The 55,290-nt window shown below is 70.6% G+C and carries 56 protein-coding genes and 1 pseudogene (2 of these 57 only partly in view); 26 read left to right on the forward strand and 31 right to left on the reverse strand.

Annotated elements, in window-relative coordinates; genetic code table 11:
* A protein-coding gene (locus OWR29_RS24595) for an ABC transporter substrate-binding protein (protein ID WP_267565558.1) crosses the window boundary here: on the reverse strand, positions 1–596 show its 5' portion. It extends 382 nt beyond the left edge of the window; only the first 596 of its 978 coding nucleotides appear in the window; it begins with the start codon at positions 594–596; its stop codon lies beyond the left edge, outside the window.
* Between the two features lie 93 nt (positions 597–689).
* Between OWR29_RS24595 and OWR29_RS24600 the strand changes: the two genes are divergently transcribed.
* From OWR29_RS24600 to OWR29_RS24615, 4 genes are read left to right on the forward strand one after another with little or no spacing between them, the layout of a single operon-like run.
* Positions 690–1,652 carry a FecCD family ABC transporter permease gene (locus tag OWR29_RS24600; RefSeq protein WP_438872651.1) on the forward strand — a complete coding sequence of 321 codons (963 nt, stop codon included), beginning with the start codon at positions 690–692 and terminating at the stop codon, positions 1,650–1,652.
* A complete protein-coding gene (locus OWR29_RS24605) occupies positions 1,649–2,683 on the forward strand; it encodes a FecCD family ABC transporter permease (protein ID WP_267565560.1) in 1,035 nt (344 codons plus the stop codon). The genes OWR29_RS24600 and OWR29_RS24605 overlap by 4 nt, the downstream gene beginning before the upstream one ends.
* On the forward strand, positions 2,680–3,522 hold the full coding sequence (locus tag OWR29_RS24610; protein WP_267565561.1) for an ABC transporter ATP-binding protein: 843 nt from the start codon (positions 2,680–2,682) through the stop codon (positions 3,520–3,522). The genes OWR29_RS24605 and OWR29_RS24610 overlap by 4 nt, the downstream gene beginning before the upstream one ends.
* Positions 3,515–3,874: a VOC family protein gene (locus OWR29_RS24615; protein ID WP_267565562.1), complete on the forward strand. Its 360-nt coding sequence runs from the start codon at positions 3,515–3,517 to the stop codon at positions 3,872–3,874. The genes OWR29_RS24610 and OWR29_RS24615 overlap by 8 nt, the downstream gene beginning before the upstream one ends.
* A gap of 91 nt (positions 3,875–3,965) precedes the next feature.
* Here OWR29_RS24615 and OWR29_RS24620 read toward each other — a convergent pair whose 3' ends face one another.
* A complete protein-coding gene (locus tag OWR29_RS24620; RefSeq protein WP_267565563.1) occupies positions 3,966–4,886 on the reverse strand; it encodes a S66 peptidase family protein in 921 nt (306 codons plus the stop codon).
* A gap of 180 nt (positions 4,887–5,066) precedes the next feature.
* On the opposite strand from OWR29_RS24620, the gene OWR29_RS24625 reads away from it, so the two are divergent.
* Positions 5,067–6,149: a cellulose binding domain-containing protein gene (locus OWR29_RS24625; RefSeq protein ID WP_267565564.1), complete on the forward strand. Its 1,083-nt coding sequence runs from the start codon at positions 5,067–5,069 to the stop codon at positions 6,147–6,149.
* A gap of 39 nt (positions 6,150–6,188) precedes the next feature.
* Here OWR29_RS24625 and OWR29_RS24630 read toward each other — a convergent pair whose 3' ends face one another.
* Complete coding sequence (locus OWR29_RS24630; RefSeq protein ID WP_267565565.1) at positions 6,189–6,785, reverse strand: cadmium resistance transporter; 597 nt, start codon at positions 6,783–6,785, stop codon at positions 6,189–6,191.
* The gene (locus tag OWR29_RS24635; protein WP_267565566.1) at positions 6,782–7,279 is read right to left on the reverse strand and encodes a MarR family winged helix-turn-helix transcriptional regulator; all 498 of its coding nucleotides are present in this window, start codon (positions 7,277–7,279) and stop codon (positions 6,782–6,784) included. The genes OWR29_RS24630 and OWR29_RS24635 overlap by 4 nt, the downstream gene beginning before the upstream one ends.
* A gap of 62 nt (positions 7,280–7,341) precedes the next feature.
* On the opposite strand from OWR29_RS24635, the gene OWR29_RS24640 reads away from it, so the two are divergent.
* Positions 7,342–8,121 (forward strand): hypothetical protein, encoded by a 780-nt coding sequence (locus tag OWR29_RS24640; RefSeq protein ID WP_267565567.1) that lies wholly within the window; start codon positions 7,342–7,344, stop codon positions 8,119–8,121.
* Between the two features lie 9 nt (positions 8,122–8,130).
* Here the strand turns inward: OWR29_RS24640 and OWR29_RS24645 are convergent.
* Both OWR29_RS24645 and OWR29_RS48055 read right to left on the reverse strand, forming a co-directional pair.
* Positions 8,131–8,505: pseudogene (locus tag OWR29_RS24645) on the reverse strand (SgcJ/EcaC family oxidoreductase); the annotation flags it as partial.
* Positions 8,506–8,550: 45 nt separating this feature from the next.
* Positions 8,551–10,074, reverse strand: a complete 1,524-nt coding sequence (locus OWR29_RS48055) for a diguanylate cyclase domain-containing protein (protein ID WP_324291267.1) — start codon at positions 10,072–10,074, stop codon at positions 8,551–8,553.
* A 285-nt stretch (positions 10,075–10,359) separates the two neighbouring features.
* On the opposite strand from OWR29_RS48055, the gene OWR29_RS24655 reads away from it, so the two are divergent.
* Entirely contained in the window at positions 10,360–11,208 is an 849-nt protein-coding gene (locus OWR29_RS24655) for an aminoglycoside phosphotransferase family protein (protein ID WP_267565568.1), read from the forward strand.
* Positions 11,209–11,255: 47 nt separating this feature from the next.
* On the opposite strand, the gene OWR29_RS24660 is transcribed toward OWR29_RS24655, so the two are convergent.
* The 4 genes from OWR29_RS24660 to OWR29_RS24675 form a co-directional block, all read right to left on the reverse strand.
* A complete protein-coding gene (locus OWR29_RS24660) occupies positions 11,256–11,927 on the reverse strand; it encodes a TetR/AcrR family transcriptional regulator (protein ID WP_267565569.1) in 672 nt (223 codons plus the stop codon).
* Positions 11,928–11,937: 10 nt separating this feature from the next.
* Positions 11,938–12,954: a medium chain dehydrogenase/reductase family protein gene (locus OWR29_RS24665; protein WP_267565571.1), complete on the reverse strand. Its 1,017-nt coding sequence runs from the start codon at positions 12,952–12,954 to the stop codon at positions 11,938–11,940.
* Between the two features lie 66 nt (positions 12,955–13,020).
* Complete coding sequence (locus OWR29_RS24670; RefSeq protein ID WP_267565572.1) at positions 13,021–14,436, reverse strand: amino acid permease; 1,416 nt, start codon at positions 14,434–14,436, stop codon at positions 13,021–13,023.
* Positions 14,437–14,514: 78 nt separating this feature from the next.
* The gene (locus OWR29_RS24675) at positions 14,515–14,646 is read right to left on the reverse strand and encodes a hypothetical protein (protein WP_267565574.1); all 132 of its coding nucleotides are present in this window, start codon (positions 14,644–14,646) and stop codon (positions 14,515–14,517) included.
* Between the two features lie 90 nt (positions 14,647–14,736).
* Between OWR29_RS24675 and OWR29_RS24680 the strand changes: the two genes are divergently transcribed.
* Entirely contained in the window at positions 14,737–15,672 is a 936-nt protein-coding gene (locus OWR29_RS24680) for a DUF4231 domain-containing protein (protein ID WP_267565575.1), read from the forward strand.
* Here OWR29_RS24680 and OWR29_RS24685 read toward each other — a convergent pair.
* On the reverse strand, positions 15,655–16,257 hold the full coding sequence (locus OWR29_RS24685; RefSeq protein ID WP_267565576.1) for a hypothetical protein: 603 nt from the start codon (positions 16,255–16,257) through the stop codon (positions 15,655–15,657). The two genes, OWR29_RS24680 and OWR29_RS24685, sit on opposite strands and share 18 nt — an antisense overlap.
* A 93-nt stretch (positions 16,258–16,350) precedes the next feature.
* Entirely contained in the window at positions 16,351–17,841 is a 1,491-nt protein-coding gene (locus OWR29_RS24690) for a DHA2 family efflux MFS transporter permease subunit (RefSeq protein WP_267565577.1), read from the reverse strand.
* A 103-nt stretch (positions 17,842–17,944) separates the two neighbouring features.
* Here OWR29_RS24690 and OWR29_RS24695 point away from each other — a divergent pair, with 103 nt between their 5' ends.
* Entirely contained in the window at positions 17,945–18,922 is a 978-nt protein-coding gene (locus tag OWR29_RS24695) for a phospholipase D-like domain-containing protein (protein WP_267565578.1), read from the forward strand.
* 70 nt (positions 18,923–18,992) lie between these two features.
* Here the strand turns inward: OWR29_RS24695 and OWR29_RS24700 are convergent, their stop codons facing one another.
* Genes OWR29_RS24700 through OWR29_RS24710 form a run of 3 tightly spaced genes read right to left on the reverse strand, consistent with a single transcriptional unit; the run spans position 18,993 to position 21,367 of the window.
* Positions 18,993–19,646: a GOLPH3/VPS74 family protein gene (locus OWR29_RS24700; RefSeq protein WP_267565579.1), complete on the reverse strand. Its 654-nt coding sequence runs from the start codon at positions 19,644–19,646 to the stop codon at positions 18,993–18,995.
* Positions 19,647–19,670: 24 nt separating this feature from the next.
* Positions 19,671–20,273 (reverse strand): response regulator transcription factor, encoded by a 603-nt coding sequence (locus OWR29_RS24705; protein WP_267565581.1) that lies wholly within the window; start codon positions 20,271–20,273, stop codon positions 19,671–19,673.
* Positions 20,270–21,367 carry a sensor histidine kinase gene (locus OWR29_RS24710; RefSeq protein ID WP_267565582.1) on the reverse strand — a complete coding sequence of 366 codons (1,098 nt, stop codon included), beginning with the start codon at positions 21,365–21,367 and terminating at the stop codon, positions 20,270–20,272. Before OWR29_RS24710 ends, OWR29_RS24705 begins: the two co-directional genes overlap by 4 nt.
* Positions 21,368–21,475: 108 nt before the next feature.
* Here OWR29_RS24710 and OWR29_RS24715 point away from each other — a divergent pair, with 108 nt between their 5' ends.
* The 7 genes from OWR29_RS24715 to OWR29_RS24745 all read left to right on the forward strand — a co-directional run bounded on the left by OWR29_RS24715 (position 21,476) and on the right by OWR29_RS24745 (position 27,380).
* A complete protein-coding gene (locus OWR29_RS24715) occupies positions 21,476–22,345 on the forward strand; it encodes an ABC transporter ATP-binding protein (RefSeq protein WP_267565583.1) in 870 nt (289 codons plus the stop codon).
* A 10-nt stretch (positions 22,346–22,355) separates the two neighbouring features.
* Positions 22,356–23,063, forward strand: a complete 708-nt coding sequence (locus OWR29_RS24720) for an ABC transporter permease (RefSeq protein ID WP_267565584.1) — start codon at positions 22,356–22,358, stop codon at positions 23,061–23,063.
* Between the two features lie 17 nt (positions 23,064–23,080).
* Positions 23,081–24,142, forward strand: coding sequence for a spore photoproduct lyase family protein (locus tag OWR29_RS24725; protein WP_267565585.1), 1,062 nt, complete (start codon positions 23,081–23,083; stop codon positions 24,140–24,142).
* Between the two features lie 3 nt (positions 24,143–24,145).
* A complete protein-coding gene (locus OWR29_RS24730) occupies positions 24,146–24,607 on the forward strand; it encodes a 2'-5' RNA ligase family protein (RefSeq protein ID WP_267565586.1) in 462 nt (153 codons plus the stop codon).
* Positions 24,608–24,660: 53 nt separating this feature from the next.
* Complete coding sequence (locus OWR29_RS24735) at positions 24,661–25,530, forward strand: DedA family protein (RefSeq protein WP_267565587.1); 870 nt, start codon at positions 24,661–24,663, stop codon at positions 25,528–25,530.
* Positions 25,531–25,693: 163 nt separating this feature from the next.
* Positions 25,694–26,572, forward strand: a complete 879-nt coding sequence (locus OWR29_RS24740; protein ID WP_267565589.1) for an ion transporter — start codon at positions 25,694–25,696, stop codon at positions 26,570–26,572.
* Positions 26,573–26,660: 88 nt separating this feature from the next.
* Positions 26,661–27,380, forward strand: a complete 720-nt coding sequence (locus tag OWR29_RS24745; protein WP_267565590.1) for an SCO2207 family protein — start codon at positions 26,661–26,663, stop codon at positions 27,378–27,380.
* A 52-nt stretch (positions 27,381–27,432) separates the two neighbouring features.
* Here the strand turns inward: OWR29_RS24745 and OWR29_RS24750 are convergent, their stop codons facing one another.
* Positions 27,433–27,888 carry a MaoC family dehydratase gene (locus tag OWR29_RS24750; RefSeq protein ID WP_267565592.1) on the reverse strand — a complete coding sequence of 152 codons (456 nt, stop codon included), beginning with the start codon at positions 27,886–27,888 and terminating at the stop codon, positions 27,433–27,435.
* 95 nt (positions 27,889–27,983) lie between these two features.
* On the opposite strand from OWR29_RS24750, the gene OWR29_RS24755 reads away from it, so the two are divergent.
* Positions 27,984–29,441 (forward strand): GGDEF domain-containing protein, encoded by a 1,458-nt coding sequence (locus OWR29_RS24755; RefSeq protein ID WP_267565593.1) that lies wholly within the window; start codon positions 27,984–27,986, stop codon positions 29,439–29,441.
* Here the strand turns inward: OWR29_RS24755 and OWR29_RS24760 are convergent.
* The 8 genes from OWR29_RS24760 to OWR29_RS24795 form a co-directional block, all read right to left on the reverse strand.
* On the reverse strand, positions 29,342–30,541 hold the full coding sequence (locus tag OWR29_RS24760) for a sensor histidine kinase (RefSeq protein ID WP_267565595.1): 1,200 nt from the start codon (positions 30,539–30,541) through the stop codon (positions 29,342–29,344). The genes OWR29_RS24755 and OWR29_RS24760 overlap by 100 nt on opposite strands.
* 64 nt (positions 30,542–30,605) lie before the next feature.
* A complete protein-coding gene (locus OWR29_RS24765) occupies positions 30,606–31,289 on the reverse strand; it encodes a response regulator transcription factor (RefSeq protein ID WP_267565596.1) in 684 nt (227 codons plus the stop codon).
* A gap of 7 nt (positions 31,290–31,296) precedes the next feature.
* The gene (locus OWR29_RS24770; RefSeq protein WP_267565597.1) at positions 31,297–32,163 is read right to left on the reverse strand and encodes a S1C family serine protease; all 867 of its coding nucleotides are present in this window, start codon (positions 32,161–32,163) and stop codon (positions 31,297–31,299) included.
* Between the two features lie 20 nt (positions 32,164–32,183).
* A complete protein-coding gene (locus OWR29_RS24775; RefSeq protein ID WP_267565598.1) occupies positions 32,184–33,134 on the reverse strand; it encodes a VWA domain-containing protein in 951 nt (316 codons plus the stop codon).
* A complete protein-coding gene (locus OWR29_RS24780) occupies positions 33,131–34,093 on the reverse strand; it encodes a DUF58 domain-containing protein (RefSeq protein WP_267565599.1) in 963 nt (320 codons plus the stop codon). The genes OWR29_RS24775 and OWR29_RS24780 overlap by 4 nt, the downstream gene beginning before the upstream one ends.
* Complete coding sequence (locus tag OWR29_RS24785) at positions 34,090–35,100, reverse strand: AAA family ATPase (protein WP_324291268.1); 1,011 nt, start codon at positions 35,098–35,100, stop codon at positions 34,090–34,092. The genes OWR29_RS24780 and OWR29_RS24785 overlap by 4 nt, the downstream gene beginning before the upstream one ends.
* A 1,389-nt stretch (positions 35,101–36,489) precedes the next feature.
* A complete protein-coding gene (locus OWR29_RS24790) occupies positions 36,490–37,203 on the reverse strand; it encodes a hypothetical protein (RefSeq protein ID WP_267565600.1) in 714 nt (237 codons plus the stop codon).
* Entirely contained in the window at positions 37,200–37,694 is a 495-nt protein-coding gene (locus OWR29_RS24795; protein ID WP_267565601.1) for a SigE family RNA polymerase sigma factor, read from the reverse strand. Before OWR29_RS24795 ends, OWR29_RS24790 begins: the two co-directional genes overlap by 4 nt.
* 227 nt (positions 37,695–37,921) lie before the next feature.
* Between OWR29_RS24795 and OWR29_RS24800 the strand changes: the two genes are divergently transcribed.
* Entirely contained in the window at positions 37,922–38,899 is a 978-nt protein-coding gene (locus OWR29_RS24800) for a zinc metalloprotease (RefSeq protein ID WP_267565602.1), read from the forward strand.
* A 52-nt stretch (positions 38,900–38,951) separates the two neighbouring features.
* Here the strand turns inward: OWR29_RS24800 and OWR29_RS24805 are convergent, their stop codons facing one another.
* The gene (locus OWR29_RS24805; protein WP_267565603.1) at positions 38,952–40,133 is read right to left on the reverse strand and encodes an MFS transporter; all 1,182 of its coding nucleotides are present in this window, start codon (positions 40,131–40,133) and stop codon (positions 38,952–38,954) included.
* 61 nt (positions 40,134–40,194) lie between these two features.
* Between OWR29_RS24805 and OWR29_RS24810 the strand changes: the two genes are divergently transcribed.
* The 6 genes from OWR29_RS24810 to OWR29_RS24835 all read left to right on the forward strand — a co-directional run bounded on the left by OWR29_RS24810 (position 40,195) and on the right by OWR29_RS24835 (position 46,387).
* On the forward strand, positions 40,195–40,686 hold the full coding sequence (locus tag OWR29_RS24810; RefSeq protein WP_267565604.1) for a cupin domain-containing protein: 492 nt from the start codon (positions 40,195–40,197) through the stop codon (positions 40,684–40,686).
* Positions 40,687–40,793: 107 nt separating this feature from the next.
* Positions 40,794–42,473: a type IV pilus modification PilV family protein gene (locus tag OWR29_RS24815; RefSeq protein ID WP_267565605.1), complete on the forward strand. Its 1,680-nt coding sequence runs from the start codon at positions 40,794–40,796 to the stop codon at positions 42,471–42,473.
* Positions 42,470–43,114 (forward strand): PulJ/GspJ family protein, encoded by a 645-nt coding sequence (locus OWR29_RS24820; RefSeq protein WP_267565606.1) that lies wholly within the window; start codon positions 42,470–42,472, stop codon positions 43,112–43,114. Before OWR29_RS24815 ends, OWR29_RS24820 begins: the two co-directional genes overlap by 4 nt.
* 32 nt (positions 43,115–43,146) lie before the next feature.
* Entirely contained in the window at positions 43,147–44,616 is a 1,470-nt protein-coding gene (locus tag OWR29_RS24825) for a ricin-type beta-trefoil lectin domain protein (protein WP_267565607.1), read from the forward strand.
* A gap of 175 nt (positions 44,617–44,791) precedes the next feature.
* Entirely contained in the window at positions 44,792–45,631 is an 840-nt protein-coding gene (locus OWR29_RS24830) for a helix-turn-helix transcriptional regulator (protein ID WP_267565608.1), read from the forward strand.
* A 15-nt stretch (positions 45,632–45,646) separates the two neighbouring features.
* Entirely contained in the window at positions 45,647–46,387 is a 741-nt protein-coding gene (locus OWR29_RS24835) for an SDR family oxidoreductase (RefSeq protein ID WP_267565609.1), read from the forward strand.
* Here OWR29_RS24835 and OWR29_RS24840 read toward each other — a convergent pair.
* Positions 46,365–47,885, reverse strand: coding sequence for a GGDEF domain-containing protein (locus OWR29_RS24840; protein WP_267565610.1), 1,521 nt, complete (start codon positions 47,883–47,885; stop codon positions 46,365–46,367). The two genes, OWR29_RS24835 and OWR29_RS24840, sit on opposite strands and share 23 nt — an antisense overlap.
* Positions 47,886–48,373: 488 nt before the next feature.
* Positions 48,374–48,796, reverse strand: a complete 423-nt coding sequence (locus OWR29_RS24845; protein ID WP_267565611.1) for a hypothetical protein — start codon at positions 48,794–48,796, stop codon at positions 48,374–48,376.
* Positions 48,797–48,882: 86 nt separating this feature from the next.
* Between OWR29_RS24845 and OWR29_RS24850 the strand changes: the two genes are divergently transcribed.
* Positions 48,883–49,833, forward strand: a complete 951-nt coding sequence (locus OWR29_RS24850) for a GlxA family transcriptional regulator (RefSeq protein ID WP_267565612.1) — start codon at positions 48,883–48,885, stop codon at positions 49,831–49,833.
* Here the strand turns inward: OWR29_RS24850 and OWR29_RS24855 are convergent.
* The 3 genes from OWR29_RS24855 to OWR29_RS24865 all read right to left on the reverse strand — a co-directional run bounded on the left by OWR29_RS24855 (position 49,830) and on the right by OWR29_RS24865 (position 52,410).
* Positions 49,830–50,498, reverse strand: coding sequence for a YceI family protein (locus OWR29_RS24855; protein WP_267565613.1), 669 nt, complete (start codon positions 50,496–50,498; stop codon positions 49,830–49,832). The genes OWR29_RS24850 and OWR29_RS24855 overlap by 4 nt on opposite strands.
* A 274-nt stretch (positions 50,499–50,772) precedes the next feature.
* Entirely contained in the window at positions 50,773–51,768 is a 996-nt protein-coding gene (locus OWR29_RS24860; RefSeq protein WP_267565614.1) for an LLM class flavin-dependent oxidoreductase, read from the reverse strand.
* 24 nt (positions 51,769–51,792) lie between these two features.
* Complete coding sequence (locus tag OWR29_RS24865; RefSeq protein ID WP_267565615.1) at positions 51,793–52,410, reverse strand: class I SAM-dependent methyltransferase; 618 nt, start codon at positions 52,408–52,410, stop codon at positions 51,793–51,795.
* An 85-nt stretch (positions 52,411–52,495) separates the two neighbouring features.
* Here OWR29_RS24865 and OWR29_RS24870 point away from each other — a divergent pair, with 85 nt between their 5' ends.
* Positions 52,496–54,793, forward strand: a complete 2,298-nt coding sequence (locus OWR29_RS24870) for a putative bifunctional diguanylate cyclase/phosphodiesterase (protein WP_267565616.1) — start codon at positions 52,496–52,498, stop codon at positions 54,791–54,793.
* Positions 54,794–54,852: 59 nt separating this feature from the next.
* Here the strand turns inward: OWR29_RS24870 and OWR29_RS24875 are convergent, their stop codons facing one another.
* Positions 54,853–55,290, reverse strand: partial view of an amidoligase family protein gene (locus OWR29_RS24875; RefSeq protein ID WP_267565618.1) — the 3' end only. Its footprint extends 624 nt past the window's final position; 438 of the gene's 1,062 nt are visible here — the last part of the coding sequence; its start codon lies off the right edge, out of view; the stop codon is at positions 54,853–54,855.

Below are 55,290 nucleotides of genomic sequence, written 5' to 3' on the forward strand. Positions count from 1 at the left end.
AGAGTGAACTCCTTGCCGGCCAGTTCCGGGTGGCCGGCCTTGGCCTTCGCGATCTCGCCCTCGACCTCGGCGATGATCTGGTCGGCCTTCGCGGTCTGGCCGACCGCCTTCGCGACCTGCTTCAACGTTGTCTGCCAGGGGTCCTCGAAGGCGCCCGTGGTCTCGTACGCAGTGGTCGGCGCGAGCCGGCTGAGCTTGGCGTACTCGTCGTCGATGTAGTAGTCGCCGCCGGCCAGGATCAGGTCGGGCGCCAGGGCCGCGATCTTTTCGACGTCGAAGCCGGTGTCGCCCGCGGTGAGCACGGTCGGCTGACCGGTGACCAGCGGCTTGGCCCAGGCGGTGATGCCGCCCTCGCCCGAGGACTCGGCGATGCCGACCGGCTGCACGCCGAGCATCAGCAGGGCGTCCAGGTCGGCGTCGGACAGCGCAACGATGCGCTGCGGGGTGGACTTGATCTCGGCGGTGCCGAGCTTGTGGGTCAGCGTCACCGCTTGCTGCTGCTCGGCCGCGGGTTCGCCGTCGCCACCGCCGCACCCACTGAGGAGGCCCAGGCCTACCAGCAGGGCTGCTCCGGCCGCTCGGATCGTCAAGGGCATGTCGGACCTCACGTTCTAATTAGGTGAGGCTAAGCTAAGCGACGCGGTTCGGAGGGGCAAGTCTGGGGGTACGGCGGCGTGATCAAGCGGTTGGTGGCGCTGCTCGCGCTGGCCGTCGCCCTCTCCCTGGCCGTCGGCGCCCAATGGCTGGGGCTCGGCGAGGTGTGGCGGGCGGTCGTCGATCCGGACCCGGGCGCGCCGGCCACCGCCATCGTGTGGGAACTGCGGTTTCCCCGTACGGTCCTGGGCCTGCTGGCCGGCCTGGCGCTTGGGGCGGCCGGGGCGCTGATGCAGGGTCACACGCGCAACCCTCTCGCCGACCCCGGCCTGCTGGGCATCTCAGCCGGCGCCTCGTTCGCCGTCGTGCTCGGCATCCAGCTCGGGGCGACCGCGCTGACCGGCTACATCTGGTTCGCCTTCGCCGGAGCGCTGCTGGCCAGCGTGGCTGTCTTCGGTATCGCGTCCGGACGGCGGGGCGGGCCGACCCCGGTGACGCTGGCCCTGGCCGGGCTGGCGATCAGCGCGCTGCTGGCGTCGTTCACCCAATCGATCCTGCTGGCCGACAACGCCAGCCTGAACCTGTTCCGGTTCTGGGTGGTGGGGTCGCTGTCGGGCCGGGACTCCACAGTGGCGGCCCAGGTGGCGCCGTTCATCGCGGTGGGCCTGGTTCTGGCCTTGGTCAACGCGCCGGCCCTGAACGCGCTGGGACTGGGCGAGGACGTAGCGCGGGCGCTGGGGCAACGGGTGGTTCTGGCGCGCGTGATCGGCGTGGCCGCCGTCGTGCTGCTGGCGGGGGCGGCGACGGCGGCGTGCGGGCCGATCGGGTTCCTCGGCCTGATCGTGCCCCATGTTGCCCGTACGGTCGTCGGCCCCGACCATCGCCGGCTGATCCCGGCCGCCGCCCTCACCGGCGCCGCGGTGCTGCTGCTGGCCGACGTGCTGGGCCGGGTCGTGGTGAGCCCGGGCGAACTGCAGACGGGGATCGTGCTGGCCGCGGTGGGCGCCCCGTTCTTCATCATGCTGGTCCGATCCCGCCGCGGAGCCGTGAAACTGTGACCCTTCTTCAAGTCCATGTCGGACGGCTTTCGGGGCGCGTCGCGCTGCGGCCGATCGCCGTCGGTGTGGTGGGGCTGGCCCTCACCGTCGCGGTGGCTGTCTTCAGCATCGGGCACGGCAGCTTCGGCATCGCGCCCGGCAACGTGGTGAGCACCCTGCTCGGCGGGGGCACGGCCGCGCAGAAGCTGATCGTGCTGGACCTGCGCCTGCCCCGCATCCTGACCGCCCTGCTGGTCGGGGCGGCGCTGGCGGTGTCCGGCGCGCTCACCCAGACGTTCGCCCGCAACCCCTTGGCCAGCCCCGACGTGCTCGGCGTGACGCACGGCGCCTCGCTCGGAGCGGTCGCCGTGATCGTGCTCGGTGGGGGTGCGGCGATCGGCGCCGTACCTCTGGCCGCGCTGGCGGGTGCGCTGGTCGCGGCGGCGCTCGTCTACGTGCTCGCGTGGCGGCGCGGGGTCGACGGCTATCGCCTGGTGCTGGTGGGCATCGGGGTCGGCGAGGTGGTGACGGCCGGCGTCTCCTGGTTCCTGGTACGGGCCGAGATCGTCGACGCCGCCCGGGCCACCATCTGGCTCAACGGCTCGGTGGCGGGCGCCGACTGGGCCCAGGTGCGCCCACTGGCCCTCGGCCTGGCCGTGCTGCTACCCCTGGCCGTGGCGACCAGCTTCACGCTGCAGGCCCTGCAGTTCGACGACGACGTGTCAAAGGCTTTGGGCGTACGTCTCCAGTCCGCCCGCTTGGCCGTGGTGCTCACCGCGGTCGCGCTCGCCGCCGCCGCGGTGGCCGCCGCCGGACCCATCGAGTTCGTGGCGTTCGTGGTTCCGCAGATCGCCCTCCGCCTCTGCGGCGGCTCCCGCCCACCCCTCGTCGTGTCGGCCATCCTGGGCGCCTTGCTGGTGACCGCGGCCGACCTGGCCGCCCGCTCCGTGCTGCCCGCCCGCGAACTCCCGGTCGGCCTGCTCACCGCGATGGTCGGCGCGCCCTACCTGCTCTGGCTGCTGACCCGGACCAACCGAAGGACCTCCGCGTGACCGACTCCGCACCGCGCCTGCAGGCCCGGGGCCTGCGCCTCGGCTACGGCGACGACATCGTGGTCGACGGCCTCGACCTGGACGTCCCCGACGGCGCGATCACCGCCGTGGTCGGCCCCAACGGCTGCGGGAAGTCGACGCTGCTGCGGGCGCTCGGCCGCCTGCTCAAGCCCCGCGCGGGCGAAGTGCTGCTGGACGGCCGCCGCATCGACCAGATGCCGACCCGGGAGGTGGCCCGCATCATCGGGATGCTCCCGCAGAGCCCGGTCGCCCCCGACGGCCTCACCGTGGCCGACCTGGTCATGCGGGGCCGCCACCCGCATCAGAACTGGTTCCGCCAGTGGTCCCCGGCCGACCAGGACATCGTCACCGAGGCCCTGGCGTGGACCGACATGCGCGACCTGGCCGGCCGCCCGGTAGAGGCCCTATCCGGCGGCCAGCGCCAGCGCGCCTGGATCTCCATGGCCCTGGCCCAGGGCACCGACGTGCTGCTGCTGGACGAGCCCACCACCTACCTGGACCTGAGCCACCAGATCGACGTGCTCGACCTGATCGCCCGCCTGCACCGCGAACGAAACCGCACCATCGTGATGGTCCTGCACGACCTCAACCTGGCCGCCCGCTACGCCGGCCACGTGGTAGCCATGCGCGACGGCCGCATAGTCGCCCAGGGCACCCCCACCGAGGTCTTCACCGTCGAGCTGCTGTCCGAGGTCTTCAACTTGTCGGCCCTGGTCGTGCCCGACCCCGCTACCGGAACGCCGCTGGTGGTCCCGCTACCGCGGCACGGCCCGACGGGAAATGTCGTACCCCGCGCGCAGAATGCCGGGCATGACTGAGCAGACGCACGAGCACCACGTCATCGACTACATCGAGATCACCGTCGGCGACCTCGCGGCGGCCAAACGCTTCTACGGCGAGGCGTTCGGCTGGCAGTTCAACGACTACGGCCCCGAATACGCGGGCATCCGCCGCGGCGCGGGCGAGGTGGGCGGGCTCCGGGCGGGCGAGCCGGTCGGCGTCGGCGGGCCGCTGGTCCTGCTGTTCTCGTCCGATCTGGACGCTTCGGTCGAGGCCGTGCGCGCCGCGGGCGGCCAGGTCGTCGAGGGGCCGTACGAGTTCCCCGGCGGCCGCCGCTTCCACTTCACCGACCCCAGCGGCAACGAGCTGGGCGTCTGGTCCGAGAAGTAGCTGCCCCGACCCCCTCGCCTCCTCGCCGCCGCCGTGACCCTCGCGCTAGGGCCTCGGCCTCCTCGCCGCCGTGGCCCTCGCGGTGGGTGCCTCAGACGACGGCGGGGTCGACCACCAGCGTTCCCGCGCCGGCGTCGAGGCGGGCCGGGACGCCCAGGCCGACGGCGATCTGCTCGGGGCCGTGGCCCAGCGAGAGGCCGCCCAGCACCGGCACGCCCAGGCCGGTCAGCTGCTCGTGCAGGACGTCGAGGATCGGCGGGTAGTGCGGCTTGGTGTCGACGCAGTTCGTGAACTGGCCCACGGCCACGCCGCGGACGCCGTTGAACCAACCTGCGCGGCGAAGGTGGACGAGCATGCGGTCGACGCGGTAGGGCTCCTCCTCGACGTCCTCGAGCAGCAGGATCGCGCCGGTCAGGTCCAGGGCGTGCGGGGTGCCGATGGTGCTCGCCAGCATGGCCAGGTTGCCGCCGAGCAGCGTTCCCGTGGCCGAGCCGTTGACGCGTACGGCGTACGTGGGTTCGTCTCTTGTCGCCGTGACCGTGACCGGTTCGCTCAGGGTGACCGCCCGCCGGGCCGCCCGCACGGTCAGCGACGCGGGCCCGCGCTCGAACTGACCGGCCGTCGGCCCGTGGACGGTCGCCAGCCCGGCCTCGCGCCACATCGCCGCGTGCAGGGCGGTGACGTCCGAAAACCCCATCACGACCTTGGGGTCGGCCCGCACGGCCGCGAAGTCGACGCCGTCCACGATGCGCTGCATGCCGTAGCCGCCGCGCAGACAGAACACCGCCCGCACTTCCGGGACCCGCAATGCGTCGTTGAGGTCGGCCAGCCGTTCGTCATCGGTGCCGGCGAAGAACGCATGCCGCCCGCCCGCGTGCTTGCCCAGGCGGACGCGCAGCCCCCACCCCTCGAGCGCCGCCACGGTAGCCGCCACGCGCCTCGCCTCGCTGGCCCCCGACGGCGACACCAGCGCCACGAGGTCCCCGTCGCCCAACCGCCGTGCCCTGATCACAATCCGCAGCCTACTCAAACCTCGACCGATCTCGTTGTCGTCGGGATGCGCCGGTGTGCGGGCCGCCCTCGGCCAAGATCAGGCTGAAGCCGCCGCCGCAGTCCGCCCAGACCGGCACAAAGAGCGATGACCGGTCAGTAGGCGTTGACATCCGTCTATGCATACTGGACGGTCGGCTCCATGGGGACCTCGATTCGCGCGCTGCTCGCGATCACGTTCGCCGCCGCTGCCGTCTCCGCCGCACTGGCCGGGCCGGCCGCCGGCGCGAACCCGCTCGCCGTTCCGCCTTCGACGCCGGCCCCACCACCTCCGCCGACGACGGGCCGGCCGCCATCGCCGCCGACCGACTTCACCGTCAGCGGCGTCACCCCGACCTCGGTCACCCTGTCGTGGACCGCGTCGGATCCCGGCTCCAGCCCGGTCGACAGCTACGCCGTCAACTACACGCAGGCGTTCAACGACATCTACTGGTCGCAGCAGGTCGGCAACGTCACCACGGTCACCATCACGTCGAACATCCGCCCGATCAACCAGTACACGTTCTGGGTGCTGGCTCGCGGCACCGACGGCCGAATCTCAACGTCACCACCCGCGGTCACCGCCATGACTCCGGCCGGCACCACCGGCGACACCTCCCCGCCGACAGCCCCCACCGACCTGCGCCTCACCGGAACCACCCCTGACGGCTCCGCCCTGGCCTGGAACCCGGCGGCCGACGACACGGGCGTCACCGGCTACAACGTCTACTTCTTCGACGGCTGGTACTCGTCGACGCTGGTCGGCACCACCGCCGCCACCACGTTCGTAGCCCCGCCCGGCAGCAACGGCACCGGCTTGAGCGCCTACTACGTGCGGGCCAAGGACGCCGCCGGCAACCTGTCGATCGCCTCCAACACCGTCCGGCCCGGCACCACCCCCACGCCCACGACGCCTCCCCCGGCTCGCACCTGCCGTGTCGCCTACGACATCACCTCAGAATGGCCCGGCGGCTTCGTAGCCGAGCTCACCATCACCAACACCGCCCCCACCGCCTTAGACGGCTGGACGCTGACCTTCCCCACCGCCGGCGACCAACGCGTCGCCTCCGCCTGGAACGCTACTTTCACCCAGACGGCCACCGACGTCACGCTGACCGCCGCCCGCTGGAACACCCGAATCCCCACCGGCGCCAGCGTCACAGCCGGCCTCCTGGGCCGCTGGACCACCAGCAACGCCGCTCCGCCCTCGTTCACCCTCAACGGCGAACCGTGCGGCATCTCCTGATCCGCGGTGATCGCAGATCGCGTATGCGGCAGTTCGGAACTACCAGCCGAAGGCGCCGCCCCCGATGAGGATGAGCAGGCCGAGGCCGATCAGGACGACGGGCAGCAGAATATGCCCCCAGCGGCTCAGCGCCTTGGCGATGACCGGCCGGGTGGCGAAGAACCGGCCGGCGGCAACCCAGACCGCGACCAGAAGCAGGAACACAACCACGTAGATGCTCGTGCCGCCGGCACCGGCGGTGGCGAGCACCGGGACGTAGACCCCGATGTTGTCGCCGCCGTTGGCGAAGGTCACGGCGGCCACGGCGAGCATTCCGGGCGGGCGATCGGTCGACGAGGCCTCGTCATCATCGTCGTCGCGGTTCCGCCACGCTTGGACGGCGGCCTTGATGCCCAGACCCAGCGGCAGCAGGCCGAGGTAAGGCACGACCTCGTCGGGCAGGAACGTGGCGCCAAAGGCGGCCGCCACGGCGACGACCAGGATGCCGGCGAAACCCAGATACTGGCCGGCCAAGATGTTCCGGGTCGTGTTCCGATGACCCGCCCCCTGGGCGAAGAACAGGGCCAGAACCACGATGTCGTCGACGTTGGTGACCGCGAACAGGCCCACGGCCTGCCCGATGACGGCGACGTTCAAGACTGCTGCCCTGCCTGCAGCACGAGCTTCCGGAGCAGGTCGGCCAGCGTCTGCCGCTCGCCGGGGGTGAGCGTGGCCAGCAGCGCCGCCTCGCCGCGGTTCTCGGTCGTGGCGTGCCGTTCGAACGCCCCGTTCCCGGCCTCGGTGAGCCGCACCCGCACCCGACGACGGTCGGCGCCCGGCTCGGCGTCGCGTTCGATCAGGCCGGCCTCCTCGAGCGGCCCCAGCCGCGCCGAGAGCGCGCCCCGCGTCAGCCCGAGCCGGTCCGCCAATTCCGACGGACTGGCCACATAGGGCGATCCACCCCGTCGCAAAGCCAGCAGAATCTTGAACTGCCCGTGCTCCAGCCCGCCCTGGACGAGAGCCGCGCGCCGCGCCTGGGTCAGATGCCGCCCGAGAACCGCCAGCCGCACCATGATCGCCTCCTGCACGGGATCCATCCACGGCAACTCGTCGCCCCAGACCGCCACCAACTCGTCCGCGCTGTCCCGCACGTTCCCGCCCCCGCGACATAGTTTTCTTGTGGATAGTTTTTCGGATTACTACCGTCCCGGGCATGACGCTACTCGATGAGATCTGCGGGGCGGCCCTCGATCTGGCTCGGGCCGGCCGGTGGGAACGAGCCTTGACTCTGCTGGACGTCGCCGACTCGGATGACCCCCGCTTCGCGTTGGCGGCGGCCGAGATTGCGGTGGACCACGACATGCGGACCGGCGGCAACGAAGCGGCCACACGGCTCGCCACGGCCGAGCGTCTGTGCGGCCCGGCGTGGGATGTGCAGTTCCTGCGCCTGCGTATCGACTACTTCGGCCAGCTGTTCGCCGACGGCCGGTTCTCCTTCGGGCCTGACGGCAAGGACCCGGCTGTCCTGGATGCTCTGCACCAGCGCGCCGGGAAGCTGGCGGCCGACGCGCCCGACTCGGTACGCGAGGGCTGGGCGCACATGTACCACGGCCTCATCCTCGACAATCTGTTCGCCGATCGGGCCGCCGCGCCCGCGCACTATGCGATCGCCCTGCGCGCCGGCGAGGGCGGTGGCGACGTTCCGCTGACCTGGGAGGCGTTGCGGCACCTGGGCGACCACGACCGCGACGAGGGCCACCTGGACAGCGCCCGCGAACGCTGGCAGCGAGCCACGGCTCTGGCCGCCGCCTCGGGAGCAACACCGGCCACCCTGGCCCAGCAGATGCTGCTGGCCGTGCTGGCCCGCGACACCGGCGACGAGGCCGGCGCCGTCGCCCTGGCTCGTGAGATCTCCCGATGGTCGGCCGCGATCGGGGCCGTGCGCCAGCACCAGCAAGCCGAAGCCTTCCTGGCGAACGAGATCGTGGCCTGACGGCAGGCGTCAGCACGTCAGCTGGGCGATGTGCCGGGCCGCGGCTTCCGGATGGCCGTGATACTGGGCGGGCGTGTTCTGGAAGAGGACGATCATCCACCGGCCGCCCTGCCGCTCAGCCACCACGGTCTGGACGGTGTTGAGGGCCGGGCTCAACTCCTCAGCCCCGGGCGGGATCATCCCCGCGATCGCATGAACCAGCCAAGCTGACTCGCCCACCGCGCGCGTGCCCACGACCTTGCCGACGTAGGCCGCCGTCGGGTGGTCGGTGAAGATGGGCCGTAGGTGGTCCGGGACGGCGCTGCCCTCGACCTGGCTGCCGTCGAAGCCGATCAGCAGGCCGTCCGGCGCGAACAGGGCGCCGAAGCGGTCGGCGTCCCGGTCGTTCCAGGCTCGCGATGGGGCTCACGTGAGCCCCATGGTGCCGTCCTACAACAGGGCGGCCGGGTTGTAGCACTTCCAGCTGCCCTTGCCGGCGTGCTTGGCCGCGTACATGGCCAGGTCGGCGCTGCGCAGCAGGCTGCCGGCGTCGTCGCCCGGTTCGGCGCTCGCGATGCCGATGCTCGCATTCGCGCGCACCACCGTGTCCTCGTACGGGATGGGCGAAGCCAGCTCGAGAAGGATGCGGTCGGCAGTCTGCGAAGCGCCCGCCGTGCCGCAGTCGCGGAGCAGCACGGCAAACTCGTCGCCGCCCAGGCGCGCCACCAGATCGCCCGTACGCACGGAAACGCGCAACCGGTCCGCCACGCCGGCCAGCAACGCGTCGCCGGCCGCGTGCCCCAGCGTGTCGTTGACCGCCTTGAAACCGTCGAGGTCAATGATCATGACCGTGGTCAGGCCCGAGCCGGTAGGTGTGGCGAGTGCGGCCGCCACCTCCTCGTGGAAGCAGGTGCGGTTGGCCAGGCCAGTCAAGCCGTCGGACTGGGCCTGGTGCCGCAGCCGCGCCTCGTGCTCGCGCAGGTCGGCCAGGGTGGCGTCGAGCTGGTCGATGAGCCGCCGGTTGTCGTGGAAGGCGGCCAGCTGCCGGCACACCACCAGCGCGAAGATGAGGCCGAGCCCGGTAACGGCGCCCCACAGGCGGGCGTGCGGCCCCTCGGGGATGACCGTGAGCACCGCAGTAAAAGCGACGGCAATTGACCCGTACGGCAGAAGGCTGTACGACTTTTGCCGGCGCGCACCGAAGGCGGCCTTCTCGTCGAAGCGAGCGAGCAACTCCTGCAGGCGCGGCCCCATGGCGATCAGCAGCGACGGCAGGAACCGGATGGCGTACACGTGGGCGGGCATCGGCCCGTCGGCGCCCGGCGACACGAAGACACCGATCGCGTTGACGACGGCCGACGCCAGCAGCGGAACGGCTACCGCTTTGTGCATGGGCGCGTTGCCGCTGAGCACCAGCTTTACCGCCGCGAAGCCCGAGGTGAGGATGACCGCGCCGGTCACCATCGTGTTCAGGACGTCGTCCGGCCCCACCGCGAAGCACCAGGCCACCACGGCCCCGCCGACCAGCACGGTCGCCGAGTCGAGCCAGAAGGCCACCTGCTCACGCCGGGTCCGCCCGGGCATCGGGTGGGCCAGCATGGCGATGATGAGGGCGGCCACGGCGACCGTGAAGCAGATGGTCTGCACCGGCCCGCCCGCGGTCGACCACTGGTTCTGGCCGGCCAGGGCGGTGACGAGCTGGACGGTGTCGCCCACCGCCACCAGCGCGCCGACGAAGGTCATGACGAGCCAGAAGCGCCGCAACGCGCCGGTCGCCCGCCGGGCCACCTGCCACGACGACAGGGCGAGGAGCGCGTCGAGCGGCGGCTGGAAGAACCAGAACGCCTGCACCTGCGCGTTGGACCGCCCGGAGAGGGCGAACAGCGCGACGCACCCGGCCAGCGTCCACAGCACGGCCCCGATCATGACGGGGTCGCGCCGCGCGGTCCGCAGGACCGACCTGTGCTGGCTCACGAGGAGGCTATCGGCATCGCGGCGGCGGCCCTGAGGGTAATGGTCACCTCCGTGCCGTGCGGCGTGCCCGTGCGGCGTGGCGACCGGTGGCGGAGAGCGCGCCGCCACCGGTCAGATCCTGTACGCCCCGTAGCTCACCCGGAGTGCGGTGGCGACGCGCCCGCCGGCACTGCCTCACCATCGAGGCGTCCTGATCGTCATCGACGATGCCGCGTTGGATGAAGCCTCAAGTAAACGAGTTTAAGAGGTCACCGAGAAATCGTCGATCGAGGATCATCCCTTTCCATGACCGACTTCGAGATGCCGGCCAACCTGGTGACGACCATCGGCCGGCACAAGCCGTTCGATCAATGGCTGTCCGAGCTGCCGGGAATCGTCACCGAACTCTGCGAGCGGTGGGACATCGAGGTCGAGCGCCCGTACCAGCCCGGCGGCTCGGCGTCCTGGGTGGCGCCGACGCGGGACGGCCCGGTGCTCAAGGTCGGCTGGAAGCACTACGAGGCCCGCGACGAGGCGGCCGGCCTGCGAGCCTGGAACGGCCAGGGCACCGTACGCGTGTATCGCGACGAACATTTCGGCCAGACCGACGCGCTGCTGTTGGAAGCCTGCCGCCCCGGCACCACATTGACCGCGTCCTTGCCGCCGGCCGACCGCGACGAGGTGATCGCGAAGCTGCTGCCCCGGCTGTGGATCACTCCCCCGTCCGGCAGCGACTTCCGCCCGTTGCAGTCAATGGTCGACGCCTGGGCCAAAAGCGTGCGGCCCGAGAAGCTGCCCGATTCCGGCCTGGCCCGCACCGGCCTGGAGTTGTGGCTGAGCCTGCCGAGCACCGCCGACCGCAACGTGCTGCTGTGCACCGACCTGCACCCCGACAACGTCCTGCGAGCCGAACGCGAGCCCTGGCTGATCGTCGACCCCAAGCCCTACGCGGGCGACCCGGCCTACGACCCCATCCAGCACATGCTCAACTTCCCCGACCGCCTGGCCACCGACCCAGCCGCCTTCGCCGACCGCATGGCCACCCTGCTGGCCCTGGACCCAGACCGCGTACGGCTGTGGTTGTTCGCCCGCTGCGTCATAGAAGCCGAACGCGAACCCACCCTCTGGACCACCGCCGTCCGTCTGAAGCCGTAACCCGCACGACAGTGAGCGAACGGCCAAGAACGCGCGACGGTCGCGCGTCAGGGGACGAGGTGGGCCAGCGGGCGGATCACGCGAGCGGCGATGTCGGCCGGCCACGGGAAGCCGGGGACGACTGATCGCTGGTGGGCCAGGCCGTGCAGGCCGAGCCACAGAGCCACGGCGTCGGCGAACGTGTTCGTGCTGGACGACTGGCCACTCTGAACGCACGCGTCCAGGCTTTCGACGATCACCTGGAGGGCGTCGCGCCCCAGGCCGGTCGCCTCCTCGACGGTGAGCGTTCCGTCGGCGACCGCGCGGGCGCCGTCGAACACGCCGCCGAACATGATGCGGTAGCGCTCGGGGTGGGTCACGGCAAAGTCCAAGTACGCGTTGCAGACGCTGATCAGGCGGTCCTCGGCGTCCACCCCTTGGGCCGCCTGCAGGCGGTCGGTGAGTTCGGCGAAGGCGGCCCTGGTGAGGGCGAACAGGATGGCGTCCCGGTCGGCGAAGTGCGGATAGATCGACGGGGCCGAGATGCCGACCCGCCGGGCCACCGCCCGCAGCGTGACGGCCTGCCCGTCGCCCGTCTCGTCGAGAATCGCCGCCGCCCCCGCAAGGATGTCGTCACGCAGGCGCGCACCCTCCCCCCGCCGATTGCGGGCGCGAGTACCAGCACCAGAGCCGGCATGAGGACTGGCGCCAGGGCCGAGGCCGAAGCCGGAAGACATCATTCCGCCGACCTTACGCGGGGACCACGACGACCTTGCCGGGCACGGTTCGCGCCTCGGCCAAGGTCATGGCCTCGCTGATGCGGGACAGCGGCACCCGGGCGGCCACCTGCGCGGTGATCCGGCCCTCGGCGAGCAGCGACAGCACGGCGGTCAGATCTTTGCGCGTACGGGCCTGGAACTTCGCAAGGTCACGCCGGCCCGACCACAGGTCGTAGAACGACGCGCGCTTGCCGTTCGGCAAAGCGTTCCACACCGCCAGGCGGGCCAGCGTGGCCAGGAACGCCGGCACCATCGGCCCCTTCTCGTGGGCCGCGATCGAATAGCTGACCAGCGCGCCGCCCGGGGCCAGCAACCGCCAGGCGCGGCGCAGGTGTTCACCGCCCAGATTGTCGAAGGCCGCGTCGACCCCGCCCGGCGCCAGCTCGCGGATCCGGTCGGCCAACTGAGGGTCGGCGTGGTCGAGCGGGACGACGCCGAACGCTCGCAGGGCGTCGTGGTGCCGCGGGTTGGCCGTGCCGATCACCCGGATGCCGTCGAGCCGGGCCAGCTGGGCCAGGGTGACGCCGACCCCGCCGTTCGCGCCGTGCACGAGGATTGTCTGCCCGGGTTGAACGCGGGCCGTGCGGTGCAGCATCTGCCACGCGGTGACGCCGTTGACGACCAGCGTCTCAGCGTCGCCGGGGTCCAGGCCGTCGGGCACCGCGACCAGGTCGCCGGCCGGCAGCAGCACGTGCTGGGCCCAACCGCCGGTCTTGGTCATCGCGGCCACGCGCCGGCCGGCCAGTGCCGCGTGGACGCCGGCGCCGACGCTGTGGACGACGCCGACCAGGTCGTACCCGGGCACGAACGGGAACTTCGGCTGGCCGGGGTATCGCCCCCGCCGCATGGCCTGCTCGGCGAACGACACTCCGCTGGCCTCAACGGTGACCAGCACCTGGCCGGGTGCCGGCGGCGGCAGATCCCGCGTACGCAGCTGCAGCCCGCTGGGCTCGACGATGCCGGGCAGGACAACTTCGGTGGTTTCCATGGCGCAAGCTCCCTCAGCCGTATGCTTACAGCTGTAAACATACGGCTTAAGGCAACGCCTGTAAACTTAGTGCTGGTTGAGCTTCGAGTGATGCCGGCCATAGGTGAAGTACAGGATCAGGCCGAGCACGAACCACACCGCGAAGCGCAGCCAGGTCACCGGCTCCAGGAAAGTGATCAGCCAGATCGAGAAGACGACGCCGACGGCCGGGATGATCGGCATCAACGGCAGCCGGAACGTGCGCGGGATCTCGGGCCGCCGGTACCGCAGCACGATGACCGCGATGCACACCACGACGAAGGCCAGCAGGATGCCGATGTTGGTCAGCTCGGCCGCCTCCCGGATCGGCAGGAACCCCGCGATGATGGCCGACACGATGCCGGCGATCCAGGTCACCCGGCTCGGCACACGCCGCGTCGGGTGCAGCTTGCCGAACCAGGCCGGCAGCAGGCCGTCGCGGCTCATCGAGTACCAGACCCGGGTCACGCCCAGCATGAAGGTGAACATCACGGTCAGGATGCCGACGATCGCGCCGACCGCGATGACGTCGGCCAGGCCGGACAGGCCGACCGAGGCGAAGGCGCTCGAGAAGCCGCTCTCGGGGTCGATGTCGCGGTAGTTCTGCATGCCGGTCAGCACCAGTGTGGCCAGCACGTACAGCACCATCGAGATGATCAGCGAGTAGATGATCGCCTTGGGCAGGTGGCGCCGCGCGTCCTTGGACTCCTCGGCCGCCGTGCTCATCGCGTCGTAGCCGAAGACGGCGAAGAAGACGGTGGCCGCGCCGGTGATGGCGCCGCTCCAGCCGAACGGGAAGAACGGGTCGTAGTTGGACCGGGTGATGTGGAACGCGCCGACCACCACGACCAGCAGCACGATGACGACCTTGAGGATCACGACCGCCGTCTCGGCCCGGGCCGCCGCCCGGATGCCCCGATTGAGCAGGTACGCGATGAGCAGGCACAGGATGACAGCGAACAGGTCGACCACGTGCCCGTCGCCCGTGCCCGGCGCACCCAGCATCCAGGCCGGCAGGTCGACCCCGAGGTCGGCCATCAGGAACGAGAAGTAGCCGCTGATCCCGATGGCCACCACCGACACGATCGCCGTGTACTCGAGCAGCAGGTCCCACCCGATGAACCAGGCCACCACCTCGCCCAGCACGACGTACCCGTACGTGTAGGCCGACCCCGCCTTCGGGATCATGCCGGCGAATTCGGCGTACGAGAGGGCGGCGGCCGCACTGGCGATGCCGGCGATCAGGAACGAGAACAGCACGGCGGGCCCGGCCGTCTCGTTGGCCACCGCCCCGGCCAGCGCGAAGATGCCGGCCCCGATGATGCCGCCGACGCCGATCGCGGTCAGCTGCCACAGCCCCAGCGACCGGTTGAGGTCGGTGTCACGCTCGTCCGACACGTCGTCGACGGGCTTGCGCCGGAAGATCCCCGATCCCCGGCCGAACCTCTGGGATGACACGGACATGACGGCCTCCTCGCTGAGCGCTCCTCTCGGAGTACCACGTGAAGCCGCACTTCGCATCCACAGGCGTGGATGCGAATCTCAAGCTCGAGCCAACGCGATCGCGATGAACAGCCCGTAGAAGACCATCAGCCCCAGGATCAGCGCGATGGTCGTGCCCGGCCCGATCTCGTTGTCGAACTCGTCCTCGGTGTTCTCGTCCACGACGTCCATGAAGTCCACGAACGGTCAACGAGGACGGCCCCCGATATCGACGGCCGTTCCCCCGATCGGGGCTTGCCCCGTGTGGACAGTCCCACCACGATGCTGGGCAGGAGGGCCACCATTTTGAGCTTCGATCTCGACTATCCCGCCCTGTACTACCCGGCCGACTCCGGCAGCCTGGCCGGCCAGCGCCGGTTCGTCCGGGCGACCCGGGTGCGGCTGTTCGCCCTGTTCGCGGCCGCGCTGGGCGGCGCCTGGTCGTGGCGGGCGGGCTCGTTCGACCTGTTCGGCCTGCTGGGTTTCGTCGCGTTCGCGATCGCGCTGGGCGCCGCGACCTATCTGCAGGCGACCGACCCGGCCCGCAGCTGGTACGAGGCCCGCACCGCGAGCGAGTCGATCAAGACGTTGACCTGGCGCTACATAGTCGGCGGGGATCCGTTCCCGCTCAGCCTGCCCGAGACGGCGGCCGAGAAGCTGCTCCGAGCCCGCCTGGCCGCGGTGATCGACCCCGACAAGCTGCCGGCGCCGTCGCCCTCGGCCCCGACCAAACAGATCACCGACCGGATGCGGTCCGTGCGCGCCAGTTCGTTCGAGGATCGCCGGGCGGCCTACCGGGACGGCCGGATCGAGGACCAGCGAGGCTGGTACGCCCGCAAGGCCGTCGCCAACGAACGGCTCAAGCAGACCTTCACCTGGGTCGCCATCGCGCTCGAGCTCGCCGGTTTCGTGGGCGCCGCGTTCAAGGCGTTCGGCCAGGTCGACGTCGACCTGCTGGGCGTCTTCAGCGCGGCCGCGGCCGGTCTCGCGGCCTGGACGCAGGCGCGAAGCTACGCCGACAACCAGCGGGCCTACTCGCGGAACGCCTACGAGCTGGGGCTGATCGCCGACGAGCTGGACGGTGTGTCCAAGGCGGACTGGCCGCGCTTCGTCGACGAGGCCGAGAACGCCATCTCGACCGAGCACACCCAGTGGCGCGCCGCCAAGGGCCTCGGAGCCCCGCGTCAGCGCAACGCCGCGTCAGCCCCGGAGTCGTGAGGTCAGTTCCTCGGCGGCGGATCGCCACGCGGCCTCGGAACGGTCGGTGATCTTGGCGAACAGGTCGGGCACGTGGTCGACCCGGCGGCGATCGCCCGCCCAGCGCAGGAGCGCGTTGGCCGCGTGATAGCGCACGAGGTATTCGCGGTCTTGCACGGCGGCGGCCATGGCTCGCACCAGTGCCGTCGTCGGTGGGAAGCCGGCCAGGGCGATCGCGGCGTCCAACCGTACGAACTCGGACCGCGCCCCCGACAGCAGACCCGCCACCGGCGTCGCCCAGCCCGGATCGCGCGTCAGCGCGTAAAGTCCCTCGGCGACCCGGATGCGGAACTCGTCCTGAGCCCGGATCAGCGCCGTCCGCAGGATGCTGACCGCGTCGGCCGGGGCCAGCCCGGCCGCGGCCAGCGCGATGAACGACTGCGCGGCCACCGAGTCGCCCTCGGCCAGCCCGGCCCGCAACATGCGCTCGACCGTCCTGGGATCGCGCCGCGCGGCCTCCAGCAGAGCCTCGAACTCAGGCCCGTCGGAGGGATCGCCGAAGATCTCGCGCCGCCATCGCTGCCACTTCGCATCATCCCCGTCCATCGACGGACATTATTACCACGCCTAGCTGAGAGTACACACACCGCCACGCCCCGGCCGCCATGAAGGCGACCGGGGCGCTGACAGCGAGTGACCTCAGTGGGCCATGGCGCGCGGGGCGTCGGGGTCGACGGCCAGCGGGCCGGAGCGGAACAGCAGGGCCGAGACGACCGCGCAGGCCAGGAACAGCCCGGCCGACCACCAGAACACGGTGTGGTAGCTGGCCAGCGACGCCTCGAGGGCGACCTGCGGCGAGCGGGCGTGCGACGTCGCGTAGTTCGTGGCCGCGGTGGCCGCGAACGAGCTGAGCAGGGCCGTGCCGATCGAGCCGCCGATCTGCTGCACGGTGTTGATCATCGCCGAGGCCACGCCGGCGTCCCGGTGCTCGACGCCGCTGGTGGCCGCGTTCTGCGTGGGGGCGAAGACCAGGCCGAGGCCGAGACCGATGATCAGCAGGCCGGGCAGCACTCCCGACGCGTACGTGGAATCGAGGTCGAGCCGCGTCATGAAGGCCATGCCGCAGGCCGCGACCAGGGCGCCGACCGGCACCAGTGGGCGGGGGCCGACGCGCGGCGTGAGCATCGAGCCGGCCGTGGTGGCCGAGAGCATGATCGCGCCCAGCATCGGCAGGAAGGCCAGGCCCGTCTGCACCGGCGTGAAGCCGAGGTTGCCGACCAGGTAGTACGTCAGGAACAGGAAGATGCCGAACATGCCGGCGCCGGCGATGCCGATGGCCGCGTACGAGCCGCCGCGGTTGCGGTCGAGCACGACGCGCAGCGGCAGCAGCGGGTTGGGCACCCGCAGCTCGATCAGCACGAACGCCACCAGGACGACGACGCCGATGACGATCGGGATCAGGGTGACCGCCGACGACCAGCCGTCGGTCTCGGCCTTGCCCAGCCCGAAGACCAGTGCCACCATGCCGACCACGGCGGTGACCGCGCCCGGGATGTCGATGCGGGCCCGGTTCTGCACCGGCTCGTCCGAAAGCTTGAGCAGCGCGCCGGCCACGGCGATGGCGGCGATGACCAGGTTGACGTAGAGGCACCAGCGCCAGGACGCGTACTCGGTCAGCACCCCGCCCAGCAGCAGCCCGACCGCGCCGCCGGCGCCCGAGATGGCGCCGAAGATGCCGAACGCCTTGCCGCGCTCGGCGGGCTCGGTGAACGTGGTCGACAGCAGCGAGAGGGCGGCCGGGGCCAGGGCCGCGCCGAACGCGCCCTGCAGCGCGCGGGCGACGATCAGCATCTCGAGGCCGTTGGCCGCGCCGCCCAGCGCCGAGGCCAGGGCGAAACCGACGAGGCCGATGAGGAACATGCGCTTGCGGCCGAAGAAGTCGGACAGGCGCCCGCCGAGCAGCAGCAGGCTGCCGAAGGCGAGGGCGTAGCCGGTGACCACCCACTGCCGGTCGGCGTCGGAGAACGCCAGGTCGGCCTGCGCGGTCGGCAGTGCGATGTTCACGATGGTGGCGTCCAGCACAACCATCAGCTGGGCCATCGCGAGCACGACCAGCGCCCACCAGCGCCCGGTCGGGACCGGCGGCGCGGCGGGCCCGGACGCCGGGCGAGCCTGAGTGTCGGTGGTCATCCGTAACCTTCCACAAGTGGGGATCCAAGTCCCCTTTCGCATCGGCACCGCACCGGCCGAGGTTAGGAATCGACGGTTGTGGTTGGGTGCCACGATGAGGGGCATGCGCCGGCTCTCGTCCCTGTACGCCGCGATCGGGGCGGTGCTCCTGCTCGGCAGCTTCGTGCTGCTGTTCCCGCTGCGGCACACCGAGGGCTTCGCCGACGAGCTGCGGATCAACATCGGCGCCAACCTGTTCGACCTGGTGCTGGCGGTGCTCGTGCTGCAGCCGCTGGTGCTCTCGCTCAACCGCAACGCCGTCCGGTGGCGCGATCAGCTCGACTACCGCGAGGTGATCCGGCTCATCGACCGGGCGCACGACCAGGTCGACATCTGGAAACACTGGACGGGGCTGCTCGAGCCCGCGTACGAGAAGGACTTCATCGCCGCCGTCCGGGCCGCCCTCGACCGCGGCGTCCGTTTCCGCATCCTGCTGACCGACCCGTCGTCACCGGACGCCGCCGAGCGCGCCCGCCAGGTCGCCCCGACCGACGCGCTCGCGCTGATGCGGCAGAACATCGAGCGGCTGGACGCCTTCCTGGGTGAGCTGCCCGAGCGGCACCGGCCGCTGTTCCAGGTGCGGATCAGCCCGGTCGGCCCGGCCCACGCCTTCTACCGCGTCGACGACTGGCTCTCGTACGGCCTGTTCCGCGACCGCCGCATGAGCGAGAACTTGCAGCGCGAGGTCCGCGTGCGCGGCGACGTCGGCGGGCTCGCGCTGGAAGCCTTCACCACCCGCTGGAACGCCCCCGGTCTGCGCGAGATCCCCGAGCACTACCGCATGCCGCTGCGCTTCACGATCGGCGCCGAGACGGTCGAGCACGAGCTGCGCTACGTCCTGCACGAAGGCGAGCACTGGGTCGACGTCCACCCCCAGGCGCTGCCGCACGCCTTCCACCCCGATCACGAGGTCTCCGACGGCCACGACAGTTTCGTCTTGGCCGACGCCGCCGCCGAGACTCCCGAGCGGGTGCTGGCCCTCTATTCGGCCAAGTACGGCCCCGGCCGCAGCGCCGTCCTGCTCCGCCTCACCCGCCCCTGAGAGCGTTCTCCCGCATTCGTGCCACCCGTGCCGGGCTTGCTAAGGCCGCTCACCACCGTCGATAGGGTCGTCACGACGGGTTGGTCACGACCGTGACCGTCGTCACCGCGGTGGAGACAGCGATCGCCGCCGCGGTCCGGACCACCGCCGTGTTCACCGCGTCCGCACCCCAGTTGCCCTGCTCGAGCGCTTTCGCGCGCTCAATGACGGGGGTCGACCAGGCCAGCTGGGGGCGCAGCATCGGGAGGGCACCGCTGCCCGAGAGCAGCGCGATGAGGGCGGCGGTCCGCGCGTCGGGCTCCGCGCCGTCGATGAGGACGGCGCGGATCCCGGCCCGCAGCCCGGCCTCGTGCTCGTGGTCGGCCGCGGGCAGCCGCGTCATCGGGATGATGCCCAGCACCCGCTTCTTCTCGCGGCGGATCAGCCCGCGCTCGAGCAGGCGGTCGATCACCGGCTGGTACAGGTACGAGCCGATCGTGATCAGCAGGGTCTGGGCGCCGCGCGGCTTCTCGGCCACCTTGTCGTACGCCTCCTGCAGCAACGGGTCGGGCAGCGGCCCGTCCCCGACGGCGTACACCTTGTTGCCGTCCGTCTCGACGCGGCCCAGCAGCGCCAGTTCGACGAGCACGGCGCCGCCCAGCGTGTAGTTGAGGGTGCCGGCCGCGGCCGGGACGCCCGTCTCGTCGTCGAGCAGCAGCAACATCAGATCCTCGACGATCAGCATGGTCTTTCCTCTCGTGGGACTTTCTCAGAGCCAGTCGTGTTCGCGGGCGTAGCGCGCCGCGTCGTGGCGGGTCTGCGTCTGGGTCTTGCGCATGGCGTTGGACAGGTAGTTGCGTACGGTTCCCGGGGCCAGATGCAGCCGGGTGGCGATGTCGGCGACCGAATAGCCCTCGCCGGTCACCCGCAGCACGTCGGTCTCGCGCTCGGTGAGCGGCGAGTCGTCGATGACGGCCAGCGCCGACACGTCGGGGTCGATCCAGCGCCGGCCCTCGTGCAAGGTGGCGATCACCGAGGTGATGTGCGCGGGCTCGGCCGCCTTGCTGACGAAACCCTGCACCCCCAGCTTCAGGGCCTTGCGCAGCACACCGGGCCGGGCATGCCGGGTCAGCATGAGGATCACCTGCTCGGGCCGGCTGCGGCGGATCTCGGCGACCGCGCCCAGGCCGTCCACCCCCGGCATCTCGAGGTCGATGACGAGCACGTCGGGCCGGTGCAGAAGCGTTTCCCGTACGGCGGAAGTGCCGTCGAACGCCTCGGCGAGCACGGTTATGTCGCCCTCGAGCGGCAGCAGGGCGGCCAGCGCCTTGCGCAGCAGAGCCTCGTCGTCGGCCAGGACCACCGTCGTCATCGGAACTCCGCCGCCGTCACGAACTCCCCTTCCCGCAGCGAGACCGTCAGCTCGCCGCCGTCGTCGTGCACCCTTTGCCGCAGCGCCGACAGGCCCCGCAGCTCGGGCAGCGTCTCGCCCCGCGCCCCGTCGTTGACGATCGTGATGCCGGCCGCGCCCAGCGTGATCCGCACCTGGGTGGCCTGGGCGTGGCGCAGGATGTTGGTGGTCGTCTCGCGCAGCACCTGGCCGAGCAGTTCGCTGCTGCGCGCCTCGGGCTCGGACTCCCGGGTTATGCGCACGGTGATCCCGGCCGCCTCGAACAGGTTCTTGGCGTTCTCGAGCTCCGCCGTCAGATTGAGCCTTCGTTGCGCGTACGCCAATTCTTTGGTCTGTTGAATGGTGTCGGTGAGCAGGGTGTTGATCTCTCGCAACTCCTCCTCGGCCCGCTCGGGATCGGCCCGCACGAGTTTCTGGGCGAGCGCCGCCTTCAGCTTGACCACGTGCAGCGTGTGCCCCTGGATGTCGTGCAGGTCGCCGGCGAAGCGGACGCGCTCGCGGATGACGGCCATCTCGGCCTCGCGTTGCTTGGACACCTCGAGCTCCTGCACGATGTCGTAGAAGCGCTCGCCGACGTACGACAGCACCATGATCAGCGCGGTCACGGCGGCCGGAATGAGCGCGAACCGCTGGACGTCGTCGCCGCCGTCGACCAGCAGCCGCAGCGCCCCGACGGCGCCGACGTAACCGACCAGCGCGACGCCCGCCGCGTACCGGTAGCGGGGCAGCCGCGGGATGGACAGCGACCCGACGCTGGCGACCCCCCACCACGCGTTGGGGCTGTCGATCACCAGCACCCCCAGCGGCCACACCACGGCCCCGACGATCAGGCACGGCACCGCGACCCGGCCGACGTCGTTGGCCGTCCACCGCTCGAACGCGACCACCGCCGCCACCGCGCCCGGTACCAAAATGAGGGCGTGCCACCAGACATGCAGGTCGACCGCGACCACGACCACGGCCGCCACGATGATCGGCGGCAGCGCGGTGGCCAGGTTCAGCCGCCGCAGCCGGCCCTGCGTGGCGTCGGTCAGCCGCAGCGCGTGGGTGTTCACCGTCCCAGTATTGAGATCTCCGGCGGCATCGCACAGTGACACCACGTCATACGGGCTCGTGACACTGCGACACTGACCGCCGGCCGCTTCCGCTGGTGTCATCGAGTCATGTCCACGCCAGTCATCGAAGTCGACAAGCTCAACCTCAAGTACGGCGAGTTCCACGCCGTGAAGGACCTGTCGTTCGAGGTACGACCCGGGGAGCTCTACGCGCTGCTCGGGACGAACGGCGCCGGCAAGACCTCGGCCCTGGAGACGGTCGAGGGCCACCGGCAGGCCACCTCGGGCACCGTACGCGTGTTCGGCCACGACCCCGGCGACCGCAAGGCCGTCCGCCCCCGCATGGGCATCATGCTGCAGGAGAGCGGCTTCTCCCCCGATCTCACCGTCCGCGAGTCGGTGAACCTGATCGGGCAGCTCACCGCCCGGCAGGACGACACGGGCCGCGTACTGGACGTGGTCGGTCTGACTCGCAAGGCCGGCACCCTCGTCTCGCAGCTCTCCGGCGGCGAGAAGCGCCGCCTCGATTTCGCCACGGCCGTGTACGGGACACCCGAGCTGATCTTCCTCGACGAGCCCACCACCGGCCTCGACATCCAGTCGCGTGACTCCCTGTGGGAATCGGTCGACCGCCTGCGCGAGAACGGCTCCACCATCGTGCTGACCACGCACTACCTGGAGGAGGCGCAGCAGCGGGCCGACCGGATCGGCCTCATGCACCAGGGCGTCCTGCGCCGCGAGGGCACCGTCGGCGAGCTCACCCGCACCCTGCCGTCGCACATCCGCTTCGCCGCCGGGCCGCAGCCGCTGCCGCTGGCCTCGACCGAGCGCGACGGGGTCACCGTCATCGAGACCTTCCAGCTGCAGAAGGACCTCCACGTGCTGCTGGGCTGGGCGCAGGACCACGGAGTCGAGCTCCGCGACCTGTCCGCCGGCCCGACCAGCCTGGACGACGTCTTCCGCGCGATCGAAGCCTGAGGAGGCACCCATGTTCGCCATCGCCCGCAGTGAGCTCATCCAGATCTTCCGCAACCGCCTGGTGCTGGTCACCAGCCTGGTCATGCCGGTCGCGGTGAGCGCGTTCTTCATCTACCGCCACGAGGCCTTCGCCACGATCGGCAGCCTCGGCTACATCGCGGCCATCGTGATGTTCACGGTCGGCGCGTTCGGCCTCTACACGACCGCGGTGACCACCTTGGCCTCGCGCCGGCAGAACCTTTTCCTCAAGCGGCTGCGCTCCACCGCGGCCGGCGACCGGACCATCCTGGCCGGGCTGCTGCTGCCGGTCACCGTGCTCAGCGTGGTGCAGATCGGCGTCATCCTGACCGTGTTCGGCGTGGTCAGCGGCCGCCCCGGCGACATCCCGCTGCTGGCCGCGGCGGCCGTGGCCACCATCGCCATGATGGTCGGCCTGGCCCTGGCCACGGCCGGGCTCACCAACTCGCCGGAGCACGCCCAGGTCACCACGCTGCCGATCAGCATCGGCGTCATCGCGATCGCCAGCTGGGTCGGCATCAGCGGCACCGAGGAGCTGACCCTGCTCAAGCGGCTGCTGCCCGGCGGCGCGGCCACCGAGATGGTCGTCGACGCCTGGAACGGCAGCGCCTCGCTGATCCTGCTGGCGCCCACACTGGCCTGGGTCGTCGTCGCCGTGGCTCTCGCCGCGCGTCTGTTCCGGTGGGAGCCCCGGCGCTGAACTACGCTGGTCGGCATATGAGTTCTGACCTGCTGGAAATCCGCCGCATCTACGCCGAGCCGGCGGCGGCCGCGCTCCCCCGCGGCAAAGAGGTGCTGGCCCGCTTCCCCGACGCCGAGGTGGTCGAGGTCGAGAGCCACAACCGCATCGACGAGCTCTACGGCGACGAGACCAACGTCAACCGCTGGGTCCGGATCAAGCGCGAGGCGCTGGTGCTCGGGGTGAAGAAGACGCTGACCGCCCGGCCCAACGGGCGGTCGGCCGACTTCATCGCGCCCAGCACGGCCAACGGGTGCGCGATGGCCTGCGCGTACTGCTACGTCCCGCGGCACAAGGGGTACAGCAACCCGGTCACGGTCTTCGCCAACATCGACAAGATCCTCGGGTACGTGGGCCGGCACGCCGCCCGGCAGGGTGTGAAGCCGGCCCCCAACGAGTGCGACCCCACGGCCTGGGTCTACGACATCGGCGAGAACTCCGACTGCAGCGTCGACGCCCTGATCAGCGACAACGTGCGCGACCTGGTGGAGCAGTTCCGCTGGATGCCGACTGCCAAGGCGTCGTTCGCCACCAAGTACGTCAACCGCGACCTGCTCACGTGGGATCCGCAGGGCCGCACCCGGATCCGCTTCTCGCTGATGCCCGCCCAGGACGCCAAACTGCTCGACATCCGTACGTCGCCGATCCTGGAACGAATCGCGGCGATCAACGACTTCGTCGAGGCCGGGTACGAGGTCCACGTCAACTTCAGCCCCGTCGTCGTCCGCGACGGCTGGCTGCCTTCCTGGGCTGAGCTGTTCGAGCAGCTGGACGCGGCGCTGAACCCCGCGGCGAAGGCCCAGCTGGCCGCCGAGGTCATCTTCCTCACCCACAACCGCGACCTGCACCAGGTCAACCTCGGCTGGCACCCCAAGGCGGAGGAGCTGCTGTGGCGCCCCGAGCTGCAGCAGGTGAAGCGCTCGCAGAACGGCTCGCTGAACGTCCGCTACCGCACCGGCGCCAAGGGCCAGTACGTGAACGCCCTGACCGACCTGATCGCCGAGAAGATTCCCTACTGCCGCGTCCGCTACGCGTTCTGACCGGTGCACACCGTCGAGCTGCTCCCGTCGGCCGAGCTTGATTCCCGCGTACGGAATCTGTGGGCGCTGCTGGCGAGTTCGGGGTTGCCGAGCCTGGGCGCCCACCCCCACGCGACAAATCGCCCACACCTCACCGTAGTGACCGCTTCGTCGCTGGCCGGCCTCCCGCCTTTGGAGCTTCCGCTCGCCGCAAAGCTCACGGGCATTCGTATGCTCAACCGAGCGCTGGTCTGGACGGTCGAGCCCTCGCCCGCGCTGCACGCCCTGCATTCCTCGGTGTGGTCGTCGATCGGCGGCTGGCCCCCACCGGAAGAGTTCGTCCCGCATCTCAGCCTCGCCCTGCGCGTACCGCCGGAGGCCCAGCCGGCCGCGCTCGACCTGCTCGCCGACGTCTCCCCGATGTCCGGCCGCTTCGAGTCCGCCCGCACCTACGACACCGAGACCCGCACCGTGCGCGACCTCTGAAGCTGAGAGCTGGCAGGGAACTCTCAGGGAGGCCGTCGATACTGCTGGAGGTCATGCCGTCGGATCAGCCTGAGGAGTTCTTCGTGACCGTGCTCGCCGAAGCCGCCCCCGAGACGTCCGGCGGGCTGACCGGGTGGGCCGTCGGCCTCATGGAATCGCTGGGCGGCGTGGGCGCGGCGCTGATCGTCGGGCTCGACAACCTGTTCCCGCCCATCCCGAGCGAGCTGGTGCTGCCGCTGGCCGGCTTCTCAGCCAGCCGCGGCGTGTTCAGCCTGCCCGAGGCGCTGTTCTGGACCATGCTGGGCTCGGTGGTCGGGGCGATCATCGTCTACTGGGCGGGCGCGCTGCTCGGCCGGGACCGCACGCGCCGCCTGGTGGCGTTCATCCCGCTGGTCAAGGTGCAAGACTTCGACCGCTGTGAGGAGTGGTTCGCCAAGCACGGCACCAAGGCCGTGTTCTTCGGACGCATGGTGCCGCTGTTCCGCAGCTTCATCTCGCTGCCGGCCGGCGTCGAGCGGATGAGCTTCTGGAAGTTCACGGTGCTCACCACGCTCGGCAGCCTCATCTGGAACACGCTGTTCGTGACCGCCGGCTTCATCCTGGGCGAGAACTGGCACCGCGTCGAGGGCTACGCCGGCGTCTTCCAAAAGATCGTCATCGCCGGCGTGGTGATCGGCATCGGCTACTTCGTCTGGCAGCGCCTGCGCTCCAACCGCCTGGGCCCACCCGACGCCGACGCGACCACGGTGCTCCCGGTCATCCGCGACCCCCGCCCGTCCTCCCCCGACGTCGGCCTGAACGGCCTGTTCGACGGCCCGGACAAGGACGCGACGGCGGTGCTGCACCTGCCGCCGGTCCGCAACTCCGACAACGACGCCACGATGATCCTGCGCCCGGTCCGCGACGACTACCGCCGTCCCTGACGGGCCCGCCACCCGATCGCGACTCGGGGGGAGGCGGCGACCAAGTGGCGGGGGCTCGTGACGCCGGCGTGGTCCGGCATTAGTTCTGACGCGCGCGGAGCCTCCGCTGTTGCGTGCGCCGCCCCGGACATTGAAGAAACGCTCTTCTCCGTAGGCTGTTTCGATGTTCGACCTGACGCGTGTGGCCCGCCGTTGTTCCCGGATCGTCGACTCGCGCGCGTTCGAGGTGACCATTGTGGTCATGATCGGGGCCAACGCTGTTCTGCTCTGCGTTGAGACCTATGACCACCTGGTCGAGTCGATGCCCTACCTGCACTGGCTGGAGTGGTTCTTCCGGGCCGTCTTCGTCACCGAAATCGTCATCCGGATTCTGGCGTACGGGCGGCGGCCGCAGGACTTCTTCAAGCACGGCTGGAACGTCTTCGACTTCGTCGTCATCGCGGCCGTGTTCATCCCGGGGCTGCACGGCGACTCGGCTGCTCTGCGGGTCATCCGGATGGCGCGGGTGGTGCGGCTCGTGCGCTTCTCGCCGGGGCTGCGCACGATCGTCACGGCACTGCTGCGCAGCCTTCCGGGGGTCGGCGGGTTCCTGGCGCTGGCCCTGGTCACCTTCTATGTGTACGGGATGGCGGGCTGGCTGCTGTTCGGCGACGCCTACCCGGACGACTACGGCACCATCGGCCGCGCGGTGCTCACGCTGTTCGTGCTGCTCTCGCTGGAAACGCTGCCGGACCTGATCCAGCAGGGGCTGGAGTTGTCGCCCTGGACGCTCGTCTACTACATCAGCTACGTCCTGATCACCGTCAACCTGCTGCTCAACATCCTCATCGCCGTCATCGTCAACTCGATGGAAGAGGCCCGCCGCCTCGAGATGACCGAGAGCCTGGGCACCGACGAGGACCAGGACGGCGTCCCCGACGACATCGACCGCATCCTGGTCAGCCAGCGCCTCGACGACCTGCGCACGATGATCACCGAGCTCGAGCGGGACCTGCGCATCGACCGCCGTTCGAGCACCGGTTCCCGATTTAAGGATCTTTAATGTTGGGCCCTCATCCGCCCGTGCGACCGGGGTCGTAGTTGTCGGTACAGCTGCAGCGAGCAGCTTCCGACGGCGAAGGAGCCCCACGATGTATCGGACCCGGCAGCGCAAGATGTCCTCGACGACGCGCAAGGTCGTCCTGGGAGCTTCGGCGCTGGCGCTGGCGGGTGGCGCGTTCGCCGTCAGCACCGGCATGAGCAGCGCGGGCGAGAACTGCGTCGGGCTCGACCAGGCCCTGCGCCAGAACCTGCAGTTCATCGCCGGTCAGCGCTCGGCCCCCGACGCCCAGTCCGAGGCCCGCATCGCCAACCGGCAGGCGGTCGTCGACCTGATCAACCAGCGCCGCGCGGTGGCCGGTTGCAACGCCGACGTGGCGGCCGAGGTCCCGGGCGCCGCCGCCCCGGCCGGCAATCAAGGCGCCAAGCCCCCGGCCGGCAATCAAGGCGCCAAGCCCCCGGCCGCCAAGCCCCCGGCCGGCAACAACGGCGGGAACCAGGCCGGCGCCACGAAGCCACCGGCGGCGGCCAACCCGCCGGCTCAGAACGCGGGAACCGGCGCCGGCGAGGTCGTCTGCAAGGGCTCGACGGTCACCCTCTCCGGCGAAGCGGGCGCCCCCTTCGCGTCCAGCGGCACCTTCCCGATCGGCACCACCCTGAAGGTCACCAACCTCGACAACAACAAGAGCACCACGGTCAAGGTCGAGACCACCTCGGGCAGCTGCGTCCTGCTCAACAACGCCGCCTTCGAGCAGGTCCGCGAGCCCGGCAAGTTCCTCATCCGCCGCGCCGTCATCGAACGCGTGGGCTGACGAACCCACGAAGTGGGCGCCCGGGCGGCAACCCGGGCGCCCACGCGACAACTCAGGCGTAGTAGCGGTAGATCGGCCGCGCCACGCAAGCAGGCTTGTCGAGCCCGTCGATCTGCACGGTGAAGTCGTAGGTGGCCTGCACGCACCGCTTGGCCACCTCCTCCACCGAGACCACCGTGGCGGCCAGCCGGATCTTGGCGCCGACCCGGACCGGGCTGGCGAACCGTACGCGGTCGAGCCCGTAATTGACGCCCATCCGGACCCCTTCGACCTGCAGGATCTCGCCGAAGAACGGGATCACCAGGGACAGCGTCAGGTATCCGTGGGCGATCGTCCCGCCGAACGGCCCTGCCGCCGCCCGCGCCTCGTCCACGTGGATCCACTGGTGGTCGCCGGTGGCCTCGGCGAACTGGTTCACCCTGTCCTGCGTCACCTCGAACCACGCGCTGTGCCCGAGGTCGCGTCCGGCCAGGGTCTTCAGCTCGTCCAGCCCGCTCACAGTAATCATCCCGCGAATCTCCCGCACCGCGCCCGCGCTGTCCATCCCGTAAATCACCAGCTGCTCAGGACTCAAGACGAAGGCCGGGCAGCCGATGGTGAGACGTGCGGAAGCTGGTCCTCATCGTCGGCGCCGGCCTCCTCCTGCAGCTGCTCCTGCCGCACCTGCCCGAGCGGCCGGGCCTCGTGCTCGCGTGCGTGCCGATCGCCGCCGCCGGTCTCTACTCCGCCGTCGGGTTCCGTCGCCAGGCCCGGGCGGCCACCGGCCGGATCCGGGGCGCCACCATGCTCGGCGGCGTCGCGGGCGGCCTGCTTGGTCTCGCGTACGCGCTCTACGCCGCCGAAGCGCTCGGCCTGCCCGTCGGCGTCGCCCCCGACCTGTTCGGCGTGTGCGCCGCGGTGGCCACCGTGCCCGCGATCCTGCTGGCCGCGCCGCCCTTCCCCGACCGTCTGGCCCTCGGCACGTACCTCATTGACGTCACCACCGTGGCCGGCGCGATCTTCGCCAGCGCCTGGCACTTCGTGCTCTCCCCCGCGGCCGCCCACCTGCCGGCCGGCGGTCAGACCAGCTTCGTGCTCACCATGCTGCCCGAGATCGTCGCGGCCACGCTCGCCCTCATGCTGATGTCGCGCACCAGCGGCCCGCACTCGCTGCACCTGCTCGCGGCCGGGATGGCCCTGTTCGCGGTGGCGTCCGTCGGCAGCGTGTGGACCCACGCCGAGAATCTGCCCTGGTACTCCGGCGGGCTCGGGGCCGCGTACCTGGTCGGTGGCCTGACCGTCGCGGTGTCCAGCCGCAACGTCATCGCGCCGGCCGACCCGACCGGCTGGCGGGCCTTCACCAGCTTCTGGAGCACGCTGTCGTACCTGCCGACCGTGCTCACCCTCGGCTGCGTCGCGCTCGAGTACCGCGTCAACGGCACGCCCAGCGCCGTCCTGGTCTGGGTGGTCCTGGGATCGTCCGCGCTGGCCCTGGTGCGGCAGTTCCTCAACCTGCTCATCGTGCGCCGCCTGCGCGCCGAACTCGACCACCGCGCTTTCCACGACCCGCTGACCGGCCTGCCCAATCGCGCCGCCTTCCAGCGTGACGCCACGGCGGCGCTGGCTCGCGGTGACGCGGCCGTGCTGCTGCTCGACCTGGACGGGTTCAAGCAGGTCAACGACACCCAGGGGCATGCGGCGGGCGACGCGGTTCTGGTGAGCGTCGCGGCGGGGCTGGGCGAATTACTTCGTACGGGCGCAATCGCGGCACGGTTGGGCGGTGACGAGTTCGCCGTCCTGCTCCCGGCGACCGATCCGGAGACCGCCGCCGGCACGGCCACCCGGATCCTGGGATCGGGCATCCGCGGAACCATCGGCGTCAGCCACGCCGCCGAGCCGGGACGCGCGCTGGACGAGATGCTGCACGAAGCCGATGTGGCGCTCTACGAGGCCAAGGCGGCCGGCAAGGGCGTCGTGCGCGTCTACGGCCAGGGGCTGCCATGGGGTGGCGGTTCCTCGTCCGTACGCCCCGCGGCGGGCAGCCACAAGACGAACGTGCTGCCGTTGCCGGGCGTCGAATAGGCGGCCACCCGGCCCCCGTGCGATTCGACGATCTGCCGGACGATGGCCAGCCCCAGCCCGGTTCGACGCTCACGCCGTACCCCATCAGTTTCGCCGTTGTTCCCCCGCCAGAACCGGTCGAACACCCGGAGCAGGTCGTCGGCGGCGATGCCGGGCCCCTCGTCGGCCACGGCTAGCCACAGCCACGACCCCGACCGCCCGGTGGCGATGGTGATGGTCGACGGCGCCGGCGCCAGCCGCACCGCGTTCGACAGCAGGTTGCCCGCGGCCCGGCGCAGTGCGTCAGCGTCCCCGATCATGTGCAGGTCGGGCTTCGTCTCTACGCGGAGCCGCAACGGCCGGTCGGTCACGAACGACTCCTCGCCGGCCTCCCGCGCCACCACCGACAGGTCGACGTCGGCGTCGATCGAGGCCTCGGCGTCGCGGCGGGCCGTCGCCAGCAGGTCCTCGACCAGCCGCGACATCCGCGTCGTGGCCCGGTCGACCACCGCCACCGCCCGCTGCCGTTCCTCCGGGGTCGCCTCGGGCACGGTGAGCGACGCGTCGAGGTTGGTCCGGATGATGGCCAGCGGGCTGCGCAGCTCGTGCGACGCGTCGTCGATGAGCTGCCGCTGGGCCTGGAACGCGTGGTCGAGCCGGTCGAGCATCGAGTCGATGGTGTCGGCCAGGTCGCGCAGCTCGTCGCGCGGCCCGGCGAGCCGGATGCGGCGGGACAGGTCGGTGGCCTGGATGTCCCGGGTGGTCCGGGTGATCGCCCCGACCGGCCGCAGCGCCCGGTCCGAGATGATCCAGCCGATGGCCAGGCTGGCCACGAACAGCACGGCCAGCGCGATGATCGTGTACTGCCGCAGCGTGGTGAGGGTGTTGTAGTTCACCGCGGCCTCGATCTGGCTGATCTCGGCGACGTTGGAGAACCCCTGGAAGTTCCGGTTCTGGTCGTACACCTTGGCCAGCTGCGCGCTGACCGGCTGCGGTTCGGTCGTCTGGCGGACGGCTATGTAGATCGCCCCGAGGGTCACGGCCGCGACGGTGAACAGCACCATCGAATAGATGACGGTGAGCCGGAACCGGATCGACCGGAACACCTCGGGGAGATTCACGCCGTGCCTCCCGGGGCATGCCCTCCTGGCCCTACGACCGCTTCGCTCGCTCCGGTGCAGTCGGTCATACCGCAGCCTCCCGCAGCCGGTAGCCGCGCCCGACGACTGTCTCGATCGAGCCCTCGCCGAGCTTGCGCCGCAGCGTGCCCACCGTGACCCGTACGGTCTGGGTGAACGGGTCGGCGTTGGCGTCCCACACGTGCTCGAGCAGCTCCTCGCTAGAGACCACGTGCCCGGGCCGGGTCATCAGGTATTCCAGCACGCCGAACTCCTTGGGCGTGAGCGACAGCGGCCGGTCGGCCACGGTCACCGAGTGGCGGGCCGCGTCGAGCACGATGTCGCCCACCGTGAGCTGCGACGACCCGCCGCCGGTGTCCCGCCGCAGCAGCGCCCGCACCCGGGCCAGCAGCTCGGCCAGGTGGAACGGCTTGACCAGGTAGTCGTCGGCCCCGTCGTCGAGGCCGCGCACCCGGTCGTCCAGCCCGCCGCGGGCGGTCAGCATGAGCACCCGCGGATCGCCGTCGCCGGGCGTCGGCAGGTCGCCGGCGCGCAGCGAACGGCAGAGATCGAACCCGTTGCCGTCGGGCAGGTTCACGTCGAGCAGCATCAGGTCGTACTCGTTGACGGTCAGCCGGTCATAGGCCTGGGCGGCGTCGAAGGCGACGTCCACCGCGTAGCCGGTGCGGGCGAGCCCCACTCGGAGGCCCTCCGCCAGATCTTCCTCGTCCTCAACTACCAGCAACCGCATCCTTCGACTATCCACGCGCGATGAGGGAATCGGCGACCTGGCGGGCCCGTTCGATGGGAACCGCGAACCCGATCCCGATCGAACCGCCGCCCTCCAGGGTCGCGATGGCCGTATTCACCCCGATAACTTCCCCGCGGGCGTTCACGAGCGGTCCGCCCGAATTACCCGGGTTGATCGAGGCGTCGGTCTGCACCGCCGTCTGCCGCGAAGACCCACCCAGCCGTACGGGCCTGTCCAGCGCACTGACGATGCCGGCCGTCACCGTCCCGCTGAGCCCCAGCGGGGAGCCGACCGCCAGCACCGGCTCGCCGACCCGGGTCGCGCGGGGGTCGGCCAGCGCCAGCCGGTCGAGCGCGCCCGCCTCGTCCACCCGCAGCACGGCGATGTCGTTGCTCGGGTCGGTGCCGACCACCTCGGCGTTGAGGCGACGGCCGTCCGAGCCGACCACGGTGATGTTGCCGCCGCGGCCGCCGGCCGCCACGACGTGGTTGTTGGTGACGATGTGACCGCGGTCGTCGAAGACGAACCCGGAGCCGGAGCCGCCGCCCGAGGCCATACGCACCTGGACCGACACGACGCCGGGCAGCACCCGGGCGGCCGCCCCGACGAGGTCCGACGGCACCCCGCCGACGGGCGGCGGCGCGGCCGTGGCCGGCTCGGATCCGCTGCCGTCGTCGTCGCGGCCGGCCACGTAGCCGGCCGCTCCCCCGGCGCCGGCCGACAGGCCGATCACGGCGAGAGCCGCCAGCGCGGCGGCCGGGAGACGCCGGCTGCGGGCTGCGCGGTTCGGGCTTGTCTCGGCGGCTTGCTGCGGCGCCGAAGCCCAGTCGGGCGACTGGAACTCCGGACCGCGAGGTGACCCAAGTCCAGACATGGTTGGTCCTTTCTTCAACGTCAGGGGAGGCGGGCGAACCAGAACATCGAGGCCAGCGCGGCCAGCAGGGCCAGGCCGAGCCCGATGCCGATGAACCGGGCCGAGATGTCCCGCACCTCGGTCTGGTAGCCCACGGAGGATCCGATGTCGGCGTACGCGTTCTGCAGCTCTTCGGTGTTGGCGGCCTCGAAGTAGCGCCCGCCCGTGGCGTCGGCCACCGACCGCAGCGTCTCGCCGTCGACCGGAACCTCCTGGCCGCCGCCGATCGTGCCGCTCGGCGTGCCGAACGAGATGGTGTCGACGGGCACGCCGAGCTCGGTGGCCAGACGGGCCGCCTCGGCCGGGTCCTGCCCGGACGTGTTGGCGCCGTCCGAGAGCACGATCACCCGGGCCGGCGGCACGTCTTCCTCGGCGGCCGAGTCGACCGACCGGATCTGCTCGAGCGCCGACGCGATCGCATCCCCGATCGCCGTACCGGCCTGACCGGCCGACCCGTCGGCGAGCCGGTCGATGCCGGTGCCCAGCTGGGCCCGGTCGGTGCCCGGCGGGACGAAGACCGAAGCCTGCCCGGCGAACCCGACCAGACCGACGTTGAACTGCTCAGGCAGGTCCTCGACGAAGATCCGGGCCGCGTCCTTGGCCGCGCTCAGCCGGTCCGGGGCGACGTCGGTGGCCAGCATCGACCGCGAGACGTCGACCGCCACCAGCACGGTCGCGCGCTCCCGGGGCACCCGCACCTCGGCCTGGGGCTGGGCGAACCCGACCACCAGCAGGCCCAGCATGGCCAGGAAGGCGCCGGTGGGCAGATGCCGCCGCCAGCCCGGGCGCTTCGGGGCCACCCGGTCGAGCAGCTTCAAGTTGGTGAAACGGACGGCGTACTTGCTGCGGCGGCGCTGCGCGATCACGTACGCCACGGCCAGCGCGGCCACGCCGAGCAGCAGCCACAGCCGCTCCGGGGAAAGCCAGGTCATCTCGGGTTCCTTTGCGGTTTCGTCGCGGCCCGGCTCAGACGCCGCCGGGCGTGCACGTGACGCACGATGTCGGCGACCCAGTCACGGTCGGTCCGAAGGGGAAGATGGGCGGCGCCGGCCCGCTTGATGGCTTGCGCGATGGTGGCCTGCTGCTGGGCGGCGGCGGCCGCATAGCGTTCGCGCAGCTTGCGGCTGGCGGTCGGGACGTCACGGCGGCGGCCGGTCTCCGGGTCGACCAGCGTGAGCAGCCCGACATCGGGCAGCTCGTGCTCGCGCGGGTCGCCCACCTGCACGGCCAGCACCTGATGGCGGGAGGCGAGCCGGCGCAGCGGCTCCTCCCAGGCGGGCGCGGCCGGGCCCAGCCCGTCCTCGTCGAGCCCGTCGAGGAAGTCCGACACCACCACGACCAGCCCGGTCCGCGGCGTCTGCCGGTGCAACGCCTCGATGCCACCGGCCAGGCCCACCGGCTGCTGATTGCGGGGAGTCAGCATCATGGCCCGGAGCAGCGACAACAGGGCCTGCCGGCCGCCGCGGGCGGGATAACGACGTACACCCTCGCCGGAAAGGAGGTGGGCGCCCAGCCGGTTGCCGTTGCCGAGCGTGAGAAACCCGACGGCCGCCACCGCGGCGATGGCCAGCTCCCGCTTCTCCAGATCGGCGGTGCCGAAGTCCATGCTGGCGCTGGCATCCACCAGCACATGCGTGGCCAGCTCCCGGTCGGCGTCCACGGTCCGCACATGCGGCACGGTGGTGCGGGCCGTCACCGACCAGTCCATCCGGCGCACCTCGTCCTCGCCGGGCCGGTACTCGCGGCTGCCCGCCGGCTCACTGCCGATGCCGGGCAGCAGACCGAGGTACGTGCCGTGCAGCAACCCGTCGAGGCGGCGGGTGACCATGAGCTCGAGCCGCCGCAGCCGCCGTTCGGGAACCAGCTCGGCCAGGAAATTGCCCTCGTTCATGCGGCCATCCCCAGGCCGGGGCCGTTCTGCTCCTGAGCCGGGGCGATCAGAGGCAGCGGAACAGCCTCGAGGATGCGCCGGATGACGTCCTCGGGCTGCACACCGTCGGCGACCGCGTCGAACGAAAGAACAAGGCGGTGAGCCAGGACGTCGGGAGCGATCTCCAGCAGGTCGGCGGGCAGCACGTAGTCACGGCCGCGCAGAAGGGCGAGGGCACGGCCGGCGGCAACCAGGCCCAGAGTGGCGCGAGGGCTGGCCCCGTACGCCAATTGGTTCGCGACATCCGGAAGGCCGAAACGCTCAGGTTCGCGGGTGGCGAGCACGAGACGGACCACGTATTCGGCCAAGGCGTGATGCACGAAGACGTCCCGAGCGCGGCCCTGAAGCTCGTGCAAAATCATGGGGTCGAGCACCCGCTGGGCGACCGGGCGGGCGCCGCCCATGCGGTAGAGAATGCCCAGCTCCTCTTGCTCCGAGGGGTAGTCGACGACTACGCGCATGAGGAAGCGGTCACGCTGAGCCTCGGGGAGCTGGTAGACGCCCTCGGACTCGATGGGGTTCTGGGTGGCGAGCACAAGGAAAGGACGAGGAACGGGATAGGTGCGGCCGCCCAGAGAAACGTGACCCTCGGCCATCACCTCGAGCAGGGCGGACTGGACCTTCGCGGGAGCCCGGTTGATCTCGTCGGCGAGCACAATGTTGGCCATGATCGGGCCGAGCTCGACGTCAAAAGCTTCCTTCCCCGTACGGTAAATCCGCGTGCCGACGATGTCGGAGGGCACAAGATCCGGGGTGAACTGGATCCGGTTGAAAGATCCGCCGACGGCGACGGCCAAAGTCTCCGCGGCCAAGGTCTTGGCGACACCGGGTACGCCTTCGAGCAAGCAGTGACCGCCGGCGAGCAGGGCGGTCATGAGGCGCTCGATCAGCCGGTCCTGGCCGACGATGACCTTCTTGACCTCGAAGAGGGTGCGCTCCAGGCGGCGGTCGGTTGGTTCGTCTGTCATGCATCGATGACATCAATGGGCACCGAAAGCGGGGCGAAGCTCTGGCTGGTGGTTGGCTTGTTGGTTCCTGTGTGCCGGCTGCGAGTCCGTGTCTTTCTTGCGGTTTAGAACCGGTGGCTTTCTTGCGGTTGACGGCTGTGCGGCTCGAAGAACCGGTGGCTTTCTTGCGGTTGACGGATGGGGCCGAGGGTGAGCAATCACTGCTTGGAAACCGTCTCTATGCCGTGATTACTCACCCTCGGCCCCATCCTTGCGTGCGATCAACTTTTCCAGCGTCGTGGTCGGCGCTTCTGCGGTTGCATGGTGCGGGCGCGTAGACCCGTGCGAGTGGGTGGTCCGGCTGCCGCGCTGTGGACGAAGCTGGGCGTCTGTCTCACCCGGGCGGACCTTGGTGGTGGGTCGCGCGTTCGCACCGTGCCGGTTACGGATCCGGGTGGTCGCCGGGCTTGGGCTGGGCGGTCTTCTCCATAGCCACCGCCTGGTTGGCTCGAACCGGCGACCGTCGCGTGCCGAACTGACAATCCACGCCCACCGCCTGAAGCGGACTGAACCAGCCATCGCCACCCGCCGGACAACCCGACCCCGCCCACGACCTCAACCAGTCCGAACCAACCGTCACCACCCACCCGACAACCCGACCACGCCCACCACCTCGACCAGTCCGAACCAGCCATCACCAACCGCCCGACAACCCGCCCGCACCCACCACCTCGAGCGGCCCGAACCAGCCATCACCACCCACCCGACAACCCGACCACGCCCACCACCTCAACCAGCCCGAACCAGCCGGTCACCACCCACCCGACAACCCGCCCGCACCCACCACCCCAAGCAGCCCGAACCAGCCATCACCACCCGCCCGACAACCCGACCGCGTCCACCACCTCAACCAGTCCGAACCAGCCGGTCACCACCCGCCCGACAACCCGCCCGCACCCACCACCTCGAGCGGCCCGAATCAGCCACCATCACCCGCAGGACAGCCCGTCCACGCCCAACCTCAAACAGCCTGAGCCGGCGGCCATCGCCTGCCGGACAGGCCGCCCACGCCCGCCGCTGGGCTCACCCGAGCCGGCCACCGTCACCGGCGCAACAGTCAGTCCACACCTGCCGCCTGACGCGGCCCGAATCAGCGAACATCGCCGCTCGGACAGCCCGTCGGCGCTCCCACCGCCTCGGGCGGCCCGAACCAGGCGCAGCCGTCATTGCCGCCGGACAGACCGTCCACAGCCACTGGCTGAAGTGGGCCGAACCAGCAGCCCGCATCCGCCGGACGGACCATCCACGGCCACCGCATGAAGTGGTGAGCAGGCGGCAGGGCCGCGGCCTGCACTTCGCCGGCGGTAAGCGTTGTGGGGCCGGTGATCGGCGTTGTGGATTCGTTGTGGGTTACTTCGTTGCTTTGGTCCATTCTGTGGCTGTGGTGGGGCTGTAGTAGCGGGTGAAGCCGCAGGGCCAGGCGATGGGGTCGGTTAGTGGGGGGCCGCCCCAGCGGGGGGTTCCGGAGACGAGTAGGCGGGTGCCTATTTGGTAGGTGGGGGTGTGCTCGGATGTGGCGTCGGGTGGGGTGGGGGCGACGCCGGGGGGTGACATGTCGACCGCGGTGGTCTTTGTGGAGCCGCCCTTGAACCAGGTGTGCACCTCGAAAGTCACCGATCGTAGGTCTAGGGAAGGGTTCTCGTTGCGGTTGGTTTGGGCGGGGGCTATGGCGGTTACGGTGCCGTCGAAGGCGAAGGCTTGTTCGGCCAGTGTTTTGGGTGAGTAGGGCTTTACGCACTGGGCGGCGGCGAAGGTTAGTGGGTCGCCGGGCTTGGCGCCGGGGGGCAGGGCGGCCGCTGGCGGGGGCGCGGAAGTGAGCGGCGTGGGCGAGGCGGCTGGGGGCTGCGCCTGTGGCGGCGTGAGTGGCGGGGTTGCGGGTGGGCGGTTGACGGCGTACGCGCCCGCTGCGATGAGAAGCGCGGCGGTGGCGGCGGCGATTGTCAGGGTGCGGCGCCTGCGGTGGACCTGTCGGATGGCTGCGGCGGCTACGGCTTGCTCGTGAGGGGCGTCGGCGGCGTCGGAGGCGAACAGGTCGCGTAGCTGTTGCTCGGTCGACTGGTTCATCGGGTCTCCCTTTGTGCGTCGATGGCCGCGGGGGCGCGCAAGGCCGCCAGGGCGCGTGAGGCGGTGGCCCGCACCGAGCTCACGCTGACGCCCATGGCGGCGGCGATCGCGGCGTCGTCCAGGTCGGCGTAGTAGCGCAGAACCAGCACCGTGCGGGCGCGCGGGGCCAGCTTGCTCAACAGCACCCGCATCTGGTCGCGGGCGGCTACGGCGTCGGCCGGGTCGGCCACCGTGGCGCCGGCGTCCTGCCGCAGGTCGGCCGGTCGCTCCGTCGTCCAGCGCCGGCGGCGCCAGCTCAGATGGGCGTTCACCAGCATGCGGCGTACGTAGGCCTCGGGGTTGGCCGCCGCGCGCACCCGCTTCCAGTGGCGGTAGGCGTCGGCCAGCACGGTCTGGGCCAGATCCTCCGCCACCTGCCGGTCGCCGCTCAGGACGAACGCCAGGCGCACCAGCAACCGGCCATGCCCGGCCACGAATTCCTCGAACGACACGCCCGCTCCCGTCAGTGTTCCTCACCAGAGAGACGCATCGGCCGCCGCCCGGCGCTGCACACCGCTTTTGCTAGCTCAAAGCCGGGCGTTTGTCAGCCCGCTCCGGCCTGATGTCAGCAATCGAACTCATTGAATGTCCTATGTGCTCTCATGCCCTAGCGTGGGGATCGGCATCGATCGATGCCTGCCGCTGCGGCACTCTCGCCGCGCCGACAATCGGGGGAAACATGCACGTCAATCACCGATCAAGATGGCTGTTCGCCACCGCGACGGCCATCGCGCTCACCGTGGTCACCCTGCCGGGCGCCGCTCACGCGTCCGCCGGGGCGACCATCGACCCGGACGAGCAGTACGCCGCCTTCCTGGCCGAGAAGAAGGCGGACGGCAGCTGGGCGGGTTCCGCCGACCCGGGCGCCAAGGCCAAGGCGCCGGCCAAGGACCTCGCCGCCTACCCGAAGCTCACCGACAAGCAGATGGCCGCCATGCGGGCGTCGGTCAAGGTCGCGCCGGCCGGCTCCGAGGCGGTCACCGTGCAAAGCGTGCAGGTCACGTCGACGGGCATGAGCGTGACCACGTACGACCCGGCACCGGGGTTCACCCCGGACCAGTTGGCGGACAAGCTCCGCAAGCAAGGGAAGGCGTCGGTCCGCGTCGTCCGGGAGTCGTCCGGCGGTGTCTCGACGAAGGCTGCGAGCGACTGCTCGTACGGCTCGGCCCGGACGTTGACCTGCCCGGTGTCGTTCTGGCGCAACCAGGGCTGGGAGGACCCGTACGTACGGTTCAACGACCACTCGGGCGCGTCGTGGCCCGTGTCGTCGGTGGTTCCGAAGTGGAACACGGTCCAGAACATCGACAGTGAATACCGCTGGAACAGCTGCCCGGCGGTGTCCGGCTCCCGGTGCGTCGACGTCTTCTCCGGCAACTACGGCGCCGGCTGGACCGGGCGCACCACGCTGTACTGGGCCTCGGGCTCGTCCGGCGCGTTCTCCAACTCGAACGCGATGGTCCAGCTCAACGACTACTACGACTCGGCCTCGATCGGCGGCACCCGCAACAACACCACCACCCACGAGCTGGGCCACGCCCTGGGCCTCGGCCACAACGTCTACAGCGGCGACGTCATGTACACCTACGCCAACAAGCGTGAGGACCTCGGCGGCGAGAACCCGGTGATGCTGGCCAGCATCTACTCGGTCACCCGCTGACCTTCGCCCCCACTGGAGCCGGCCCGCAACGTCGCGGGCCGGCTCCGCCCCCTTAGGTGGTGGGGCGGCCGAAGGCGCGCATGGCCAGGGCGCCGATCAGAGGGCCGGGGGCCAGCAGCAGGAAGGCCCAGCGCCAGCCCGTGACCCCGGCCAGGACGGGAACCAGCTGAATCGTGACGACGGTGAGGGCGAAGCCGATCGCGGTCTGCGCCGTCAGGGCGGTGCCGACGTAGCGGGGGTCGGCGACCTCGCTCAATGAGGTGGAGAAGACGCCGGAGTCGGCGATCACGGCGGCGCCCCAGACCACGACCAGCGCGATGACGGCGGGTGGTGGGGCGGTGAAGAACAGTGGCGACGCCAGGCAGCAGAGGCCGCTCACCACGAGCGCGGTGAAAGCGGCTCGGGGGCGGCCGAAGCGGTCGGCGGCCCAGCCGCCGAGCAGGCAACCGGCCACGCCGGCGATGCCGATGGCCGCAAATGCCAAGAGGCTGACGTCGGTGCCGGACAGGGCGGTGCCTGCGGCCAGGAAGGCCGGCAGCCACGTCCACAGGGCGTACAGCTCCCACATGTGGCCGAAGTAGCCGAGGTTGACCAGGCGCGGGCCGCGGCGGCGGAACATGTCGATCGCGTAGCGCGGGTGCGGGGCAGGCGGGGCGCCCGACGCGAACTGAGGACCCTCGCGTACGAGGGAAAGGGCGACCACCGCGCCCAGCAGAGCGCAACCGGCCGACGTTCCCATCACGGCGCGCCACGGCAGATCGCCCAGGCCGCGGATCAGGTGGGGCAGGGCCGAGCCGAGCGTCAGCGCGCCGATCATGACCCCGAAGGCGAGGCCGCGGCGGGACGGCGGCGCCCACGAGCCGGTCAGCTTCATGCCGACCGGATACACACCGGCCAGGAAGACGCCGGTCAGGAAGCGCAAAGGGACGGCTGCGGCCAGCCCGTCGACGGCCAGAGCGAACACCGCTGTGCACGCGGCGGACAACATCGCGCAAACGGACATGAGCGAATGTGCACGAATGCGGTCGGCCAGGTTGAGCGCGGTCGACGTCACCGCGCCCGCCACGAATCCCAGCTGCACGGAAGCGGTCAGCCAGACCGACGCCGTCTCGCTGATGTGCCACGACGAGCGCAGGGCCGGAACGACGGCCGACGCCGAGAACCAGACGGCCAAAGTGAGCACTTGAACAAGAGCGATCAGTGCGCGCTGAGCCCCCGGCCGAGAAGTGATCACAGAGGCGACGATAGGCGTCGCGGGACCGCGCGAAGATCCGGCACCCGGCAAGATGGGATGCATGACGTATCCACCGCCGCGGTATCACGGGATCACGGGAGAAGTCAGCGCAACGTACCGGCCCAAGGACACGCCGGCCGAGTTCGTCTACCCGAACGGCAACAAGGTGTCCTACCTGTCGACCGGCGATTCCACGGGCGGGCTGTTCGGGCTCTACCGCTGGGAGTGCGGGCCGGGGCTCACCGGGCCCGACCCCCACTTCCACCGCTCGATCGCCGAGTCGTTCTACATCCTCAGCGGCAGCATGAGCATCTACAACGGCAAAGAATGGATCACCACCGAGCCCGGCGACTACGTGCACGTGCCGATCGGCGGCGTCCACGGGTTCAAGAACGAGTCGGGCGCGCCGGCCTCGATGCTGCTGCACTTCTCGCCGGGGGCGCCCCGCGAGGCGTACTTCGAAGGCCTGGTCGGCATCGCGCAGATGAGCGACGAGGAGCGGGCCGAGTTCTACGCCAAGCACGACAACATCTGGCTGGACGACAAGCACTGAGAAGCGAAGAACGACAAGCACTGATCAGAGGAGAAGGCTAAGAGCTGCCCGTTTGCTGCCGAACGTCCGTGTGAGGGAATGTCGGACGAGGCAGCCGGAAGGACAGCATGCGGGACGATGCCGCCGAGGAGGGCTTCAGCCTCGTCGAGGTGCTCGTCGCGCTGGCGGTCCTGTCGATCACGCTGCTCGCCAGCACCCCGTTCTTCGTCAACAGCCTGCGCAGCGTCAACAAGCAGCGCACCCTGCAGGCGGCCATCCAGCTCGCCGACACCGCGATGGAGCAGGTGCGGGGCCTGAAGGGCAGCTCCCTGCTGACCGGGCACGGGCAGAAGGCGGGCGAGGACCAGTTCGCGGCCGCGCCCGCCATCGTCCAGCCCTACCTGGCCACCATGCAGGTCGGGCGGGACGAGGACAGCGCCGTGGCCACCACCGACGGCGTCGACGCCCCGATCTCCACCGCGGCCCAGGTCACGACCATCGAGGGCACCCCGTACACCCGGATGATCTATATCGGGATGTGCGAGGTCTACCTGACCAGCACCGGCGGCGACTGCGTCTATCCGCTGGGCAGCGCGGCACCCACCGACAAGACGAAGATCCTCAAGTTCTTCCGCGCGGTCGTCCTGATCAGCTGGCCCGACACCTCCTGCGACGTGACGGCCGGCAACCCCGCCAACACCTGCCTGTACGTGGCCTCGACGCTGGTCTCGCGGGCGCCGGAGCCCAACTTCGACCTGCACCGGCCCTCGCCGACCGTGCTCACCCAGTCGATGACCTTCTACCGAGGCGTCCTGACCGCCGCCCAGCTCGAGGCGCGCGGCGGTCAGCTGCCCAACACCTGGACCGTGGCCAAGCTGCCGGCCGGCCTCTCGCTGACCCCGGCCGGGCTGATCAACGGCACCCCGACCACGGTCGGCGTCACCCCGACCACGACGACCGTCACCGACAAGCTGAACCGCACCGACACCGAGCCGATCACGTTCACCGTCGTCCAGCCGACGACGGTCACCGCGCCTGCCAACGCCACCAACCACCTGCAGGAGGTCGTCAGCCTGCAGGCCACCGGGGCCAACGGCGTCGGCCCGTACGTCTACACCGCGACCAACCTCGCCCCGGGCCTCACCATCGACCCGACCACGGGCGCGATCACCGGAACGGTCACCACCATCGGCACCTTCACGGCCACGATCACCGCCACCGACCAGAACGGCATCGCCGGCTCGAGCACCTACACCCACACGGTGATCCCCGTGGTCACCCTGGGCCCGCTGACCGACCAGGCAATTGATCTGAACGCCAAACTGCAGCTCAACGCGGTCGGCGGCGGTGGCAACGGCACCTACACGTACAGCGCGACCGGCCTGCCCGCCGGCGTGGCCATCGACAACAAGGGCAGGATCAACGACAAGGTCACCACCACCGGCCGCTTCCTGCCCACGATCACCGCCACCGACAGCCTCGGCGGCACCGGAGGCACGGCGAGCCAGCGGATCGTCCTCATCGTCAACACCACCAACTCGCTCATCTTCACGGCGCCCGCCCTGGCCGCGCCCGACCAGACGACCACCCGGGGCACGCCGGCGTCGCTGGCCCTCAAGACCAACGGCGCACTGCTGGGGCTGAACCCGGTCGTGACGGTCACCGGCCTGCCGCCGGGCCTGACCTACAACGCCCTGTCCGGAACCATCTCCGGCACGCCCACCACCGCCGGCGCCTACACGGTCACCGCCACGGCCACCACCGTGACCGCCACCAGCGTCCTCACCCTCATCTGGACCGTGACATGAGCGCCGAGCGGCACACCGAACCCGACGATCAGGGCTACACGCTGGTCGAGCTGCTGGTCGCCGCGGGACTGATGTCGACAGTGCTCATCATCGTGCTCGGCGGCCTGGTCGAGGTCTATTCGAACGTGAACCGGGCCGACACCCTCGGGGCCGCCCGCGACCAGCTCAGCACCAGCTTCCGGCGGCTCGACAAGGAGCTGCGCTACGCCAACTGGGTCTCCACCCCGGGCCAGGTCGGCAACGCCTGGTATCTGGAGTACGCCACTCCCCTGGGCTGCCGGCAGCTCGTGCTGCGCAATGGGGTGCTGACCACGGCGAGCTGGAACCTGCCCAGCACCACACCGGGCACGCCGGCCACGATCGGCAGCAACCTGAGCGTGACGGGCACCACCGCGCCGTTCACCGTCTATCTGCCCAACTCCCAGCCGTACGCCACGGCCAGCGCGGGAACTTCCGGCGTGGGCGCCGACTACCAGCTGGCGCACACCCAGGTCCGGCTCCGGTTCACCGGTCAGCTCGGCCCGACCAGCCTGCCCTTCGACGTGCTCTTCACCGCCCAGAACACCAGCGCCAGCAACGTGTTCTCGGACAACGGCAAGCTGACCCCCAACGACTGCAGCAAGGCGAGGCCCACGGTATGAGGTTCACGCGGCTCCGCACGGACCACGGCTCGATGCCGATGGCACTGCTGGTCGTCACGGTCGTGGTGTCGCTGTCGGCCCTGCTCGTCCCCATGGTCCTGCGCCAGCTCAAGTCGACCCAGAACCTGGCCGAACGCAACACCGCGCTCAACGCCGCCCAGGCCGGCATGGACGTGATGATGGCCCGCGTCCGCGCCGCCGCCGACCAGGACACGCAGAGCGGCTACCTCGAGAACCTGCCGCCGTGCACGCTCAACGGCTACGCCGGCCTGAAATCGGACACGGACCGGCTCACGTACACCGTGACCCTCCAGTACCGCGACCAAGACGGCCTCGACATGGCCTGCCCGGCCACCGACGTGCCCACCACGGCCATCGTCTCGTCGGTCGGCTTCGGTGGCGGCACCCAGCGGACCCTGGTCGCCACGTACGTCTTCTCCACCAGCAACACGAACATCCCGGGCGGCCAGATCCGGATCGCCAGCTCCACCCTCGGCAACCAGTGCTTCGACTCGACGACCAGCAAGGCGCCCAAGGCCGACACGGCCATCCTGATGGCCCCGTGCGACGGCAGCAGCCGGCAGCAGTTCGGCTACACGGCCGACCTCTACCTCAAGCTGATCAACTCGGAGTCGTCCGACGCCCCCTCGGGCATGTGCCTGTGGGCGAGCGACGCGCGCAAGGCGGGCACGGCGATCGTCTTCCGCCCCTGCCCGACGGTTCGCACCACCACATTTCAGTGGGCCCTGGACGGCTCCTCGCAGTTCCACTCCACAACCACGGCGAGCAAGTCCGACGGCAGCTCGTGCGTGAACGTCAAGGTCCCGGGGTCCAGCGCCGACCGGGCCGTCGTGCTCGGCACCTGCGGCAACAACAACTCCACGACCATCTGGCGCTCGGCCACCGGCGTCGGCGCGGGCATGGCCGGCGACAGCACCAACCAGCTGGTCAACTACGCCCAGTTCAGCCGCTGCCTCGACGTGACCAGCAAGTCGATGAGCGCGACCTACATGATCGCCTGGTTCTGCAAGCAGGACCCCGGCGGCGTGGTCGACTTCAACCAGCAATGGGTGCACCCGACACCGGTCATTCCGAACATCACCGCGACCGGCCCGATCATCGTCAACAACACGAATGCCACGAGCAACAGCAAGAATGGCAACGCCACCAACAACTACTGCCTGAAATCGCCGGGAATCGTCACTGCGACCTCCTGGGTGACGGTCGTGCAATGCGCGACAGTCGCCGTCCAAGCCCAGCAAAATCTGACCTGGACCGTCTACCACGACACCGGCGACTACGGCACGAGCTACCGCATCAAGGACTACAAAGGCTACTGCCTGCAGCCCACCGACCAGGCCAGCGGCGTCGCCAACGACTTCCACAGCGACGGCACCAGCAAGGTGAAAGTGTCGGTCTGCAACACGTCAGAACTCCAAAAATGGAATGCGCCGGCGAACATCAGTCAGCCGACTCCATTGACCGACCTGGTCGAAAAATAAAGACAAAACGGCCGCTCCCGAGCCGTCGCCGCCGCACGCACACCTCGAACCATGAGCGGACAGCGAGCGCCCGCGCCGCCGTAGCCAGGGTCTGGAATACCTAGGGTAAGTGCGGCCTTCATAACCCACCCTTTCGCGGCGATGCTGGATCCCGAAAGACGGAAGGGGGTTGGGAATGGGTGACAAGGCGCTCGGCGAATTCCTGCGGCACCGGCGGGAGCAGTTGCGGCCCGAGGACGTGGGACTGGCCGGTGGTGGCCGGCGGCGGACGCCCGGGCTGCGCCGGGAGGAGGTCGCCGGGCTGGCCGCGCTGTCGCCGGACTACTACTCGCGGCTCGAGCAGGGCCGGGTGCGCACCCCGTCGGCGGCGGCGCTGGCCAGTCTGGCCCGGGCCATCCGGCTCACCGGGGACGAGCAGGACTACCTGTTCCGCCTGGCCGGGCAGCAGCCGCCGGAGCCGCGGTCACCGCTGACGCACGTCGACCCGGCCATGATGTACCTGCTGGACGCGCTCGGGTCCACGCCCGCTCAGGTGACCGACGATCTGCTCACCGTGATCGCTCAGAACCGCGCGGCGCAGAACCTGTTCGGCGTCTGGACCGGGTTGCCCGGCTATGAGTCCAACGTGACGTGGCGGTGGTTCGCCGATCCGGCCTCGCGGGACAGCAACGACGCGGCCGAGCACGAGCGCATCGGGCGGGCCTACGCGGCCGATCTGCGCGCCGGCCTGGCCCAGCGCTCGGCCGGTGACCGCTTCGCCCACGGGCTGGTGGCCGATCTGCTCGAGCGCAGCCCCGAGTTCGCCGGATTATGGGCGCAGCAGCACGTCGCGGCACTTTCCTCGGCGCCCAAACTCATCAAGCACCCGCTGGTCGGCCAGCTCGACCTGCAATGCGACGTGGTGCTCAGTCCGGCCACCGGTCACCGGCTCATTCTTTTCCGGCCCCGTCCCGGCTCGGACGCGCACGACCAGTTCGCCTTTCTCGACGTACTGGGAAATCAGAAGTTCGCCTGAATCGTAAGGAACCCCGTGAACACCATCTTCATCCCCGGCGCCACCTCCGGCATCGGCCTCGGACTCGCGCTACGTCTGCAAGCTCAGGGCAAGACCGTCATTGTCGGCGGCCGCCGCACCGACCTGCTCGAGCAGATCCGCGCCGAGCACCCCGGCATCGGCACTGTCACCATCGACACGACCGACCCGGCCTCGATCACCGCCGCCCGCGACGACCTGGCCGCCCGCTACCCGGCGCTGGACACCCTGATCACGATGGCCGGCATCATGGAGCCCGAGGACCTGCGCGACCCGGCGTCGCTCGAGGTCGCCGAGCGTACGGTCGAGGTCAATCTTCTCGGCCCGGTCCGGCTGATCCACGCGTTCCTGCCCGGCCTGCTCGCTCAGCCGGCGGCGACGATCATGACGGTCACGTCCGGCCTGGCCTATGTGCCGCTGCCCGCCACCCCGACCTACAACGCCACCAAGGCCGCCGTCCACTCGTACACGGAAAGCCTGCGCGTCCAGCTGAGCAGCAGCAACGTCCGGGTGATCGAGCTCGTGCCGCCGGCCACCCGCACCACGCTCATGAACCAGCAGAACTCCGAGGTGGCCATGCCCCTCGACGACTTCCTGGACGAGGTCATGACCCTGCTCGAGGCCGATCCGAAGGCCGAGCAGATCCTGGTCGAGCGGGTCAAATGGCAGCGCGACGCTGTCGCCGAAGGCCGTTACTCCGACGTGCTCGACGTGCTCAGCGGCCGCTACCGGTCGTGACCGACGGGTCGTGTCGCTGCCAGGTGCCCTTGCCCTGACGCTTGGCGGCGTACATGGCCAGGTCGGCGTCGCGCAGCAGCGAGCTCACGTCGGCCCCCGTGCCGGCCGCGGCCACGCCGATGCTGGCGGCGGCCCGGACGGGGACGCCGTCGATCTCTTCGGGGACGGTGAGCGCGGCCAGAATGCGTTCCGCGGTGGCGACGGCCTCGGCCGCCGTGCAGTCGGGCAGCAGCGCGGCGAACTCGTCACCGCCCAAACGGGCCGGCAGGTCGCCGGCGCGGATCGCCCCGCGCAGGCGGTCGGCCACGGCCATCAGCAGGGCGTCGCCGGCCGCGTGGCCCATCGTGTCGTTCACTGCTTTGAAGCCGTCCAGGTCGACCAGCAGCACCGACACCTGCGCGCCGGGCGCCGCCAGCGCGTGGGCCACCTGGTCATGGAAGTGGGTGCGGTTGGCCAGCCCGGTCAGCCCGTCGAAGTGGGCCTGGTGCCGCAGCCGGATCTCGTGCTCGCGCAGCCGGTCGATCAGCGCGGTGTTGTCGTGGAAGGCGACCAGCTGCCGGGCCGCGACCAGCGAGCAGATCAGCACCAGGCCGGCCACGACACCCCACAGGCGGGCGTTCACGCCATCCGGCAGCACCACGATCAGCGCACCGAAGGCGACCACCATGGCCCCGTACGGAAGAAGGCTGTAGGGCTTGCGCCGGCGCTGGCTGAAGGCCGCGGTGCGGTCCGCGCTGGCCAGCAGGAACTGGACGCGCGGCCCGGCCGTGATCAGGAAGGTGGGCAGGAAGGCCACCAGAAAGACCACGGGAGGCGCCGCGACCCCCGGCTCCGACGTGAGGAACATCCCCAGGCTCATCGCGAGAGCCGAGCCGATCATGGGAAGGGCGGCCGCCGTGTGCATCGGCGCGTTGCCGCTGAGGATCATCTTGATCGCCGCGAAGGCGGCCGTGAGGCACACGCCGATGGCCGCGATCAACGCCAGCAGCCGCGGCTGCGAGTAGCCGCCCGGCGTCGCCAGCAGGCACCACGCGACCACACCGCCGGCGGCCAGCACGGTCGCCGAGTCGAGCCAGTAGCCCAGGCGTTCCCGGCCGGTCCGGGTCGGATGCGGGTGGGCCAGCATGGCCACCACCACCGAGGTCAGCCCGATGCCCAGGCAGACCGTCTGCACCGCCCCGCCGTTGGTGGTCCAATGACCCGGTGTGTAGGTCAGCACCGACTGCACCGTGTCGCCCACCGCGAACAGCAGCCCGAGCGCCACCATCACCAGCCAGAACCGCCGGACCGCCCCGGTGGCCAGCCGCGCCACCCGCCACGAGCACATCGCCAGCGACAGGTCCATCACCGGCTGAAAGCTCCAGAACACCCGGACCTGCGCCGTCGGCTGCCCGTCGAGCAGGAAGAACAGCAGGCCGGCGAGCGCCGTCCAGGCCACGAAGCCGATCAGGAGGGGGTCACGGCGCAGTTTGCCCACGACGTGCACGGGATCGGCCACGCGGGCCTCCCCTCCGGGTCGATACAGGCCAATGGCCCTGTGAATCGACCGCGGCGGCGCGCGGTTGAGGAATCGGTCGCCCTCGGCGACGCGCGTCACGCTTTCCGTTGTCGATTACGTACGAGCCATGACCGCGCGACAACCCAGTCGGGGCTCACCCCGGCGCCGTTCAGCCGCGACGAATTCTCGAGTCAAGCCAGTTACCGCTCCTCCCAGCGCTCAGCAGTGCCGCTTCTACCGACTCCCGGCGACCCTCTCATCGCCCACAGCGCGAGCAACCCCCCGATCCCCGGCACAACACTCAGCAGTCGCGCCCTGAGCGATCGCGTGGCGGCCACGGTGGCACCGACAACGAGCAGATATGCGCAACCGTGCAACGGGCCGAGCAGCGTCGCCACCCACGAAACGTGCACGGTCGCCAAGTTGGCCAACAAAACCAGCAAGGAAAGCAGCTCGACCCGAGCCGAAACGCGCAGAAGCGTCATAGTTCACGCACCCGTCGTCGAGCCGGGGCGGACGATCATCAGGACGACGACGGTGGCCCAGAGCAGATTGAAGACGCCCGACACCATGCCGAGCCGGCTCGCGTCGACCGGGTCCTTCGACCACAGCGCCGCCGCCTGCGCGGGCAGGATCGCGTAGCCGAGCACCACGGCCGCCAGCACCGTCAGCACGATCGAGACGAGCAGCCAGGCGTCGGTCAGCACGCCCAGCGAGGCGCCGGTGGCCAGGCCGAGCACCGGCACGGCCAGCCCGACCACGGCGTACACCCGGCAGATCCGGTGCAGGGTGCGCATCTGATCGAGGTCGGCCCGGCGCACGGCGGCCGGGAACATGCTGGCCGCCACGGTGACCGGGCCGATGGCGACGATCGCGGCCAGCACATGCAGGGAAAGGAGCACTCTTGTCACGGTCACCGACCGTATGAGCGCCCGTGAAGATCGGGAAGTGGCTCGAATGACACAGGTCAACGGATTCTCGCCATACACTGCTCGGCATGCACCGGATCGCCGTCCTCGCGCTCGACAACGTCGTCGCCTTCGACCTCGCCACGCCGCTGGAGGTCTTCGAGCGCGTGCGCCTGCCCGATGGCTCGCGCCCCTACGACGTACGCGTGTGTGCTCCGCAACCCGAGGTCAGCGCGCGATCGTTCACCGTGCGCGCCGATCACGGCTTGGAGGCGCTGGAGACGGCGCACACGATTCTGCTGCCTGGCTGCCACGACGTGACGAGACCCGTACCGGACGAAGTGGTGACCGCCCTGCGGACGGCCGCCAGCCGCGGTACCCGGATAGCGTCGATCTGTGCCGGCGCGTTCGTCCTGGCCGCCACCGGTCTGCTCGACGGCCGCCGGGCCACCACCCACTGGCTGGCCGCCGACGAGTTCCGCGCGATGTTCCCGGCGGTCGAGCTCGACCCGGGCGTGCTCTACGTCGACGAGGGCCAGTTCCTCACCTCGGCCGGCGCCGCCGCGGGCCTCGACCTGTGCCTTCATCTGCTGCGCCGCGACCACGGTTCGGCCGTCGCCGCGCAGGCCGCCCGCCTGTCGGTGATGCCGCTGGAACGCGAGGGCGGCCAGGCCCAGTTCATCGTGCCCGAGCAGCCGCCCGCCCCGCGCGGCTCGGAGCTGGAGCCGTTGCTGCTGTGGCTCGACGACAACGCCGGCCACGACCTGACGCTGGAGGCCATCGCGGCCCGGGCCGGCATGAGCACCCGGACGCTGAACCGGCGCTTCCGCGAGCAGACCGGCACCACGCCGCTGCAGTGGCTGCACCGGGCCCGCATCCGCCAAGCCCAGCATCTGCTCGAGACGACGGCCCACCCGGTCGACCGGATCGGCTCGCAGGTCGGCTTCGGCTCCCCCACCGCTTTCCGCGACCGCTTCAAGCGGGTGGTCGGCACCAGCCCCTACAGCTACCGCCGCAGCTTCCGCGTTGAGAAGAACTAGCCCGGCGACTCCAGGATGGCCTCGCCGGCGATCTCGAGGCGCACGCTCTTGCCGACCAGGAAGCCGCCGCTCTCGAGCAGCACGTTCCACACCAGCCCGAAGTCCTCGCGTTCGAAGTCGGCGGTGGCGTTGAAGCCGAAGATGTCGCGGTCGTAGGGGTCACGCCGGGCCCCGCCGTACTCGACGTTGAGGTCGATCGGCCGGGTCACGTCGCGGATCGTCAGCAGCCCGCTGACCACGAACTTGCCGCTGGGCCGGGCGGCCGGCACGGCGGCCGCGTTGGGCCGGCGCGACAGCGGGTTGTTGCGCAGCCGGGCCCACAGGAAGATCTCGTCGTTGTTCTGCTGCCACTGCACGCCGGTGCTGCGGAACGAGATCACCGGGTAGCGCTGGACGTCGAGGAAGTCCGGGCCCGACAGGTGGGTGTCGCGGTCGGCATTGTGCGTGGTGAGGCTGGTGGCGTCGATCGTGGCCGTCACCGACGAGCGCATCGGGTCTTCGGCCACCAGGATGGTGGCGTTGCCGCGGGAGAACTCGCCGCGGACCGGGCTCACCATCATGTGCTGGGCGAGGAATCCGAGCCGCTTGTGGGCCTCGTCCAATGTGTACACGCCCGCCTCGGGAATGGTCAGGCCGTTCCACTCACGGATCGGTCGGTCGACCATGACTTCGCTTCACCCCTCGGCCGCAGGAACTCGATGCATTCTTCGAATTCACAGGATCTTAGGCGCAGAAATGGCGCCCGCGCCGCCCGCCCCGGCCACTCTGGGTGCGGACGGGCAGCTCAGTGGCGGGGACCACCGTCACGAAAATGCGCTGATGACCGTTTTGTACGGCGACCCGGATCACATTTCTCGAATAGTGGTGACGCACTGTTTCAGTGAATGAAACAAAACTGACAGGGTGACGATGGCCACCCTTTCCCACCGAGGCGTCGAGCTATTTCGATGCCCGCATGATTTCGCCGGTGAGTTCGACGGAACGCACGCGATCAGTCACTTCCGAGGCGTGATGGGCCGTGATGATTTCGTCGGCCCCGGCCTCCTCGGCGAACTTCTCGAGGTATTCGCGGACCTCGCTCGCCGTGCCGACCGCGGTGTAGCGGGTCATGTTGGCCAGGCCCGCGCCGGCCGGGGAGGCCAGGAACGCGTCGATCTCGGCGTCGGTGAAGTTGCCGCCCCGGGCGCCACGGGTGATCATCGCCCGGGTGCGGGCGCGGTAGGCCTTCGTCCGCTGCTGCTGCGCGGTTTCCGTGTCGTCGGCCGCGAAGACGTTGACCCCGGCGATCACGTACGGCGTAGCCAGATGCTCGGACGGGCTGAACGTCTCGCGGTAGACGGTCACCGCCTGGTGCAGCGCGTCCGGCGCGAAGTGCGAGGCGAACGCGTACGGGAGACCGAGCTGAGCCGCCAGCTGAGCGCCGAACAGCGACGAACCAAGGATGTAGAGCGGCACCGGCGACGATGGCCGCGGCACCGACTGCACGCCCGGCACGCGCGTGTGACCGGTGAGGTAGCCGTTGAGCTCCAGAACGTCCTGCGGGAACGAGTCGGCCGAGCTGTTGTCGCGGCGCAGGGCCAGCATCGTGTTCTGGTCGGTGCCGGGCGCGCGGCCGAGGCCCAGGTCGATGCGGCCGGGGTAGAGCGTGGCCAGCGTGCCGAACTGCTCGGCGATCACCAGCGGCGAGTGGTTGGGCAGCATGACGCCGCCCGAGCCGAGCCGGATGCGCTCGGTGTGGGCGGCCACGTAACCGATCACCACGCTGGTCGCCGAGGACGCGATGCTCGGCATGTTGTGATGCTCGGCGTACCAGACGCGCTCGTAGCCCGTACGTTCCGCGGCCCGGGCCAGCGCGACGCTGGCCTCGAAGCTCTCGAGCGGGGTCTGCCCGCTGCTGATCGGGGCGAGGTCGAGGATCGAGAGCGCGGTCACCATAGGACCGAAGCTACTCCGCGGTCCTTACCGCGGCACCGCCTCTGTGCGCCGGAACACGTCGAGCAGGAACCACTCGTCCTCGTGGTGGACGACCCGCTCGAGCCCCGGGCGGGCGGCCAGCGCCGCGTGCACCTGGAAGCCGTCGTAGTTGCCGCCGTTGACGCGGTCCCGGAAATGCACGCCGACGATGTCCCCGCCCGGTTCGAGGCACTGCACGAACCCGTCCAGGGTGGCATTGAGGTCGGCCTCGTTGAAGTAGTACAGCAGGTCGCCCACGACGATCAGGTCGAAGGTGCCGGACGGCAACTCGGCCGGAAGGTTGGCCTGCTCGACGCGTACGTGGGAAAGGTCTTTCAGCAGCGACCGGGCCTGTTCGACGGCCAGGTCGACCGAGTCGACGGCCAGCACCTCGTCGCAGCGCGCGGCCAGCATCGCGGTGAGCAGCCCGATCGAGGCGCCCGGCTCGTAGCAGCGGCGGTACCGCTCACGGGGCAGGCTGGCCATCGTCACCGCGTACTTGCGGCGGTCGTGCCACTTCGTGGCCAGGTCCCACGGGTCGTCCTTGGCCAGGTAGAGCCCGGTGAAGTAGTCCAGCGAGACGGAGTCGGCCGGCGGTTGGGCGTCGTCGAGAGCACGGGTCACGCGACGACAATTTACCGGACGGCTTGGGAAGCGCCGCGGCCTGCCGATGGGGCTTATGACGGGTCGTCGCCCGAAAGGTGCAGATGTGAACGGTGACCGCCGCTGGTGGTTCTGGTGGCTGCTCGTCGCCGTGCTGCTGGTCGGCCCGGTCGCGTCGGCCCTGAGCACGACGGGTGAGCTGGCCGTCTACGGCCTCGTGGGCGTGGGCGCGGTGGCCGCCGTGCTGACCGGCCTGCGGGTGAACCGCCCGGCCCGCCCGGCCGCGTGGATATTGCTGGCCGTCGCGGCCGGCTTCGGCACGGCGGCCCCGCTGACCTGGGCGATCGCGCCCGACGCGACCATGCTGCCCGGCATCAGCTGGTACGACGCGTTCTTCCTGGCCTCCTACCCGGCGCTGGCGGCCGGGCTGGCGCTGCTGGCCGACCGGTCCGGCACGTCCCGCTGGGCCGGGATCACCGAGACCGGCATCGTCCTGTGCACGGGGACCGTACTGGCCTGGGTGCTGCTCTACGACCCGTACGTCATCGACCGGGACACTCCCCTGGGCAATCCGGCCGTCGTCGCCTATCCGTTCCTCGACGCCCTGACCACCGGCCTGGCCATCCGGCTGCTCGTGGTGCAGGCCCGCCTCTCCCGGCCCCATCTGATCGTGCTGGGGGCCATCGCGCTGATGGCCACGTCCGACGTCCGGTACTTCCTGCAGGTCACCGGGGGTGAATCGCTCGAGGGGGCGATGACGCTCAGCGTGGGCGCCTTCATCGGGGCGTACGCGCTGATCGGGGTGGCCGCCCTGCACCCGGGCGCCGCCCCGGCCGAGCCCGAGCCGGATGCCACGGTGGGCACCTGGCGGCTGCTCATCCTGCACGTGGTGCTCGTGCTGCTCGGGCCCATCGCCACCGCTTACGCCGTCGAGCGGGACCGTTCCGCCGACGACTTCCAACCGGAGGACCTGTTCGTCCCGCTCACGCTGACCGCCGCCGTGGCGGTGCTGCTCGTGGTGCGGATGGCACTGGCCACCCGCCTGGCCGAGAAGCAGGCGACCACTCTCGGACAGGCGCTGGCCGAGCAGGCGTCCCTGCAGGAGTCGATGCGCCACCAGGCGCTGCACGACACCCTGACCGGGCTGCCCCACCGCCGCCTGCTCGAGGAACAGCTCACGCTGGTCGCCGAGTCGGGCGAACGCCGGGGCGCGCTGCTGCTGCTCGACCTGGACGGCTTTAAGGACGTCAACGACCGGCTCGGCCACACGGTGGGTGACGAGCTGCTGGTCTCGGTGGCCGACCGGCTGCGGCGCCTGCTCGGCCCGGGCGAGACGCTGGCCCGCCCGGGCGGCGACGAGTTCGCCATGCTGCTGCCGGCCGCGGGCGCCGCCGAGGTCAAGGCCCGGGCCGACGCCGTGCTGACCGCGCTGCGCCGGCCGGTCGAGGTCACCGGGCACACGCTGCACGTCACGGGCAGCATCGGCATTCGCCGGCTGGAGCCCCGAGCCGGCGCCGACGAACTGCTCAGCGACGCCGACCTGGCGCTGTACGCGGCCAAGGCGGCCGGTAAGGACCGTCACGAGCTGTTCGACCCCCGGTTGCGCCGCGAGCAGGCCGAGCGGATCCGCACGGTGGAACGGTTGCGGGTGGCGCTCGAGGCGGACGAGTTCACCGTGCACTACCAGCCGATCGTCGCCCTGCGCTCGGGGGCGTCGGTCGGGTTCGAGGCGCTGGTCCGGTGGACGCCGCCCGGCCAGGACCCGATCGGGCCGGACAAGTTCATCCCGGCCGCCGAGGACAGCGGGCTCATCGTCGGGCTGGGCGAATGGGTGCTGCGCCGGGCCTGCGCCGAGGCCGCCGTCTGGCACCGCCGGTACGGCACGACCATCGCCGTCAACGTCTCGCCCCGGCAGCTGGCCGAGCCGTACTTCGCCGACCGCGTACGCCGGGCCCTGGCCGACAGCGACCTGCCGGCGCACGCTTTGACCGTCGAGATCACCGAGGGCGTGCTGGTGCGCTCGGGCGCGCACGCCGAGCTGGCCCTGACCCACCTGGCCGAGCTGCGGGCCGACGGCGTCCGGGTGGCGATCGACGACTTCGGCACCGGCTACTCGTCGCTGGCCTACCTGCGCGACCTCCCGATCGACATCCTGAAGATCGACAAGTCGTTCATGCCGGACGACCCGGGCGACGCCCAGCAGGCCGCCCTGGTCCGGGCCGTGGTCGACCTGGCCCGCAGCCTGAACCTGACGACGGTGGCCGAGGGCGTCGAGACCGCCCACCACGCCGAGTTGCTGCGCACCCTGGGCTGCGACCGCGGCCAGGGCTGGCTCTTCGGCCGGCCGGGCCCGCCCACGGCCGTCTCGATCCGCCTGGCCGCCGAGACGACGGTGACGGTCTAGCGGCGGGCCAGGGCCTCGGCCGTCTCGATCTGGCTGGCCGCCGAGACGACGGTGACGGTCTAGCGCCGGGCCAGGGCCTCGGCCGCGAAGTGCATCAGCTGCTCGACCGCCTCGGCCGGGTCGGGATCCGGCTCGGGCAGCGACGACGAGAACAGGCAGCGCTCGAGCAGCAGCTCGACCAGCGCGGCCCGGTCGACGATCTGCGCCGTCTCGATGGCGCCGGGCAGGATGCGGATCTCGATCGTGTCGCGGATCGGGTGCTCGGCGAACAGCTGGGTCAGGTTGATGTCGAAGAACTTGGTGAGCCCACCCTCTTTGGCCGCGGCGCGCAGCTCGTCCCACCCGGGCCGGCCGGCAGTGGCGGCCACCAGCGGCCCGGGCAGCGGGGCGAGGCGGCGGCAGGCCGGATTGGTCTGCAGCAGCGCCCGCAACGGCTCACGCCACCCGGCGAACAGGCGGATCACATTGGCCAGGGCCAGCGGGCCCCGGAACGAGGC

Origin of the sequence: Paractinoplanes pyxinae (assembly GCF_026626335.1) — a bacterium.
Lineage (GTDB): Bacteria > Actinomycetota > Actinomycetes > Mycobacteriales > Micromonosporaceae > Actinoplanes > Actinoplanes pyxinae.

What these genes read in the sequence shown, in the direction of transcription:
- OWR29_RS24665 (WP_267565571.1), bottom strand. Translation starts at nt 12,954, where the DNA reads ATGGAAACCACCGAAGTTGTCCTGCCCGGCATCGTCGAGCCCAGCGGG.
- OWR29_RS24655 (WP_267565568.1), top strand. Translation starts at nt 10,360, where the DNA reads ATGACCGACTTCGAGATGCCGGCCAACCTGGTGACGACCATCGGCCGG.
- OWR29_RS24775 (WP_267565598.1), bottom strand. Translation starts at nt 33,134, where the DNA reads ATGACCTGGCTTTCCCCGGAGCGGCTGTGGCTGCTGCTCGGCGTGGCC.
- OWR29_RS24670 (WP_267565572.1), bottom strand. Translation starts at nt 14,436, where the DNA reads ATGTCCGTGTCATCCCAGAGGTTCGGCCGGGGATCGGGGATCTTCCGG.
- OWR29_RS24680 (WP_267565575.1), top strand. Translation starts at nt 14,737, where the DNA reads ATGCTGGGCAGGAGGGCCACCATTTTGAGCTTCGATCTCGACTATCCC.
- OWR29_RS24850 (WP_267565612.1), top strand. Translation starts at nt 48,883, where the DNA reads ATGCACCGGATCGCCGTCCTCGCGCTCGACAACGTCGTCGCCTTCGAC.
- OWR29_RS24735 (WP_267565587.1), top strand. Translation starts at nt 24,661, where the DNA reads ATGCCGTCGGATCAGCCTGAGGAGTTCTTCGTGACCGTGCTCGCCGAA.
- OWR29_RS24785 (WP_324291268.1), bottom strand. Translation starts at nt 35,100, where the DNA reads ATGACAGACGAACCAACCGACCGCCGCCTGGAGCGCACCCTCTTCGAG.
- OWR29_RS24690 (WP_267565577.1), bottom strand. Translation starts at nt 17,841, where the DNA reads ATGACCACCGACACTCAGGCTCGCCCGGCGTCCGGGCCCGCCGCGCCG.
- OWR29_RS24715 (WP_267565583.1), top strand. Translation starts at nt 21,476, where the DNA reads ATGTCCACGCCAGTCATCGAAGTCGACAAGCTCAACCTCAAGTACGGC.
- OWR29_RS24660 (WP_267565569.1), bottom strand. Translation starts at nt 11,927, where the DNA reads ATGATGTCTTCCGGCTTCGGCCTCGGCCCTGGCGCCAGTCCTCATGCC.
- OWR29_RS24740 (WP_267565589.1), top strand. Translation starts at nt 25,694, where the DNA reads ATGTTCGACCTGACGCGTGTGGCCCGCCGTTGTTCCCGGATCGTCGAC.
- OWR29_RS24705 (WP_267565581.1), bottom strand. Translation starts at nt 20,273, where the DNA reads ATGACGACGGTGGTCCTGGCCGACGACGAGGCTCTGCTGCGCAAGGCG.
- OWR29_RS24765 (WP_267565596.1), bottom strand. Translation starts at nt 31,289, where the DNA reads ATGCGGTTGCTGGTAGTTGAGGACGAGGAAGATCTGGCGGAGGGCCTC.
- OWR29_RS24770 (WP_267565597.1), bottom strand. Translation starts at nt 32,163, where the DNA reads ATGTCTGGACTTGGGTCACCTCGCGGTCCGGAGTTCCAGTCGCCCGAC.
- OWR29_RS24695 (WP_267565578.1), top strand. Translation starts at nt 17,945, where the DNA reads ATGCGCCGGCTCTCGTCCCTGTACGCCGCGATCGGGGCGGTGCTCCTG.
- OWR29_RS24815 (WP_267565605.1), top strand. Translation starts at nt 40,794, where the DNA reads ATGCGGGACGATGCCGCCGAGGAGGGCTTCAGCCTCGTCGAGGTGCTC.
- OWR29_RS24855 (WP_267565613.1), bottom strand. Translation starts at nt 50,498, where the DNA reads ATGGTCGACCGACCGATCCGTGAGTGGAACGGCCTGACCATTCCCGAG.
- OWR29_RS24675 (WP_267565574.1), bottom strand. Translation starts at nt 14,646, where the DNA reads ATGGACGTCGTGGACGAGAACACCGAGGACGAGTTCGACAACGAGATC.
- OWR29_RS24720 (WP_267565584.1), top strand. Translation starts at nt 22,356, where the DNA reads ATGTTCGCCATCGCCCGCAGTGAGCTCATCCAGATCTTCCGCAACCGC.
- OWR29_RS24800 (WP_267565602.1), top strand. Translation starts at nt 37,922, where the DNA reads ATGCACGTCAATCACCGATCAAGATGGCTGTTCGCCACCGCGACGGCC.
- OWR29_RS24810 (WP_267565604.1), top strand. Translation starts at nt 40,195, where the DNA reads ATGACGTATCCACCGCCGCGGTATCACGGGATCACGGGAGAAGTCAGC.
- OWR29_RS24615 (WP_267565562.1), top strand. Translation starts at nt 3,515, where the DNA reads ATGACTGAGCAGACGCACGAGCACCACGTCATCGACTACATCGAGATC.
- OWR29_RS24725 (WP_267565585.1), top strand. Translation starts at nt 23,081, where the DNA reads ATGAGTTCTGACCTGCTGGAAATCCGCCGCATCTACGCCGAGCCGGCG.
- OWR29_RS24780 (WP_267565599.1), bottom strand. Translation starts at nt 34,093, where the DNA reads ATGAACGAGGGCAATTTCCTGGCCGAGCTGGTTCCCGAACGGCGGCTG.
- OWR29_RS24830 (WP_267565608.1), top strand. Translation starts at nt 44,792, where the DNA reads ATGGGTGACAAGGCGCTCGGCGAATTCCTGCGGCACCGGCGGGAGCAG.
- OWR29_RS24790 (WP_267565600.1), bottom strand. Translation starts at nt 37,203, where the DNA reads ATGAACCAGTCGACCGAGCAACAGCTACGCGACCTGTTCGCCTCCGAC.
- OWR29_RS24860 (WP_267565614.1), bottom strand. Translation starts at nt 51,768, where the DNA reads ATGGTGACCGCGCTCTCGATCCTCGACCTCGCCCCGATCAGCAGCGGG.
- OWR29_RS24685 (WP_267565576.1), bottom strand. Translation starts at nt 16,257, where the DNA reads ATGGACGGGGATGATGCGAAGTGGCAGCGATGGCGGCGCGAGATCTTC.
- OWR29_RS24625 (WP_267565564.1), top strand. Translation starts at nt 5,067, where the DNA reads ATGGGGACCTCGATTCGCGCGCTGCTCGCGATCACGTTCGCCGCCGCT.
- OWR29_RS24820 (WP_267565606.1), top strand. Translation starts at nt 42,470, where the DNA reads ATGAGCGCCGAGCGGCACACCGAACCCGACGATCAGGGCTACACGCTG.
- OWR29_RS24750 (WP_267565592.1), bottom strand. Translation starts at nt 27,888, where the DNA reads ATGATTACTGTGAGCGGGCTGGACGAGCTGAAGACCCTGGCCGGACGC.
- OWR29_RS24825 (WP_267565607.1), top strand. Translation starts at nt 43,147, where the DNA reads ATGCCGATGGCACTGCTGGTCGTCACGGTCGTGGTGTCGCTGTCGGCC.
- OWR29_RS24745 (WP_267565590.1), top strand. Translation starts at nt 26,661, where the DNA reads ATGTATCGGACCCGGCAGCGCAAGATGTCCTCGACGACGCGCAAGGTC.
- OWR29_RS24640 (WP_267565567.1), top strand. Translation starts at nt 7,342, where the DNA reads ATGACGCTACTCGATGAGATCTGCGGGGCGGCCCTCGATCTGGCTCGG.
- OWR29_RS24700 (WP_267565579.1), bottom strand. Translation starts at nt 19,646, where the DNA reads ATGCTGATCGTCGAGGATCTGATGTTGCTGCTGCTCGACGACGAGACG.